The sequence below is a fragment of the Agromyces sp. NPDC057865 genome, from assembly GCF_042796995.1.
In the GTDB taxonomy this organism is placed as follows: domain Bacteria; phylum Actinomycetota; class Actinomycetes; order Actinomycetales; family Microbacteriaceae; genus Agromyces.
In genome coordinates this window covers 674,383-732,053 of the sequence record NZ_JBHVMJ010000002.1, presented here as the reverse complement: position 1 = coordinate 732,053, position 57,671 = coordinate 674,383, and the positions used below count along the sequence as shown (strand labels likewise).

The window sequence follows — 57,671 nt, the reverse complement described above, 5'->3', positions numbered from 1 at the left end:
GCGACGAGCGACGAGAAGTCGCCCTCGATGCAGACGATCTCGGCGCCGGCGGGGGCGGATGCCGCGGCGAGCGCGACGAAGGGGGAGACCTGCGACCCCGTGGCGATCCGGCTCGCGTCGACACCGAGCAGCGTCGCGGCGTGCACGCGCGACCGCTCCACGGCGGACGTGTACTCCATGGAGTCGGCGGTGCCGGCGGCCCAGCGCTCGAAGTCGCGTCGCACCGCCTCGACCGTGACGTCGGCGGGCAGGCCGAGTGTGCACGCGGCGAGATATCCACGTCCGGCGGCGAATCGATCGCGGAGCGCGGCGGGGCGGTTGCGCACGGTGGAGGTCATGCCCCCAGTCTCCGCTCGTGGCATCCATTCGACAACGTCAGGTATGTGATCACACCCATGCCGTCACGTTATGCTTCGAGTCATGTCGGACGCCTCCATCGACGGCCTCGCCGCCGCCCTCGACCTCCAGACCGTGCGCGTCGTGCGCCAGGTCGCCGAGCACGGCTCGCTGACCGCCGCCGCCGAGGCGCTCGGCTACAGCCAGCCCGCGGTGAGCCAGCAGCTGCGCCGGTTCGAGGAGCGCACCGGCATCGCACTCGTCGAGCGGGTCGGCCGCGGCATCCGCCTCACCCAGTCGGGACGCGTGCTCGCGCGCCACGCCAACGCCGTGGCGACCGCGCTCGAGGCCGCGGCCGGCGAGCTCGCCGAGATCCGCGGCCTGCGCGCCGGACGCGTGCGGCTCGTCGCGTTCCCGTCGGCGTCGGCGTCGGTCGTGCCGCGACTCATCGCGGCACTCGGCGCGGCGCATCCGGGCGTCTCCGTGACGTACGTCGAGGCCGAGCCGCCCGAGGCGGTGGCCGCCGTCCGTGCCGACCGCGCCGATCTCGCGATCACGTTCAGCTATCCCGGCGACCGCGACGACCCGCACCGTGCGAGCGCCCGAGGCCTCGACGTGCGCGCGTTCGGCGAGGAGCCGATCCGGCTCGTGCTGCCGTCGGGGCATCCGGCCGCGGCATCCGACGTCGTCGACCTGGCCGCGCTGCGCGACGACCCGTGGATCGCCGGCTGCCCACGTTGCCGTGGGCACCTGCTCGAGCTGGCGGATGCCGCGGGCTTCGCGCCGCGCATCGCGTTCGAGACCGACAACTTCGTCGCCGTCGAGGGGATGGTCGCGCAGGGACTCGGGGTGGCGCTGCTTCCGGCGCTCGCACTCGCGGCCTCGCCGCGGCATCCCGACGTCGTGACCCGGCCGACCGCTCGGGCCGACGTGCGGTCGCTGCATCTCGTCACCGCCCGAGGTGCCGAGCGCGTTCCGGCCGTCGCGGCCGCGATCGCGGCCCTCGAGTCGCTCGCCGCCTGACACGGCGGCTCGACGCGGCGGCCAGCCGGCAAGCCCGAGGAGGACGCGGCGGCGTCGCGCCGATCGCTAGCATGGACGGGTATGTCCGAGACAGCCCACCCCACCACGTCCGCCACAGGTTCCGACATCCGCGTGCGCTTCTGCCCCTCTCCGACGGGCACGCCGCACGTCGGCCTCGTGCGCACCGCGCTCTTCAACTGGGCGTACGCCCGGCACACCGGCGGCACGTTCGTGTTCCGCATCGAGGACACTGATGCCGCGCGCGACAGCGAGGAGAGCTACGAGCAGCTCCTCGACGCGCTCACCTGGCTCGGGCTCGACTGGGACGAGGGCATCGGCATCGGCGGACCCCACGAGCCCTACCGCCAGTCGCAGCGCAGCGGGATCTACGCCGACGTCGTCGAGCGGCTGAAGGCGTCGGGCCACGTCTACGAGAGCTTCTCGAACGCCGACGAGATCGACGCCCGCAACGAGGCGGCCGGTCGGCCCAAGCAGCTCGGCTACGACAACTTCGACCGCGACCTGACCGACGAGCAGCGCGCCGCGTTCCGCGCCGAGGGTCGCGAGCCGGCGCTGCGCCTGCGTGTGCCCGACGTCGACCTCGGCTTCGACGACCTCGTGCGCGGCCGGATCGACTTCGCCGCCGGATCGACGACCGACTTCGTGGTGGTGCGCCCGAACGGAGCGCCGCTCTACACGCTCGTGAACCCGGTCGACGACGCGCTCATGGGCATCACGCACGTGCTTCGGGGTGAAGACCTGCTGAGCTCGACGCCGCGCCAGATCGCGCTGTACCACGCGCTCATCGACATCGGCGTCACGACCTTCGTGCCGCGCTTCGGCCACCTGCCCTACGTGATGGGCGAGGGCAACAGGAAGCTGTCGAAGCGCGACCCCGAGTCGAACCTGTTCCACCACCGCGACCGCGGGTTCATCCCCGAGGGCCTGGTCAACTACCTCGCCCTCCTCGGCTGGGGCTTCTCGGCCGACCGCGATGTGTTCAGCCGCGACGAGCTCGTGGCCGCGTTCGACGTCGTGAACGTCAACCCGAACCCGGCGCGCTTCGACCTGAAGAAGGCCGAGGCCATCAACGGCGACCATATCCGGCTGCTCGAATCGGGGGAGTTCGCCGCCCGCACGGTGCCGTACCTGCAGTCGGCCGGCGTCGTCGAGACGCCGATCTCGGCTGCGCAGGAGGCCGTGCTCGTCGAGGCGGCTCCGCTCGTGCAGGAGCGCATCGGCCTGCTCGGCGAGGCACCGGGCATGCTGGGTTTCCTGTTCACGGATGCTGCGGGCCTCTCGTATGACGACGACGCCCTCGCCGGCCTCCCCGCCGACGCCCCGGCCGTGCTCGCCGCCGCCCGCGACGCCCTCGACCGCCTCCCCGCCGACGCGTGGACGCACGACCAGATCGAGGAGGCGCTCCGCGGCGCTCTCGTCGACGGCCTCGGCCTCAAGCCGCGCGTCGCCTTCGGCCCGGTGCGCACCGCGATCTCGGGCCGGCGGGTGTCGCCGCCGCTGTTCGAGTCGATGCAGATCCTCGGGAAGATCGACTCGATCGACCGGATCGACCGGCTCGCGACGCGGCTCGGTTGACGCGCGACGCGGCCGAAGTCATCCCGGTGGTCGAGTAGGCGCGAAGCGCCGTATCGAGACCCGCGATCGGTCCGCGGGCGGCCTCGGACTCAGGCCGCCTTGCGCCGCTGCTGCACCATGACCCCGCCGTTGGGCGCGGTCTCCACGTCGAAGAGCCCGGTCGCTCGGATGAGGTCGGAGAGCTTGGCGTAGCCCCAGTTGCGGGAGTCGAAGTCGGGCTGCTGCTTGCGCAGGAGGGACCCGACGGCGGCGAGGTTCGCGCGGCCGTCCTCGCCGGCGGCGCTGCCGACGCTCGCACGCAATGCCGAGACCAGTCGACCGTCGGTACGAAGCTTGACAGCCGGTACCTGGGCGCGGACCGGCGTACTCTCGACGGCGTCGTCCGCGACTGGGGTTTCGATCACCTCGAGGTATGTGAAGCGGTCGCAAGCGTTCCGGAACGACTCCGGCGTCTTGCGCTCACCGAAGCCGTAGACGGTGATGCCCTGCTCGCGGATGCGTGAAGCGAGCCGTGTGAAATCGCTGTCGGACGACACGATGCAGAACCCCTGGAACCGTGCGGTGTAGAGCAGGTCCATCGCATCGATGATGAGCGCGCTGTCGGTGGCGTTCTTGCCCGTGGTGTTGTCGAACTGCTGAATGGGCTGGATGACATGCGCGCTCGCGGCATCCTTCCAGCTGCGGAGGTTCGGCTTCGTCCAGTCGCCGTACACGCGCTTCACGGATGCGACGCCGTAGCGGGAGACCTCGGCGAGCACGGAGTCGATTCGGGCGGGGGAGACATTGTCGGCGTCGATGAGGACGGCGAGGAGGTCATTGGCGTCGGGCATGGGCACAGCATGGCAGGTCGTGCATGCGAGCAGGAGTGGCACGCGGGCGAGGCTCGCTCAGTTTGGTCGGTGCCCGGTGCGTAGGCTAGAGTTGCGTGTCGGCCCGAGCTTCGGTTGAGGGCCATTGGGGTATGGTGTAATTGGCAACACGGCTGATTCTGGTTCAGTTGTTCTTGGTTCGAGTCCAGGTACCCCAGCAGTGATGAAGCCCCCGGTCAGCCGGGGGTTTTCGTGTTTCTGCGGTCGAACGAACCGCTTGTCCGATTCCCGCTACAGTCGCAGGTCTCCACGGACCGCCTCCCAGCTTCTGGCCCGGAAGTCCCGGGATCCTGGCGCGCTCGAAGTCGGGACCCCGGGAGGACTTCATTCAGGACGAATTTGTTCTGTGTTCGAGTCCGCCGTAGCGAGCGTTCTGTTCCAGGCTCTGTCAGCCGACGTTCTCCTCGAGGGCGACCGTGCAGCGCCAGTAGAACGGGGCCCCGCCGGCGGCCTGACCCTGTGCGTCCCACGTGAAGACCTCGATTTGAGCGTCACGGTCCGCGTTCACGAGCGACGCGCGAACGGTCGCGTGAATCGCACTTTGGGCGCGGGGCGTCGCAACGACGTTGATCGGTGCACTGGCGACCAAGAAATTCTCGCCAGCCTGCGGAGGAGCAAACAGACAGGTCACATCCTTGAGGCGGAGAGTGGCCTTCCCGTTCGCATCGGTCACACCGCCACCCGAGACGTCCAGCATTCTGCTTCGGACGCATCGCTTGCCAAGAAGCAGGTTCTGGATGGTTGTCGTGCTGTCCGTGATCGAGTACATGGCGATTGGCCATTGGATGAGGATCTCGCCACGATCGACGATCGCCCCTTCTGGGATGGCCCCGAGAGCGGCTTTGAGCTGCTCGCGCGCATCGGCTTCCTTATCTGGCATCGCTCGGCCCTCCTTCTCTTTCCTCGGAGGCGAGCTTCTACCTATGGCCAGCCGCTGGATCGCTTCTGCAGCGATCGCGCGCCTCCGCCTTTCGTTTCGTCTTCCGCTCCTCGATCAAGGGAACGTCAGCGATGAAGTCCCGGTACGTTCCCGGGAGCGCAGATGGCCGTGAGTAAACTCCGGCCGGCATGGCGCCGCAAGTCCCCGTAAATGAGGACCGCTCAGATTCGGGAAAGGCAGGAGGGCACCGACGCCAAGCCCGCCCCGTGTCGGTGCACTCCATCATGCTGAAGGCACGCTGTCCGCCTAGCAGACGCATGGCGGAACGGGAACATCGGCCGTCCGTTCGCGCTGGGCGCCGCCCAGGGACGGTCCCAAATGCTGGCATCATCCTTCCAGTGGCTGCGCGCTCTGTTGGTCCTGCAGGTAGGTCAGCACCGCAGCGACCCGCCGATGGACGTGTGGCTCGTCGGCGAGGCCGAGTTTGGCGAACACCGATGAAACGTACTTCTCGATCGACGATTCGGACAGGTGCAGCTCCTCGCCCACTGCTGCGTTGGTGCGACCCTGGGCCATGAGTGCGAGAACCTCTCGCTCACGTCCAGTGAGATCGGCGAGTCGAGACGAGGACCGACCGGCATGGACGAGGGATGCGACGACGTCTGGATCTATGCGCGATCCACCAGATGCGACTTCCGTCACCGCCTCGAGGAGTGCACGCGGGTTGCCGATGCGCTCCTTCAGGAGGTACGCCATGCCGGCTGTTCCGTTTCGGAGGAGGTCCATCGCGTAGGTGGCGTCGTTGTATTGCGATAGCACGACGATGCCGATGTTGTTGTGTTTCTCGCGGATGCGATGCGCGGCCTCGATGCCCTCCGTGCTGTGACCGGGTGGCATCCGGATGTCGGTCACGACCACATCCGGTCCTTCGCGGTCCACGACGAGTTCGAGTTCAGCGGCATCCCGGACCACTGCGATGACGTCGATCGAACCGTCGCTCAGGAGCGCCCGCCGGACGCCCTCGCGCACCAGGTAGTGATCGTCGGCGACGACCACGCGCAACTGCTCGGTCATCGCGGGACCCTTTCGTCGGGAAGTGGGAACTCAGCGACGATGGTCGTGCCCGCGCCGGGTGCAGTGTCGATCTCGAGCGCACCGCCGACAGCGGCGATCCGGTCGCGGAGGTTCGTCAATCCGGTTCCCCGTGCCGTTGCGGCGTCGAACCCGCTGCCGTTGTCGGTCACTTGCACGATGAGATGGTTGGCGCTTTCGCGGAGTTCGACGTCGAGTCGGTCGGCCCGGCCGTGCTTGAGCGTGTTTGCGAACGCCTCCGCGATCGTGAAGTATGCGGCACCTTCTAGCTCTTCGGGAAGGCGTAGCGTCCGCAGCGAGGTGTCCGCTCGGATGGTCACGGGCACGGGATGCCGTCGGCCCAGTGTCTCGATTGCCGCCAGAAGTCCTCGGTCGCTGAGCACCGAAGGGTGGATGCCCTGCGCGAGGTCGCGGAGGTCGGCGAGTACGCGGCGTAGCCCGTCCTGCATTGTTGCGATGTCCTCGACGGCGGCGGTCGGGTCGTGTTCGAGCTGGTGGCGGGCCTGCCCGGCGAGACCGATGAGGGCCGTGAGGTCCTGTTGCACGCCGTCATGGATGTTCCGTTCGATGCGTCGGCGTTCCTGTTCTTGGGCGTGGACGATTCGCGCGCGTGAGGTTCGCAGGAGGGCGGCTTGATGCTCGAGCTCCTGCTTCAGGCGGACGTTGCGGACGGCCATGCCGGCTTGTCGGGCGAAGGTTTGGAGGATCGCGGTGTCCGCCGAGGTGAGCGAACCCGACAGCTTTGGGCCGCACTCGATCAGTCCAATCTGCTCCCCATCGACCTCGATCGGCACGGCGAACACCGGCTGTTGGCCCGGATTCGGCTGCTCGGCCCCATCTCCGTCGGGCAGGAGCCGGATCCGGGCCCAGCGAAGGCCCATACCGTCTTCCAGCGTCGCGCGCATGCGAGGCAGCAGCGTCTCCAGGTCGTACGTCCCAGCAAGCGATTCACCCAGACCGACGACGAGTTGCGTTGCGTCGGTCTTCGTTCCGAACACCCAGCGGTCGGCGAGGGCTTCGAGCCGGGTGCGTACCGGCTGGAAGACCAGTGCCGCGATGAGCGCGATGGCGACCGCCCATCCCACCGGCAGCAGTGTTCCCGCAGCGGCGCCCGCGGTTGCCGCGATCGTGGCGTAGACAAGGGCAATCGATGTCCATAGCAGGCCGTAGACGATCGAGCGGCGCACGACTCGGTCGACGTTCAAACCCGTCGGCTGCAGGATGCCCACCGCGGGCGCGACCACAAAGCAGGCAATTACCGCCGCCCAGCACCACGAGATGATGACGTCGGCGATACCCGCGAGCAGGAACTGTGCGAGGACCGGAATCGGGAGAAGCGCGACCGGCGCGAGCAGCCACCGCATTGCACGGCGGGTCCGTTCGTCCGCCGTTCGGTATCGGAGCAGGAGCAGCACGGCTCCCACAAGCAGGACCGCAAGCCCCGAGACATCGAGCAATGCTGTCACCCCTTGCGGGTCGAAGTTGACGAAGGACAACTTGAATGGGTTCGCGATCGGCGGATCGCCCTCGGCGTCGAGCGGGGTGACCACCGTGGGGCTGCAGGTCAGCAGCACCACGGGAAGCAGCAAGGTTAGCCAAGTCAGTCGAAGTGCCGCAGCTTCGTAGCGATGATGGGCTTCACCGTCCGGGAAGAGCCCGAGCACGTGGGCGACGCCGATCAAGGGAAGCACGGCGACACATTGCAGCACCAGATTCGACAGCGCGATCGAGGCCGGTGGTGCGTTGGAAGCGAGCTGCAACTCGAGCACGGGGAGCGGTACGTCGCGCGCCGTGATAAGCGAGCCGATGGCCAGCCAGAGCGCGAGCGGATGCCACGGCACCCGGATCAGGATGATCGAGGTCACCGCTACTGAGGCTCCGTACACGAGCATCCACGGCAGTAACTGGAGTGGATACCTCGGAAGGCCCAGCACCATGACGATCACCCAGCAGACCGTGCTCACTCCGAGGATCGCCCACGCAGCGTTGCGCCTTACCACAGCGACAGCGTTCGCGCCCCCTCCTGCCGGGAGACCGGGCGTGGTGCCAGACACCCCACTCATGGCCATAGCACCTCCATGATGGACCCGACCGGGTCAGCCTGTCCGGAGAATCTCTTCCAGATGGATTGCGGTTTTCCCCAAAAATCCCTCCTGCCAGCGCGATGCTGCTGGAACCCCAGACGGCCGTAACGTGCTGGGCGTTGAAAGGAGCCGCCATGCGTAAAGCGACGACCAAACCCCAGGAGCCCACTGCGGCTGCGGATGTCCTGGACGAAGTCGGGGCCGCGAACAGAGTCGCGCGAAGGCCAGAACTGGGTCGGCGATGGATGAACGCCGTGGACAGGATCGGAGCGTTGAGCGGAGTGGCATATGTTCTGCTCGCCAGCCTCGGGAGCGTGTTGATCGGTGAGGGCTCGAACGATGCGGGTTCGACCGGACAGCGAATTCTGGACGAGCAGCAGAGATACGCCGAGAACCCATGGACCAACGTGGCGTTCGCCGTGGTGATCCTTGCGCAGATGGCCCTGATGATCTTCGTCGGCTACCTGTGCTCGCGCATCCGCGACGCCGGGTGGCTCGCGACGACGGCACTCGTCGGCGGAATCGCAGCGCTGATCGCGAACGTGCTCTCCGTATCAGTTGTGATTGCCGTGTTCGTTCTTCGCGACGACATCTCACCGGAACTGGCCCGGGCCCTGCAGGACGTCGATGGAGCTGGACACCTGGTGCAACTACTGCCACTGGGAGTGTTCGCGCTCTTTGCATCTGCCTCCGCACTGGTGACCCGAACGCTCGGACGGACGCTGAGTTGGGCGGGCATCGCGGTCGGCGCCACCAGCATCATCGTGCTTGCCGCATCCGGGCTTCCTGCGAACGACGAGTTCTTCCTCTGGCCGTTCCTCCTGGTCCTGCTGTGGATCGCGGTACTCAGCGTTCGATTCGGATTCGCCAGGAGTCGGACAGCGATGCCAGCCGCCATGGCAGCAACGAGCTGAGGGCGGTTCCGCCCGCAGATGGCCACAAAGGTGATGTGAATCGCGCTGCGGGACCAGGTCCGGCCCGTATCGATCCGTGAGCAACACGTACACCGGACCCCATGAGATCCGCGGAATTCCGCGCCTCGCGGGCTCGGGTCCAACTGACGGGATCCAATTCAGTTGTACTTGGTTCGAGGAAGCCCCCGGTCAGCCGGGGGTTTTCGTGTTCCTGAGGGTGGGTCGCGCGTCCGATTCCGCTCGCCCGCCCCATCCCAATCGAGCCGATGTCGGCACGATATGTCTGGTGCTCTCAGTCCGAGATGACGCCGTCCTCGCATGTCGGCGTAGGCTCCGGTGCATGGCGAGGCAGATCATCGCGACCGGCAACGCGCCGAGCTCTCCACTGTTCAGTCAGGGTGTTCGAATCGGATCGACGATCTTCGTGTCGGGGATGGCGGGAATCGATCCGGCAACCGGCGAGCCGGCGGGGTCATCGATCGGGGAGCAGACTCTGCAGGCCCTGCGCAACTGCGCGTCCGTCCTCGAGGCAGCGGGGTGTTCGCTGGACGACGTGGGGTTCGTCACCGTGCTGCTTGCGCGCCCGGCCGACTTCGCCGGAATGAACGAGGCGTACGGGTCGGTGTTCAGTGACCGCCCTCCCGCCCGCGCCGTGACGAGGCTGGGCCCCGAGCTGGCCGGCATCCTGGTCTCGATCGCCATGACGGCGCACATCGCAGAGTGAGTCGACGCGACAGGGACGACACCTCGCCCAGCACGCTCGCAGCCATCACGACTGACGAGCAACCGGATACGCCGTCGCGCCCTGCATGATCACGTCCAGGCAGTCGCGGAACAGGTCATCGGGCGTGAGGCCATCATGGAAGTACTCGGCGATGCCGGCCACGACCGTGGGGTAGGCGTTCGTGAAGGACTCGAGGTCGAAGTTCTCCGAGGTGTCCGCGGCGGGGCGTCCGGTCTGCTCCTCCAGGACGTGGCCCACCGTGAAGTGCTCCACGGTCAGGACGACCAGACGGGCCTGCCTGAGGGGGACCTCGCGAGCGACCAGCGTGCTGATCGCGAGTTCTGAGATGGCGGCCATCCGCACGGAGAGCTGGGACGTGGAGATGATCCGCGCGCCATCAGGATGCGCGAGCAGCGCGCGCCGCAGACGCTCGGCCAGGCCGACCAGCCAGTCCTGCCAGCGCTCGTCGGGACTCGGCGGCACCAGCTCGGGGAACTGCTGCTCGAGGATCTCGTCGGCGATCGCCGTGATCAGGGCCGCCTTGCTGGGCAGGTACCAGTAGAGCGTGGGCTGCTGCACGCCGAGCCGGGCCGCGAGCTTCCGCAGGGTCACGCCGTCGAGGCCGTCGGTGTCGAGCAGCGCAAGGGCTTCGGTCACGATCTGGTGCTTGTCCAGCGCCATGGCCCCACCTCCGCGGCCAACCTATCAGCGATAGACGTCGCTCTCTATCGGTGATAGATTCCGTCTCGATCACTGAGAGAACACGAAGGGACGGCACCATGACGACGAAGGCTCGCGCACTCGACCGACTCCACGACGCAACTCACTTAGTCCCCGGAGTCCCCGCTCACACGAGTCGGCCGGCCGGACACCAGGGCGCCACGCGTCACGGCCGCACGGCCCACGCATTCGTCGACGGCCAGCGTTCACAGCGCAGCACGAACCACGCCGCGGCACGGCACCCTCGCGTACTGGTCGCGTGGCAGCGGCGGGTCGCCGCGTTCTTCGGCCAGGAGGTCTGACCCGGCTCGTCAGATCGTTCCGCCGGCGTTGGGGCCGTCCATGTCACGGGTGCGGGCCGTCTCCCTGCGAGCGTCGCGCACGCTCTGGTCGACGTCTCCGCCCATCCGCCGATCGAGCGCGCTGCCGCGACCGAACCGCTTCCAGAGCACGACCGCGACGATGGCCAGCACGATCACCCCGCCGACCACGATCCAGCTCACCGGGTCCATGGCGTCCTCCGATCGACGCGCCGCAACGCAGCGGCTCCTGCGCCGGATGCTACGCCCCACCACGCGCGGTCGACACGACCGCACGGACGGGCGGCCCCGCGGCATCCACCCCAAACCGAGGGACGCTGATGCGGCGACACGTGCCGGCCCGCCCGGGGCGCGACGACGCGGCGGGTACCCGGAGGCACCCGCCGCGTCGCGCGAGGGTCAGCTCTCGAACTTGTTCTTGAACGCGTCGGCGCTCTTGCCCGCGCCGTGCGACTTGCCCGGCATGCGCACGCCGTTGACCGTCGACGTGTCGTACGCGAACGTGATCACCGCGGTGGCGAGCGCGTCGGCGTTCACGTCGAGGGCCTCGACGTTGATGTTGCCGACGAGGTCGTAGTCCGCACGCAACGCGTTGTACAGCGCGACATTCTGCCCCGCGCCCGTCAGGTTGTCGCAGAACGAGTGGTAGCACGGGTCGTACGCCGCCCCGGCCACGCCGCCGTACAGCGCCGCCTCGGACGCCGTCTTCACGCCCTCAGCGCCGGTGAACAGGCCGCCGGCCGGGATCCCGACCGCGATGAACGGACCGTAGTCGCTGCGTCCCGAGAACTCGGTGTCCTGGTAGGGCAGTCCGCGGCTCGCGTAGAAGCCCTCGAACACGTCCTCGATCTGCGCGGAGCCCGGCGGGATGAACCCCGGTGCCGCGGTCCCGCTCGAGTTGTCACCGTCGTAGACCCCGAACATGTAGTTCGGCGAGGCGATCATGTCGAAGTTGACGTACAGCGCGATCCGGGCGATCTGCGCGTCGGTGAGCTGGCTGACGTAGTACTCCGACCCCAGCAGGCCCTCCTCCTCGGCGCCCCACCAGGCGAACCGGACGTTGTTGTTCGGCTTGACCTTCTTCATCTGGATCGCCGTCTCGAGCAGCGCGGCGCTGCCGGAGCCGTTGTCGTTGATGCCGGCGCCGTCCTGCACGCTGTCGAGGTGCGCGCCCGCCATGACGGTGTTGGCGCCGTTGCCGGTCTTCGTCTCGGCGATCACGTTGAACGCCGTGCGCGTCTCGGCGGTGAAGTCCACCTTCACCGTGACGGTCGCGTTCGGCGTGGAGGCGAGGTTCTCGCCGGCCGCCGACGTGGCGAACACCGCGGGGATGTGGAGCCCGGTGGCGTCGCCGATCATGTTGAGGAGTCCGGTGCGTCCGGGCTGGCCCTCGTTCATGATGATGACGCCGGCCGCTCCGGCGGCCTGCGCGTTGAGGCTCTTGACGCTGAAGCCGCACGTGCCGCGCTGCATCAGCGCGATGCCGCCGGCCGGGAAGCCCGCGAAGTCGGATGCCTCGCAGCCGCTCGTGTTGCTGTTCGCCGGGAGGCCCGCCGCCGGGATGACGAGTCCGACGGGGACCAGCGGGCCCGTCGCGGTCCCCTCGGGCGTGCCCGAGTCGAACGTGTTCCGCAGGAAGTCGATGCCGTTGACGAACGTCCTCGGCTGGGGGCTCACCCGGATCAGCTCGCTGTTCTCCTCGAAGTAGTCGAACTCGAACTCCTGCACCTCGGGTGCGTACCCGGCGGCCTCGAGTTCTCCGACGACGTAGTCGACGGACGCGGCGTAGCCGTCGCGGCCGGCCGCCCGGTCGCCGCCGTTCGCGTCGGCGATGTCCTGCAGCGCCTCGAGGTGGTCGAGCACCCCCTCGGCGGTCACGGCGTTCGTGAGTTTCTTGACGGAGTTGTTGTTCGGTGCTGCATACGCCGGGGTCGCCGCCACTGCGACCGCCGCGAGTGCGGCGATGGTGGCGACGCTCCAGATGCGTCTGTTCCGGTTCGGCATCTCGCCCTCTCCGCCGGCGCGCCATCGAGCCGGCTGTCCGTGCTTGGCATGCTGGCATAGGAATGGGAACGGGGTCGACCCCCCGTTTCCGACCGGGCGAGATCCGCGCACACGAACCCGCCTGCGAGGACGGCGGCCGACGCCGCGGCATCCGACCAAAGCGAAGGACCCCGACCCGGAGAAATTGATCGGGGCCCCTCGTTCCCTTTGGGTGTCGGGCTCGTGGGCGTACATCGAGATTGAGGATGCCTCGACAAACGCAGTCCTCCAATCGTAGGGGGGCGCCCGTGCGGACTCTGCCCCCAGAACTGGGCGATTCGCGGGGGTCGACGTGCACGACTGCCGCACGATATGGGGGACCGGATCGGCTCGCTCTGGCGGCTCCGGGGCGGCGCGCGTACCCTCCGACACAGGGGGGGGCGTCGGATCCGCGCAGGTCGAGTGCGGAGGGCCCTCGTGCCGCAGGGAGATGTGGACATGTGCCGCTGGCTCGCATACTCGGGTGAACCGCTCCGACCGTCGACGCTGATCCTCGACGCGCAGCATTCGCTCGTGAAGCAATCGCTCAACTCGCCGCTCGGCGCTGAGACGGTGAACGGCGACGGGTTCGGCTTCGGCTGGTATCCGACGGACGGCGGCAAGCCGGCGGTGTTCCACAGCACGGAGCCGGCGTGGAACGACGAGAACCTGCGCGAGCTGACCGAGGCGATCACGACCCCGCTGTTCTTCAGCCATGTGCGCGCCGCGGGCGGTCCGCCCATCCAGCAGACGAACTGCCATCCGTTCCGCTACGAGAACTGGATGTTCATGCACAACGGGTTCCTCGGCGACTTCGCGAAGATGAAACGAGACCTCGCGTTCGCCGTCGACCCGTCGCTCTACACGCACATCAAGGGCACGACGGACTCCGAGATCGTGTTCCACCTCGCACTCACGTACGGGCTCATGGACGACCCCATCGCCGGCATGCGGCAGGCCGTGCGCCAGGTCGAGTCGGTCGGCCACGAGCACGGCGTCCGGTTCCCGATGCAGGGCACGATCGCCGTCTCCGATGGCTCGACGATCTGGGCGTTCCGTTACTCGACCCAGGGGCGCTCACGCACGCTCTTCCACTCGGTCGAGATCGACACGCTTCGCGAGATGTACCCCGACGTCGAGCGTCTCCAGATCTTCGGCAGCCGCGCCCGAGTGGTGGTCTCCGAGCCGCTCAACGACCTCCCCGGCGCATTCGTCGAGGTCCCCGAGTCCACGGTCGCGATCCTCCACGAGAGCGGCTACGTCTACGAGCCCTTCCTCGCCGACGCCGCCTGACGGGCGAGTGAACCGGATGCCTCGACCGGCGGCCTCGCTCAGCGACAGGCCGCAGCGAGTTCGATGAGTGCCGTCGACGGGCGCCCGTAGAGGCTCTCCCCATTGCCCGGTCCGTCGTAGCCCATGGAGATCGCCCACGCGGTCGCCCACGCCTCGCTCTCCTCGCGCGTGCTCGGCACGAACAGCGCCCGGCACTTGCTCGACATGGCGTGGCCGATCTCGTGCACCACGACGGCGCGCGGGATCGCGGACGACGCCCAGTCGCGCGCGATCGAGTCCGAGAGCGAGATCATTGCCTGGGGCGCCGTGTCGCCGGGCACCGTGGCCCACCCGCCGTACGAGTCGCCCCCGCCGTACCCGTTCACGAGGGGCGCCCACTCGAACTCCAGCAGGACCCCGGCGGCGATCGACCGCGCGAAGGCCTCCACGTCCTGACGCTGACCCTCGAGCCCGCCGGTCCGCTGCTGCTGCTCGGCGGCGTTCGACGCGGCGAGCACCGACGCGGCCGCGAGGTACGACTCGACCTCCGTCGCGCTCCGCTCATCCCACCGGCCCACGCGTGACTCCATCGCGTCGGCGGCCGCGCGGAACGCGAGGAGGTCGGCGTTGCGTGCCGAGGGATTCGCGGCCTCGAGCGACGCGCGCGAGCCCGCGATCGCGGCGACGAGCTCGTCGCCGGCGGCCTCGACCCGATCCGTGGCCGCTGCGGCGTCGCCCGTGTAGGCCTCGAGGGCGTCAGTGCGGTCGTCGAGCTCGCGCGCCGCCGTGCCCAGGGCCGCGCCGGCCTCGTCGAGTGCCGGCGGCCATCCCGAGTCGACGGATGCCGCGGGCGCGCCCTGCTCGTCGGGTGCCTCGGGCTCGTCCAGTCCGTCGAGCTCGTCGGCCGCGCGCTCGAGCGGGTCCGCGACGGCGGCATCGACGGCCGGCGCGAGGTCGAGGGCGGTGTACCGCGCGGCGAGCTCGACCGCGTCGTCCGCCTCGCGCCCGGCGGCGGCGACCTGGTCGACGGCGTCCTCGTAGGCCGTACGGGCGTCCTCGTAGTCCGCGGATGCCTCGGCGTACCGCTCCCGCGCGTCCGCCGTCCACCATCCGACGCCGGCCAGCACGCCCGCCCCGGCGACGACGATCGCCGCGCCCGCGGCGACCCGGCGGAGCATCCGGCCCCGACGCACGTGCGGTGCTGTCTCGCCCGCGTCGGCGGAGGATCCGCGGTCGTCCGTGTCCACGGGGCCATTCAACGCGGCGGGCTGCGAAGGCACAATGCCGGCGACACGGGCGCGGACGTCGCATCGGGTGCTGGACAGCGGGCCGATGCTGAGGTTCGATGGTGAGGGAACGCCGCTGTGGACCGCCCGAACCGGTCGACGGGCCGCGTTCCTCGACCCCGGGGGGTGAGTGCATGGTCGTTCGGAACAAGGTCCGGAACAAGCGGGCCCGCGATTTCGCGGAGACGCGAACGCCGGCCGGGGTCCTCGGCGGGTTCCTCGGGCTCATCGCCGCGAGCGCGGCGGCGGCCACGCTCGTCGTCGTCGGGGTGACGCCGGCGATCGCGACCGTGGGCATCGCGGCATCCGGCACCATCGGCATGTTCGAGAACCTCCCGGGCTACCTGCAGATCGGGGAGCTCTCGCAGAAGAGCAACATCTACGCCACGCGCTCGGACGGCTCGACCGTGCTGCTCGCGTCGTTCTACGACCAGAACCGCATCGAGGTCGGCTGGGACCAGATCAGCCAGTACGTGAAGGACGCGGCCATCGCCGGCGAGGACCCGCGGTTCTACGAGCACGGCGGCGTCGACCTGCAGGGCACGATCCGCGCGGCCGTGACGACGGCGACGGGGCGCGAGACGCAAGGCGGCTCGTCGATCGCGCAGCAGTACGTCAAGAACGTGCGCGTGCAGGAGTGCGAGCGCATGGCGGCCGACGAGGAGGAGCGCCTCGGCTGCTACGACAAGGTGACCGAGACCTCGATCGACCGAAAGCTCAAGGAGATGCGCCTCGCAATCGGCGTCGAGAAGCGCTACACGAAGAACGAGATCCTGCTCGGCTACCTCAACATCGCGGGCTTCGGCGGCACCGTCTACGGCATCGAGGCCGCGGCGAACTACTACTTCAGCACCTCGGCCGCCAACCTCACGCTGGCGCAGGCGGCCTCGCTCATGGCGATCGTCAACAACCCGGTGAAGTTCCAGCTCGACAAGCCCGACAGCGAGACGAACGGCGTCGCAAACGGGTACGCCGACAACACCACCCGGCGCAACTACATCCTCACGAGCATGCTCGAGGAGCGGAAGATCACGCAGGCCGAGTTCGACGAGGCCATCGCGACGCCGGTGACCCCGGCGATCACGGAGCCGAGCACCGGCTGCCAGACGGCGGGCGGCAGCGCGTACTTCTGCGACTACGTGAAGAACATCCTGCAGAACGACCCCGTCTTCGGCGAGGACGACGAGGCCCGCATGATGAACTTCCGTCGCGGCGGATACGACGTGTACACGACGCTCGACCTCGACCTGCAGAACGCGGCCGAGACGGCGATCGCGCAGAACGTGCCGCAGACCTACCCCGGATGGGACGTCGGCGCCGTGATCTCGAGCGTCCAGGTCGGCACGGGGCGCGTGCTCGCCATGGCACAGAACCGCACGTACAGCCAGGACCCGGCCGTGCTCGCGTCGGGCCCGCAGTACACGAGCATCAACTACAACACCGACTTCGACTACGGCGGATCGCGCGGCTTCCAGCCCGGATCCTCGTACAAGGTCTTCACGCTGGGCGAGTGGCTGAAGGAGGGCCACGGGCTCTCCGAGCGCGTCGACTCCGCGCCGAAGTCCAACTGGGGCGTCTTCCAGGACAGCTGCGAGGGCCCGCACTACGCCGGCAACTGGAACCCCCGCAACGACGCCGGCGAGTCGGGCGGCAACTACAGCGCCCTGGAGTCGACCATCGGCTCCATCAACACCGGCTTCATCGGCATGGCGAAGCGGCTCGACCTCTGCGGCATCCGCAAGACCGCCGAGGCCTTCGGCGTGCACCGCGCCGACGGCGACCCGCTGGTGCAGGGCCCGTCTTCCGTCATCGGCACGAACGAGGTGGCCCCGCTGAGCATGGCCGTCGCGTTCGCGGGCATCGCCAACAACGGCGTCTCTTGCACCCCGATCGCGATCGACCGGATCACCGACCGCGACGGCAAGGAGGTGCCCGTCCCGCAGTCGACGTGCTCCGCCGCCGTCTCGCCCGAGGTCGCCGCGGCGATGCACACCGCGATGATCGGGGTGATGACGCGAGGCACGGCCGTCGCGTCGAACTCGGCCACGAACCCCCGGGTGCCGCTCATCGGCAAGACCGGAACCACCGACGGCGCGAAGGACACCTGGATGGTCGGGGCGAGCTCGAAGGTCGCCACTGCGGCCGCCGTAGTGAGCGTCAACGGCGAGGCGAACCAGCGCGCGATCTCATTCGCCAGCGGCTCGGCGGCCACCGCACGCCACCGCATGTGGCCGATCGTCATGTCGGTCGCGGACGCGAAGTACGGCGGCGATCCGTTCAGCGAGGGCGGGCTCGGGCCGGTGGCGCCGCCGAGCGGTGCCGGTTCGGCTCCGGCCGCGCCGGCCGACGACAGTGGCGAGTCCGACGGCGGCGGCTCGACCGATGGCGGCGGCCCGACCGACGGCGGCGGCAACGACGGCCCGGGCAACAACGGCAACGGAAACGGCAACGGGAACGGAAACGGCAACGGGAACGGCAACGGCGGCGACTAGCCCGTCGCGGTGAGCCGGCCCGCGGGGCGCTTGTACGCTGGTCGCGGCCTGCCCGCGGGCCGATCAGGAGGATCCATGCCCATCGGCGCCGAGACCGTCCGAGCCGTCGAGGAGCTGTTCGCGCAGCGCGTCCGAGAGGAGCGATCGCCCGGGTCGGCCTGGGCGCTGTTCGATCGCGACGGGGTCGCGGCCGCCGGTGGGCTGGGCGCGGCGCGGCTGGCCGAGGCACGAACGGGCGACGAGTCGCCAGTCGATGGCCAGCGCGCCGACGCGGCATCCGATGCCGGTGCCCTCGCGTCGGACGCCGACGTGCTCTTCCGCGTCGCCTCGTGCACGAAGAGCTTCACCGCCGCCGCGCTGCTCCTGCTCCGCGACCGCGGCGCCGTCGACCTCGATGCGCCCGTGCGGGCGTTCGTGCCCGAGTTCGCGCCCGAGGTGCCGGGCGGGCTCGACGCGCCCGTCAGCGTGCGGATGCTCATGACGATGTCAGGCGGGCTCCCCACCGACGACGCGTGGGCCGACCGCGAGGAGTCGATGACGCGCGATGCTTTCCGTCGGGTGCTCGCCGCCGGCATCCGATGCGTCACCGTGCCCGGAACGGCCTACGAGTACTCCAACGTCGGGTACGCCCTCCTCGGGCAGGTCGTCGAGGCCGTGAGCGGCGACGGCTACGCGGAGTTCGTCGAGCGGGAGCTCATCGCACCGCTGGGCCTCGACGCGCGGTTCGCCGCACCGACGGGCGACTCGCCTGCGGTCGCGATCGGCTACCGGCGCGGACCCGACGGCTGGATCGGGCTGCAGTTCACCGGCCCCGGCGTCTTCTCGGCGATCGGCGGCGTCTTCGCGTCGGCGCGGAGCCTCGCCGCCTGGGCCGGCTGGCTCGCGTCGGGGTGGCGAGGCGACGAGGCGGGGCCGCTGTCGGCGGCGAGCCGTCGCGAGCTGCAGCAGCTGCACCGGGTGGCGCCGCCGCGGTCACCCGCACCCGACGATCCGACGCCGATGCCGGCGCCGCTCGTGCATGGATACGGCTACGGGCTCGTGGTCGAGCACGACGCCCGGTTCGGGCCCGTGCTCTCGCACTCGGGCGGGTACCCGGGATTCAGCGCGCACATGCGGTGGCACGCGGCATCCGGCCTCGGTGTCGTGGCCCTCGAGAACGCGACGTACGCGAAGGTCTCACGGGGCGCCGAAGCGGCGCTCGAGCGCCTGCTGCTCGACGCCGATGCGGTCGAGTCGCTCCGCACGCCGATCGTGCCGTGGCCCGAGACGCTGCGCGTCGCCGAGGGGCTCGGCCGCCTGGCCGTCGAGTGGTCGGATGCCGCGGCCGACGAGCTGCTCGCGACGAATGTCGCGCTCGACCTGCCGTACGCGGAGCGGCGAGCTGCGATCGACTCGGCATGGGACGCGGTCGGCGGACGCGCGGGGGAGCGAGCCACGGCCGAGGACGTCACGTGCGACTCGCCCGACCACCTGGTCTGGTTCCTCCGCGGCGCTGCCGGCCGCCTGCGGCTCGAGACGCGCCTGACGCCGCTGGTCGGCGGGCGCGCGCAGACGTTCATCGTCGCGGTCGAGGGCGCCGACCCGCAGGGGTGAGGCGCGTCAGAGGTCGATCGTGTCGCCCGGCTCGAGCGGCAGGTACTCGCCGCCGCCCTGTTCGGCGGCCCAGCCCAGCCGCGCGTTCGAAATGGCCTTGCCCGCGGTCGAGAGCAGCATCTCGTGCGTCGGGAACGCGCGCTTCGGCGCGAGTTGCACGACGTAGTCCATCGCCTCGCCGATCTTCATCCACGGCGCGCCGGCGGGGGCGGCGAGCACCTGCACGTCGACGCCCTCGGGCACCGCGAAGGAGTCGCCCGGGTAGTAGAGCTCGTCGTTCACGAGCACGCCCAGGTTGTCGATGATCGGGATCGAGCGGTGGATCTCCGCGTGCTTCCCGCCGAAGAAGCGCAGCCGGAACGGGCCGACCTCCCGCTCGTCGCCGGCCTGCACGGTCTCGACGGGGAAGTCGGAAGCCGCGGCGGCAACCCCGGCCGGCCCGAAGATGCGGACGTCGGGATTCGCGTCGCGGATGCGCTTCAGCTGCTCGGGCGTCCAGTGGTCGTCGTGCTGGTGCGTGATCACGATCGCCACGGCGCCGGCCGACTCGGTGATCGGCGTCGTGAACTTGCCGGGGTCGACGTACAGCTTGTCCCCGGAGTCCTCGAGGACCAGCGCGGCGTGCTCGAGCTTGGTGAGTCGCATGCGTCGAGCCAACACCGCACGCCGGTCGGCGCGCAAGCCCGCCGCCTGCCAGAATCGCTCCATGACTGCAGCCCCTCGGCGCCTGCTCGTCGCGGTGAATCCCGCCGCGTCGTTCGGCCGCAACCGCTCGGTCGGCCCGGCCGTCGTCGAGCGGCTGGTGCGCGCCGGCTACGACGTGTCGATGCTGCGCGAGGCGAACTTCGAGCTGCTCCGCCGTGAGACGGAGGCCGCCTTCGCCAAGGGCACCGACGGGCTCGTCGTGGTCGGCGGCGACGGCATGGCGTCGCTCGGCGTCAACCTCGTCGCGCAGACCCGCGTTCCGCTCGGGATCGTCGCGGCCGGCACGGGCAACGACCTCGCACGCGGGCTCGGCCTGCCGTACGACGATCCGGCCGCGGCCACCGACGCGCTCGTCGCCGCGCTCGAGCGGCCGACGCGCGCGATCGACGCCGGCGTGATCCGGCACGGCGAGCTGCGCACCTGGTTCGCCGGCGTCGTCTCGACCGGGTTCGACGCGGTCGTGAACGAGCGGGCCAATCGGATGACCCGGCCGCGCGGGCCGAGCCGGTACACGCTGGCGCTGGTCGGCGAGCTCGCCACGTTCCGCCCCCGCACGTACGCGATCACGATCGACGGCGTGCGCCGCGAGCAGAAGGCGATGCTCGTCTCGGTCGCGAACAACTCCTCGCTCGGCGGCGGCATGCGCATCGTGCCGCACGCCGACCTCGCCGACGGGCTGCTCGACGTGTTCATCGTGCACCCGCTGTCGCGGGCGGGACTCCTGGCGGTGTTCCCGAAGGTGTTCCGCGGGGAGCACGTCGACCATCCGGCGGTCGAGTTCGTGCGGGGGAGCCGCATCACGATCGCGGCCGACGACATCGTCGCGTACGCCGACGGCGAGCGGATCGGGCCCCTCCCGATCGACGTCGAGGTGGTGCCCGGAGCACTGTCCGTCTTCGCCTGAACGAGCGGCGCGGCCCCGATTTGGAGGGAAGCCCGGGCCTGTGTCATACTCTTCAAGTTGTCGATTCGGCCCCATCGTTTAGCGGCCTAGGACGCCGCCCTCTCACGGCGGTAGCGCGGGTTCAAATCCCGCTGGGGTCACAACAGCGAAAACCCCCGGTCATCCGGGGGTTTTCTGCATTTCCGGGGCGGCCAGCACGCGGCATCCGCTGCGCCTGCGCTCGTGCTTCGTGCGCCGGCCCGGACTGTGCACGAGGCAACGGGCGGCTCCGGGCCATCCGCTAGACTCGCCTGAGCGAAGGGGAGTATCCCGCGGGGCCACGGCCCCGGGCCAACGATCGTCAGTACGAGCGCCGAAGACGCCGCTCCGGTCGTGGCGGCGCGCCGATGGCGCAGCCGGGAGAGACTTTCGGGTCCGTCTGTACCCTCCAACCCCCGGAAGGCCTCCTGTGCTCGAACTCCCCGTCTGGTTCGAAGTGGGATCCCTCGTGGTCCTCACGCTGATCCTCATCGCCGACCTGCTGCTCGTGATCAAGCGGCCGCACGTCCCGTCGTTCCGCGAGTCCACGCTGTGGGTCGTGTTCTACGTGGCGCTCGCGCTGATCTTCGCGCTGCTCATGCTGCTGCTCGGCGACGCCGAGCACGCCGGGCAGTTCGTGGCGGGCTGGCTCACCGAGTACAGCCTCTCGATCGACAACCTGTTCGTCTTCGTCGTGATCATGGCCCGCTTCGCGGTGCCGAAGAAGATGCAGCAGGAGGTGCTCATGGTGGGCATCATCCTGGCGCTCATCTTCCGCGGCATCTTCATCCTGCTCGGCGCCCAGCTCATCGAGAACTTCAGCTGGATCTTCTACATCTTCGGCGCGTGGCTCGTGTGGACCGCGATCCAGCAGGCGTTCCTGCACCGCGAGGAGAACGCCGAGCAGAACGAGAGCGGGCTGGTCCGGATGCTGCGCCGCCGCGTGCGCATCTCCGACGACTACGACGGCATCAAGCTCCGCACGACGGTCGACGGCACGCGCATGTTCACGCCGATCCTCATCGTCTTCATCGCGATCGGCACGACCGATTTGCTCTTCGCGCTCGACTCGATCCCGGCGATCTTCGGCATCACGCAGTCGGCGTTCATCGTCTTCACGGCGAACGTGTTCGCGCTGATGGGCCTGCGCCAGCTCTACTTCCTGCTCGGCGGCCTGCTCGAGCGACTCGAGTACCTCAAGTACGGCATCGCGTTCATCCTCGCCTTCATCGGCGTGAAGCTCGTCTTCCACGCCCTGCACGTCAACGAGCTGCCGTTCCTCAACGGCGGCGAGCCGATCGAATGGGCGCCCGAGATCTCGACGTGGACCTCGCTCGGCGTCATCATCGCCTCGATGGCCGTCGCGACCATCGCGAGCCTCGTCAAGGCGCGCCTCGACTCCAAGCGCCGCGGCGCCAAGCTCCTCGACGAGGTCCCCCACTTCACGGAGGACTCGCCCCGGGAGCGCTGATCGTCGGCTCCCGCCGCCGTCGCGCCGTGCACAACGGTCCGCGACGGCGGCCGGGAGTTGCTAGCGTTGGGAGGCGGCGCCTGGGTGGGGCGCCCGGGCCGGGGGTCCGGATCGAGCTGCGACGAGGAGAACCGTGTCCGCTGACGGCGAGGACATCGTCCCGCTCCCACACGGATCCGCCGTGATCGCGCACAGCGCACAGACCGACGTGGGCCGCGTCCGTACCATGAATGAAGATGCGTACCTCGCCGAGGCGCCCCTCTACCTCGTGGCCGACGGCATGGGCGGCCACGCGCGCGGCGACGCGGCGAGCCGCGCCGTCGTCGAGACGTTCCGTCGCCACATCGAGGCCGGCAAGCCGACGTCGCCCGAGCAGGTGCTCGACGCGATCCACACCTCGAACGACGCGGTGCGCGCGCTGAGCGCCGAGGGCGAGGAGGGCACCGCGGTGGCGGGCACCACGCTCACGGGCGTCGCGCTCGTCGACGCGGGCGACGGCAGCGGCTTCCACTGGATGGTCTTCAACATCGGCGACTCGCGGGTCTACTCGTGGGACGGCCGTACGCTCGAGCAGCTCAGCGTCGATCACTCGGCGGTGCAGGAGCTCGTCGATGCCGGCCTCATCAGCGCCGACGAGGCCGAGCGCCACCCCGACCGCAACGTCATCACGCGCGCCATCGGCGCCGACGACGTCGTCGATCCCGACGTCTGGCTCATCCCCGCGACCGGGCGCCAGGTCTTCCTGGTGTGCTCCGACGGCCTCTCGAAGGAGGTCGACGACGAGCGCCTCGCGCACATCCTCGCGGGCGACACCGGCCACGCCGCCGGCCTCGCGGGCGAGCTCGTCGACGCCGCCCTCGAGCACGGCGGCCGCGACAACATCACCGTCATCGTCGTGGAGTCCGAGCTCGGCTCGACCGGCGACGACGACGAGACCACGCGCGACCGTCCCGACGGCCTCCCGCGATCGACCGAGGACACCACGCCGCGCACCGACGGGGGTGACCGTGGCGACGTACCGGCCTGATCCCGCGAACGAGTGGATCGCCGCCGTCCGCGGCGGCGTCGTGCTGTTGGCCCCGTCCGCGGCGGCCACCGAGGTGGCGGCGCTCTGGCCGCGGCTCGCCGACTCCGATCCCATCCCCGCCGTGCTCGACGCGCTCACGTCGCGCGGACTCGCCGCGACGCCCCCATTCGCGCTCGTCGTGCGTGACGCGGCCGCGGGCTCGACACGGGTCGTGGCCCGCGGCCCGGTCGCTGCGCACGTCGGCGCCGAGGTGGTCTCGGGCTCGGGCGTCTCCACGTGGGCCGAACGCGTCGTCGCGGTCGGCGACGCCGAGGTGCGCGTCGAGGCGGTCGGAGCCGGCACGGCAGCGGATGCCGCGACGTCGCTGCCCGTCGTCGAGGCGATCGTGCCCGCGGTGTCGGTGCGCTCGGCGGGCGTCGAGTCGATCGCGCCGGTCGCGTCGGGCGACGAGGTCGACGAGCAGACCCGCGTGGTGGCGCGCGAGGGGGCGGCGCCAGCGGCGTCCACGGCACCGGCGCCTGTCGCGGCGCCCGCCGCGGCGCCCGCGCCGCCAGCACCGTCGGCGCCGACGATCACGATCCCGCCCGCCGTGGCCGCCGCCGTGACCCCGGCGGAGCAGACCATCGTCCCCGCCGAGGACACGATCGCCGCTCCCGTGTCGCCGCCGTCGCCCGACGCGCTGTCCGAGCTCGAGCTCGACGGCGACCACGACGGACTCACCGTCGCGAGTGTCGACCTCCGACGCCTCCGCGCCGAGCGTGCCGCGCGCCAGGGCCCGGCGATGCCCGCCCGCAGCGTCCCGGCGCCCGAGCCCGCACCCTCGTCGAGCCTCCGCATGCCCGACGGCAGCATCGAGGCCATCGGCACCGAGGTCCTGCTCGGCCGGTCGCCGAGCGTCAGCCAGGTGTCGGGCGTGCGGCTTCCCCGGCTCGTCACCATCGGCGCGGGCGATCCCGACATCTCCCGCAACCACCTGCGCGTCGCGGTCGAGGGCGACACGGTCGTGGTCACCGACCTGCACTCGCGCAACGGCACGCACGTCGTCGCCCCCGGCAAGCCGCCCGTGAAGCTGCGCGCGGGCGAGCCGACGCCCGTGCTCACGGGAACGGTCGTCGACCTCGGCGGCGGCTGGACCATCCAGGTCGTCGGAGCCTGATGCGCCGCGCCCCCTCCACGCCGCCCGACCTGCCCGGGTACCGATCGCTCCAGCTGCTCGGCTCCGGCGGGTTCGCCGACGTCTTCCTCTACGAGCAGCGGCTCCCGCGCCGCAAGGTCGCGGTCAAGGTGCTGCTCACCGAGGAGCTCGGCCGGGACACGCGGGCGCAGTTCGTCGCCGAGGCGAACCTCATGGCGCAGCTGTCGGCGCACCCCTTCATCGTCACGATCTTCCACGCCGACGTGTCGGCAGACGGCCGCCCGTACTTCGTCATGGAGTACTGCTCGGGGCCGAGCCTCGCCGAGCGCTACAAGCGCGAGCGGTTCGCGGTCGAGGATGCGCTGCGCACCGGCATCCGCCTGGCCGGCGCCGTCGCGACGGCGCACGCCGCCGGCATCCTGCACCGTGACATCAAGCCCGCGAACGTGCTCACGAACGACTACGGCTGGCCGGCCCTCACCGACTTCGGCATCTCGTCGAACCTCGAGGGCGAGCTGCCGGTGCACACCGTCACGTCGCCCCAGGACGCCTCGGCGACCGGGTCGGGCCAGTCCGCCGTCGGGATGAGCGTGCCCTGGTCGCCGCCCGAGATGTTCGAGGACGAGCCCCGTCCCGACCAGCGCAGCGACGTGTTCTCGCTCGCCGCGACCGTCCACACGCTGCTCGCCGGACGCACGCCCTTCGAGATCCCCGGCCGGCCCAACGGCTCGCTCGACCTCATCGGCCGCATCGAGCGCGGCGCGATCACCCCGATCGACCGGGCGGACGTGCCGCGCAGCCTCACGGCGGTGCTCGCGAAGGGCATGGCGACCCGCCGCGACGACCGCTACCCGAGCGCGATCGAGTTCGCCCGGGCCCTGCAGCGGGTCGAGCTCGAGCTCGGCTACGCCTCGACGGGCATCGAGGTCCCCAACCTCGCGTCCGCCCGCGTCGAGGCGCCCGACGGCCCGGCCGGCGACGACGCGGATGCCACGCGCGCCCGCGCCGTGCGGTCGGTCGACGCGCAGCCGCGCCCCGCGGCATCCGCCGGCGACGACGCGACCCGGGTGCGCACCCCGCGCTCGGTGGAGGCGCAGCCCACGCCCGACGACGGTACCGTGCTGCGCGGCGCGGCCGCGCGCACGTCCGCGCCTGAGCCGGCGCCCGTCGACGCGACCGTGGTCCGCTCGGTGCGGAGCGCGTCGGCGCCGGGGGACGCACCGCAGGTGCGCCCGCGCGGCGGCGGTCCCGCGGCATCCGACGCCGGCACCGGAACGCGCACGGCCGCACCGAAGCGCTCGCGCGCAGGCACGATCGTCGGGGTCGCCGCTGGCGTGGTCGTCGTGGCCGCCATCGGCATCGCCGTGGCCCTGTCGGGCACGCTGCAGCAGGGGCCGGCAGAGCCGACCGCCGCGCCGGGCGACCAGGACGCGATCCTCGCCGCGACCGTGCCCGCGCCCGTCGTGGACGCGGGCGAGCGCTCGGCCGACGGCGTGAGCGTGAGCTTCCCGGTGTCGCATCCGAGCGCCGAGGACGGCGACCGCTACCGCTGGCACCGTGCCGACGGCTCGGGGTCGACCGAGGTGGCCCAGGGGCCGGCGATCGTCGTCGCGGGCGTGAGCTCGGGGGAGCGGGTGTGCATCGAGGTGCAGGTGCAGCGCGGCAGCAAGACGTCGGAGCCGGTGACGGGATGCACGCCGTGAGGCCGCTGAAGGTCGAGTTCTGCGGCGAGTGGTACACCGTCGAGGAGGGCGCGCCGTTCACGATCGGGCGCGAGTCCGACCTCACGATCGACGACAATCCCTACCTGCACCGCACGTTCCTCACGCTGTCGTCGGAGTACGGGCTGTGGTGGCTCTCGAACGTCGGCCAGCTGCTGTCGGCCACGGTGTCGGATGCCACGGGCAGCGTGCAGGCGTGGGTGGCGCCGGGCGCGAAGCTCCCGCTCGTGTTCCAGACCGTGCACGTGATGTTCAGCGCCGGGTCGACGACCTACGACTTCACCGTGCACGCCGAGGAGGACTTCTACAACACGTCCCTCACGGCCGAGCCGGCCGACGGCGGCACGACGATCCTCCCGGTGACGCTCACGACGAGCCAGCGGCAGCTCGTGGTCGCGCTCGCCGAGCACGTGCTCTCGCAGCCCGTGGCCGGCCGGGCGACCGTGCCGACGTCGGCCGAGGCGGCGGCGCGTCTCGGGTGGAGCATGACGACGTTCAACCGCAAGCTCGACAACGTCTGCGAGAAGCTCGACAAGATCGGCGTCGACGGCCTCCGCGGCGGTCGGGGCAGGCTCGCGACGAACCGCAGGGCCCGCCTCGTCGAGTACGCCGTGGCCACCCGGCTGGTCAGTTCCGACGACCTCCCGCTGCTCGATCGCCGGGCGGACGGCGAGGCCGAGCAGGCCCGCGCGTAGGCCATCGGACATGGGGAGGCGTCCCCATTTCAGGGGTGCCCGCGACCGTGTTACGTTGAGGGCCGTTCGCGTCCGCGCGCCCGTCCGTCCGAGGCATCCGACCGAGGCATCCGACCGTCGGGACGACGAAATCCAGGGGAGTTGAGAGTGGGGAGCTTCGCGTCCTGGGTGCGTGCGCGCAAGCCCGTCGCCTCGGTCGTGGCGCTCGCCGTCGCCGTCGGCGTCCCGGTGACGATCGCCGCGTTCCACCAGGGCTTCCCGGTGACCGATCCCGACCTCACCGCACGCGACGTGTGGGTGACGAACGGGCAGGAGCTCCTCGCCGGCCGACTCAACCGCCAGATCGAGGAGCTCGACGCGGCCGTCGCGACGGCGTCCAACGACGTCGACGTCTTCCAGGACGGCGACGACGTCTTCCTCCTCGACCGGAGTGCGGGCTCGCTCGAGCGCATCGACCCCTCGTTCACGACGCTCACACAGCGCATCGACGTGCCGCTCGGGTCGCGCATCGCCTACGGCGGCGACACGCTCGCGATCCTGTCGCCGAAGGGCGAGCTGTGGACCACGCCCGCGGGCGGCGACCTCTCGTTCGACGCGAACGGCACCGACCCGATCGTCGAGCTCGGCGCCGACGCCCGGGTCGCCGTCTCCGACCGCGGGACCGTGTTCGCGACCTCGGCCGACGACGACGAACTGCTCCGCATCGAGGCGGGCGGCGGCGAGCCCGCCGTGTCGTCGCTGCCGAAGCTCGGCGAGCACCAGCTCGCCGCGGTCGGCGAGCGGGCCGTCGTGTTCGACGAGGACCGGAACGTGGTCGTGGTCGACGGGCGCGACGTGCCGCTGCCCGAGCCGGGCCTGCGGCTGCAGCAGAACAGTGCCGAGCACGACGTCGCCTACGTCGCCGGCGCGGCCGAGCTCATCGCGGTCCCGCTCGGGGGCGGCGATGCCAGGGTCATCGAGTCGGATGCCGCGGCGGCGCCGGCCCGCACCGCCGACGAGGTCGCAGCGCCCGTCTGGGTGAACGGCTGCGCGCACGCCGCCTGGGCGGCCTCCTCCACCTACCTCGCCGCGTGCGACGGCCGCGAGCCGGCCTCGCAGTCGATCGAGCAGCCCACCGCGGGCTCCCGGCTCGAGTTCCGCGTGAACCGCGACGTCGTGGTGCTCAACGACCTCACGACCGGCAACGCGTGGCTGGTGGACTCCGACCTCCGCATCGTCGACAACTGGGAGGAGGTCACCCCGCCCGAGGAGACCGACGAGCTCGAGGGCGACGAGAAGAGCGCGCAGCAGACCTTCGAGGACACGCTCGCCGAGCGCACCGACGTCAACCGGCCGCCGGTCGCGCGCGACGACGAAGCCGGCGTGCGACCCGGACGCACGACCGTGCTCGAGGTGCTCGAGAACGACACCGACCCCGACGGCGACGTGCTGACCGTGTCCTCCACGTCGGAGGTCGCCGAGTCGCAGGGTCGCCTCGAGCTCATCGACGGCGGACGCGCGCTGCAGTTCACGCCCGCCGATGGCGCAGCGGGCACGGTGTCGTTCCGCTACTCGGTCGACGACGGCCGACTGGGCGTGTCCGAGGCATCCGTCGACGTGCGCATCGTGCCCCAGCCCGAGAACGCGGCGCCCACCTCGATGCGCTCGGGCGCCGTGAGTGTCGAGCAGGGCCAGCAGATCTCCTACAACGTGCTCGCCGACTGGAACGACCCCGACGGCGACGACGTGTTCCTCGTGAACGCCTCGCCGACGAGCGGCGACTCGGTGCGGTTCAGCCCCGACGGCTTCGTGACCTTCGACCACAAGTCGGGCGAGCTCGGCCTCAAGGACGTCGCGTTCACGGTGTCCGACGGGCAGCTCACCGCGACGGGCACGCTCACCGTCGACGTGAAGCCCGCGGGCGCGCTCAACCCGGTCGGCACGCCCGACTTCGCGCAGGTCTTCGCCGGCGAGACCGCGCTCATCGAGCCGCTCGAGAACGACCTCACGCCGTCGGGCGCGCCGCTCGCGCTGCTCGGCGTCGACCAGGTGCCCACCGGGGCATCCGTCACCCCGAACCCCGAGCGCGGCACCGTCGCGTTCTCGTCGAGCCAGCCGGGCGAGTACATCTTCCTCTACAACGTCGGGGCGGATGCCGCGGTGAGCGTCGGCCTCATCCGCGTGCAGGTCGTCGAGCCGCCGGCCGAGGCGCCGCCGCCCATCGCGGTCAAGGACACCGCGTACCTGCGGCCGGGGGAGCCGACGACCGTCCCGGTGCTCGTGAACGACGTCTCGCCGTCGGGCCGCGTGCTCGCCGTGCAGTCCGCCGACGACTCCGCGACCGACGACCTCGTCTCGGTCGAGATCCTCACGAACACCGTGGCGCGCGTCACGGCGTCGGAGGCGCTCGACCGGCAGCTGCAGTTCAGCTACACCATCTCCGACGGCGTGAACACGGCGACCGCGACCGTGACGGTCGTGCCCGTGCCGCCGCTGGTGAAGCACCAGCCGCCGGTCGCCGTCGACGATGCCGTGAACGTGCGCGCCGGCGACATCGCGACGGTGCCGGTGCTCGCGAACGACTACCACCCCGACTCGACGGCGATCCACGTGCTCCCCGAGCTCGCCGACACGGGCTCGCTGCAGGGGCTCGCGTTCGTCGACGACGACGAGGTGCGGTTCCAGGCGCCCGAGGAGCCGGGCACCTACTCGGCCGTCTACACGATCGGCGACGACTTCGAGCAGACCGCGCGTGCGACCATCGCCTTCACGGTCGTCGCGAAGGACGCCGGCGAGAACCGGCCGCCACTGCCGACGCCACTCACCTCGCGCACGTTCGCGGGCTCGGCCGTCTCGATCGACATCCCGCGCGACGGACTCGACCCCGACGGCGACTCGGTCGTGCTCACGGGCATCTCCTCCGCCCCGAACCTCGGTCGCGTCGCCGAGCGCACGAGCACGTCGATCACCTACGAGGCGTTCGCCGGGTCGACCGGCACCGACACGTTCACCTACGAGCTGCGCGACACGTTCGGGGCCACCGCGAAGGGCACCATCCGCATCGGCGTGATCCCGCGGCCCGCCGTCGCCCTGCCGCCGAAGGCCGTCGACGACGCGATCGAGATGAAGCCCGGCCGCACGGCCTCCGTCGAGGTGCTGCTGAACGACTCGGATCCGAGCGGCTACAGCCTGAAGGCCGTCGACCTGCCCGAGGTCGACGAGGGCATCGAGGCCGAGATCCGCGACAAGCGCCGTGTCGTGGTCACCGCGCCCGACCAGGAGGGCGCGTTCACGATCCGCTACGAGATCTCGAACGGCCACGGCGGCGCCGACACCGCGTTCCTCCAGGTCGCGGTGAAGGACGACGCCGAGATCCTCCCGCCGACCGCCGAGGACCAGGTCATCGAGCCCGAGGACGTCGTCGAGGTCGACTCCGTCACGGTCGAGCCGCTCGACGACGCCACGAACCCGGGCGGCCTCGTGGAGGACCTCGTGGTCACGCTCGAGGGTCCGAACGCGGGTGGCGCGGAGGTGCGGCCCGACGGCGCCATCGTCGTGCAGCCCGGTCGGGAGCGGTACGCGGTCGCGTACCGGCTCACGAACGAGCTCGACGACCTCTCGGCGCTGGCGTTCGTGATCGTGCCGCCCGCGGCATCCGCCGAGGACATCGAGGAGGACGAGCCGACGATCCCGGCGCCGCACCTCGCGAAGCTCGACCCGATCATCGTGCCGATGAACGGCAGCATCACGTGGGACGTCGCCGACCTCGTCGTCGTCCCCTCGGGCAAGCCCGCCCTCGTGCTGTCGGCCTCGGCCGCGAACGCCCGGTCGGAGGCGTACGTCGACGGCACCACGCTGCGCTACGAGCCGGCGCAGGACTACCGCGGCGAGGCATCCGTCACGTTCGAGGTGACCGACGGGCGGGACGCCGACGACCCCGAGGGTCGGAAAGCGCTGCTCACGCTGCCCGTCACGGTCGGCGACCCGAACTTCGAGGACACGCCGCCGGTGTTCACGCCACGGCAGGAGACCATCGAGGCGGGCGAGCAGCCGCTCGACATCGACCTGCGCTCGTCGAGCGACCACCCCAACCCCGACGTGATCGGGCGGCTCGGCTACGGCAACCTGCAGGGCACGACCGCGGACATCCAGGCCTCGATCGACGGCGGCACGCTGCGCGTCTCGTCACCGCTCGGCGTGCAGCCCGGCACGTCGACGCGACTCACCTTCGACGTGACGTTCAAGGAGTTCACGGTGCCCGGGTACGTGGACGTGAAGGTGGTCTCGTCGACCCGGGCGAAGCCGCAGGCCGTCGACGACGGACCCGTGTACCTCACGCGCAGCGACACCCAGACGATCGACGTGCTCGCGAACGACTTCAACCCCTTCCCCGAGTCGCCGCTGCGGATCGTCGACGCGCAGGTCGACCAGCTCGACGTCGGCTCGTCGGCGTCGGCGAGCTTCACCGCGAGCGACGTGACGGTGCGCACCGGCGCCGCGTTCACGGGCACGCTCAGCGTCATCTACCGCATCCAGGACGCGACGAAGGACCCCGCGCGCGAGACGCAGGGGCGCATCACCGTGATCGTGCGCGACCGGCCCGACCAGCCCAACGCACCCACCGTGACGGCGGGCGACGGCTGGGCCGACGTGCGCTGGCAGGCGCCCGCGCCGAACAACTCGCCCATCACCGGCTACGAGGTGGACTACAACGGCCAGAAGGCGACCTACGGGGCAGGCGCCGCGGGAATCACCCAGCGCATCGGCGGTCTGACGAACGGCACGGCCTACACCTTCACCGTTCGCGCGATCAACGACATCGGCGCGTCGAACTGGTCGGCCGGCACGACGGCGACGCCGTACGGCACGCCCACCGCGCCGCGCAACGTGCGGCTCCAGTCGTCGGGCGACGCCCCCGCCGACCTCACGGCGAGCTGGACCGCGCCCTCGTCGACCGGCGGCGGCGCCATCACGTACGAGTGGCGGATCCAGGGTGCCCAGGGCTGGACGCAGACGACGGGCACGTCGGCGCGCGTGAACAACGTCGGCGCCGGCACGTACACGCTCGACGTCCGCGCCACCAACAACGGCAGCCGGCAGACCGGCCCCGCCGCGTCCGATTCGGTCGGCGTGAGCAACCCGCCCCCGCCGCCGCCGCGTGCCTACATCTGCAAGGGGGGCGCCCAGGGCGGCGGCAACGCGGTGCAGGTGCGCTACGAGAACTTCTCGGGCGGCGGCCACCGCATGTACACGTCGATCGATGGCGACTCCAGCGCCTTCTACAAGGAGACGTTCTCCATCGGCGGCGACGGCAAGCAGACCCTCCAGAACTGGCTCGGCGTGCGCTTCGACGGGGGCATCTGGGTCGTCATCGAGGGCCCCACGAGCATCAGCAAGACGAACACGATCTCGGGCGCGCAGTGGAACGCGCTGTCGCCCGGCCAATGCAGCGGTTGACGCGAGGAGCATGACATGGCAGTGACATCCGAACAGGCGCTCTGGTTCCAGGACGCCTTCTCGAAGCTGGTCGACAACGTCGACCAGGCGATCCTCGGCAAGCGCGAGGTGATCGAGCTCGTGCTCATCGCGCTGCTGTCCGACGGGCACGTGCTGCTCGAGGACTTCCCGGGAACCGGCAAGACCGTGCTCGCGAAGTCGCTCGCCAACACGCTCGACGGCTCGAACTCGCGCATCCAGTTCACGCCCGACCTGCTCCCGTCGGATGTCACGGGCGTGACGATCTACGACCAGGGCAAGGGCCGCTTCGAGTTCCACCGCGGCCCGATCTTCGCGTCGATCGTGCTCGCCGACGAGATCAACCGCGCCAGCCCGAAGACGCAGTCGGCGCTGCTCGAGGTGATGGAGGAGGGCCGGGTCACCGTCGACGGCGTGAGCTACGACGTGGGCTCGCCGTTCATGGTCATCGCGACGCAGAACCCCGTCGAGCAGGCCGGCACGTACTCGCTGCCCGAGGCGCAGCTCGACCGCTTTCTGATCAAGACGTCGCTCGGCTACCCCGACCACGACACCGCGGTCACCCTACTGCTCGACTCGGCGAACCGGGCCCGCGCCGCGAAGGTGTCGCCCATCATCGCGGCGAGCTCGGTCACGACGATGGCGCAGCTCGCGTCGGAGGTCTTCGTCGACGCGGCCGTGCTCGGCTACCTCAACCACATCGTGTCGGCGACGCGCGAGCACCAGGATTCGGCGCTCGGCGTCAGCATGCGCGGCGCGCTCGCGCTCGCCCGCACCGCGAAGACCTGGGCGATCGCGCACGGACGCACGTACGTGACGCCCGACGACGTGCGCGAGCTCGCGGTGCCCGTGCTCGCGCACCGCATCATCGTCGACCCCGAGTCGGAGTTCGCCGGCGTGACCGCCGAGGACATCGTGGGACGCGTGCTCGTCGAGGTCGCTCCGCCCGCCTACCGGGCGGCATGACCGGCGCGACCGGAGCCGAGGCGCCCGCCTCGCCGGGGGCGCCCTCGCAGGCGAGGATCGCGGCGCGCGCCGTCGCGCGCTCGGCCGCGGCATCCGCCCGCTCGCTCGCCGCACACGCGGCGACGGCCGGCCGCGCCCTCGCCCGGTTCGCGGCGCCGGTGACCGGTGTCGTGTCGACCACCGGATGGCTCGTGCTCGCCGCCGCGGCGGTGTCGCTCGTCGTCGCCTGGGCGTTCGGCTGGATCGAGTTCGCGTTCCTCGGGTTCACGCTGCTCGCCGCGGTGCTCGTGTCGATCGGGTTCGTGTTCGGACGCATGCACTACCGCGTGGGCATCGAGCTGCAGCCCGCCCGCGTGGTCGCGGGGGAGCGGGCGCTCGGCCGCCTGCTCGTGACGAACGCGGGCATGTCGGCCTCGACCCCGTCGCGGCTCGAGCTGCCCGTCGGCGCCGGACTCGCGGAGTTCGTCGTGCCCTCGCTGCCGCCCGACGGCGAGCACGAGGAGCTCTTCGCCGTGCCGACGCACCGGCGCGCGGTGATCGTCGCCGGACCGGCCGTCTCGGTGCGCGGCGACCAGCTCGGACTGCTCCGCCGCACGGTGCGCTGGACGGATCCCGTCGAGCTCTTCGTGCATCCGGTCACGGCCCGCCTGCGACCGTCGGCGGCGGGCCTCGTGCGCGACCTCGAGGGCGAGGTCACGAAGACGATCACGAACAACGACATCTCGTTCCACGCCCTGCGCGCCTACGAGCCGGGCGACGCGCTGCGCAACGTGCACTGGCGCACGTCGGCGCGCACCGGGCAGCTCATGGTGCGCCAGTACGAGGAGACCCGCCGCTCGCAGCTCATCCTCGTGCAGCCGACCGAGCGCGACCACTACGCGTCCGACGACGAGTTCGAGCTCGCCGTGTCGGTGGTCGCGTCCCTCGGCGTCCAGGTCATCCGCGACGCCACCCGCCTGGCCGTCCTCACCGAGTCGCTCGCCCTCCGCACCGCGACGCCCACGGCGCTGCTCGACGACACGTCGCGCATCGAGCCGTCGCGACGCGCGTTCCCGAGCGTCCGCGACTTCGTGCGTGAGGCGACGAAGCGGCTCCCGCCGCCGAGCGTCGTGATCACGGTCGCCGGCTCCCTCCTCCCGGTCGCCGACCTGCGCACGGTCGAGACGGTGTTCGGCCCCGACACCGAGGTCATCGCATTCCGGTCCGAGCTCGGCGCGGCATCCCGCATCGCGCGCATCGCGGGCACCACCGTCGTCACCGTCGGCGAACTCTCGGAGCTCCCGCGGCTCGTGCGGAGGGTGCGACCGTGACCCGCCTGCCCCGCACCGCCGTGACCGACATCCTGGTGCTCAGCCTGCTCTCGCTGCTCGGGATCGCGGGCTACGAGACCGCGTTCGGCGGCCTGAACTTCCTCGTGGCCGCCGTCGCGGGCCTCGTCGTGGGCACGCTGGCAGCGGTCGCCGGTGCGGTGTGGCGCCTCGGGGTCGTGACGACCGTGCTGCTCGCGATGGCGGGCTACCTGCTCGTCGGCACGGCGGTCACGATGCCGGATGCCGCGCTGTTCGCCGTGCTGCCGTCGCTCGAGGGCCTCACGGGGCTGGTCATCGGCCCGGTCTACGGCTGGGCCGACATCGTCACCATCGGCACGCCTGTGGAGGCGCCGTACTACGTCGCCGTGGTGCCGTACTTCGCCGCGTGGCTCGTCGCCCTCGTCGGCACGCTCCTCGCGACGCGCTGGCTGCCGCGACGCCGCACCGCGCTGCGCGCGAGCGTGCTCCTCATCGGCCCCGTCGTGCTCTACCTGTCGGGGATCCTGCTCGGCACCGACGAGGCGTACCTCGCGGCCGTGCGCGGCGTCGCGTTCGCGGTCGTGGCGCTCGTGTGGCTCGCCTGGCGCCGCGGCGCGACGGTCGAGGCGAGCGGCGACGGCGCCGCGCGGCGGCAGAAGGTCGTCGGCACCTCGGCGGTGGTCGCCGGGGCCATCGCGATCGGCGCCGTCGCGGGCATCGCGCTCGCGCCGGTGTCGCCCGACCGGTTCGTGCTGCGCGAGGAGGTCGTGCCGCCGTTCGACCCGCTCGAGTTCCCGAGCCCCCTCGCAGGGTTCCGCCACTACACGAAGGACCTCGCCGAGGCGCCGCTCTTCGAGGTGACGGGGCTCGAGCCGGGTGACGTGATCCGCCTCGCGACCATGGACGCGTACACCGGCCGCCTCTGGAACGTCGCGGGGCCCGACGACGTGGGACCCGACGGCGGCGGCTACGCGATCGTCGGCGAGACGCTGCCCGAGCCGCTCCTCGCGACCCTCGGCAGCGAGCGTCGCGTACAGGTGCAGGTCGAGGGCTACGACGACGTGTGGCTGCCCACGGTCGGGTACGGCGAGACGCTCGCGCTCCAGGACCGGGGCACGAGCAAGCGCGCCGGCGACCTGCGGTACAACCCCGCCGCCGGCACCGCCGTGCTCACGAGCGGCCTCGCCGAGGGCGCCGCCTACGAGCTCGACGGCCGCGTGCAGGTGGAGCCCGAGACCGACGAGCTCCTCGACGTGCCGGTCGCCGGCCTCGCGATGCCCGCCGTGCAGAACGTGCCCGACGTGGTCGCGGCCAAGGCCGACGAGTACGTGGGCGAGGCGGCCACGCCCATCGAGCAGTTGCGCGCGATCGAGACCGGCCTGAAGACGAACGGGTTCCTCAGCCACGGGCTGGCCTCCGACACCGTGCCCTCCCGGGCCGGCCACGGCGCCGACCGCATCATCGAGCTGTTCACCCGCACGCAGATGGTCGGCGACGAGGAGCAGTACGCATCGGCGATGGCGCTCATGGCGCGCCACCTAGGTTACCCCGCGCGCGTCGTCATGGGCTTCGCGCCCGAGGTGCGCGAGGGCGAGGCGGTCGAGGTGCTCGGCGGCGACGTCACCGCGTGGGTCGAGGTGCCGTTCGAGGGCGTGGGCTGGGTCTCGTTCCGCCCGACGCCCGACCAGGTCGACGTGCCGCAGGAGCAGACGCCGAAGCCGAAGTCCGAGCCCCAGCCGCAGGTGCGCCAGCCGCCGCGCTCCGAGGACGAGGAGGAGCAGCTCCTCACGACGGTCGAGATCGACGACTCCGACGACGACCGCGACCGCCCCTTCGTCCTGCCCGGCTGGGTGTGGGTCACGATCGCGTCCGTCGGCATCCCCGCCGCGGTCGTGCTGCTGCCGCTGCTCGTCGTCGCCCTCGTCAAGCGCGAGCGACGCCGTCGCCGTCGGACCGGCGCCAACGACCGGCGCGCGGCGGGCGCGTGGGAGGAGCTGGTGGACCGGTACGCCGAGCTCGGCTTCGAGCCGCCCGCGCAGGGCACCCGGCTGCAGGCCGCACGCGTCCTCGAGCGGCAGGTCGACGAGCAGGGCCTGACCGCCGCGCTGGCGCAGGCTCCGGCGACTCGACGCGCGGATGCCTCGGCGACCGCGCCCGCGGACGAAACCGTGCGGCTCGCCACCTTCGCGGCCACCATCGACCGCGACGTCTTCGGCGGCGACGACGTGACCGACGCGGTGGTCGACGACCGCTGGACGGCCGCGGACGCCTCGACCGACGCGGTCGCGCGCGCCGCGGGCCGCCTGCGGCGCCTCGTCAGCCGCTACCGGCTGCACCGCCGGCGTTAGAGTGATGCCGTGGATTCGCCGGACTTCATCGTCCCGCCGCCGGGGCTGATCCCGTCGGCGCCGCCGCCGAGCGAGGAGCCCGACCGCACCGTGCGCGACGCACCGCCGCGCTCGTTGCCCGCCTTCCCTCCACCGCCCGGCGTCCGGCCGACGGTGGTGCCCGGGCCCCCGCCCGTGAAGGGCGGCGAGGCGCTCGAGGAGCGCGTCGAGGCGCCGACGCCGACCCCGCAGCCCGGCGCCTGGCGGCTGCGCGCGCCCGGCGGACGCGAGGTGCTGCTGCTGCGCCCGGTCGTGCTGGGGCGCGATCCGTCGGCCGAGGCCACGCGCCCCGATGCGGCGCCGATCCCGCTCGCCGACCCGGCGCGCTCGGTCTCCAAGACGCATGCCCTCGTGGAGGTGGTCGACGGCCGCGTGAGCGTGACCGACCTCCACTCGACCAACGGGACGCGCGTGCTGACGCCCGACGGCGAGGCCCGCGAACTCGATCCCGGCGTGGCATCCGAGGTGGCCGGCGGGTCGACCCTGCTGCTCGGGGAGGTCGCCGTGCGCGTGGATCGGGCCCCGCTCCACACGGTGTAGCCTGTCATGGTGCGTGCTCCGCGACTTCTCCTTCGGTGCCGCGGCGGGGCCTCGTTCTAGGCCGATCCCGTCGCGGAGTTCGTCGTCGGCTGACCGCAGATCCTGAGGAAGCGAACGCATGGAAGCAGCACCCGCGAACGGCGTGACCACGCCGGAAGCACGACCGCGCACCCTGGCCGAGAAGGTCTGGGACGCCCATCTCGTGAAGAAGGGCGAGGACGGCACGCCCGACCTCATCTACATCGACCTCCACCTCGTGCACGAGGTCACGAGCCCGCAGGCCTTCGACGGCCTCCGCGTCGCCGGACGCCCGGTGCGGCGTCCCGACCTGACGATCGCGACGGAGGACCACAACACCCCGACGCTCGACATCGACAAGCCCATCGCCGACCCGACGAGCCGCACGCAGATCGAGACCCTCCGCCGCAACGCCGCGGAGTTCGGCATCCGCCTGCACTCCCTCGGCGACAAGGAGCAGGGCATCGTGCACGTCGTCGGCCCGCAGCTCGGGCTCACGCAGCCGGGCATCACCGTGGTCTGCGGCGACTCGCACACGTCGACCCACGGCGCGTTCGGCGCCATGGCGTTCGGCATCGGCACGAGCGAGGTCGAGCACGTGCTCGCCACCCAGACGCTGCCGCTGAAGCCGTTCAAGACCATGGCGATCAACGTCGAGGGCACGCTGCGGCCCGGCGTCACGGCGAAGGACATCATCCTCGCGGTGATCGCGAAGATCGGCACGGGCGGCGGGCAGGGCTACGTGCTCGAGTACCGCGGCAGCGCCATCCGCGCGCTGTCGATGGACGGCCGCATGACCATCTGCAACATGTCGATCGAGGCCGGCGCCCGCGCCGGCATGGTCGCGCCCGACGAGACGACGTTCGACTACCTCGACGGCCGGGCGCACGCGCCGCAGGGCGCCGAGTGGGACGACGCCGTCGCGTACTGGCGCACGCTCGCCACCGACGAGGGCGCCGAGTTCGACGCCGAGGTCTTCATCGATGCCGACGCGCTCGAGCCGTTCGTGACCTGGGGCACCAACCCGGGCCAGGGCGTCTCGCTGAGCGAGGCCGTCCCCGACCCGGCGACGATCGACGACCAGCACGAGCGAGCGGCCGCCGAGCGGGCGCTCGAGTACATGGACCTCGCGCCCGGCACGCCGCTGAAGGACATCCACGTCGACGCCGTCTTCATGGGCTCGTGCACGAACAGCCGCATCGAGGACCTCCGGGCGTTCGCGTCGATCGTCAAGGGCGAGAAGAAGGCCGACGGCGTGCGCGTCATGGTCGTGCCCGGGTCTGCCCGGGTGCGGCTCGAGGCCGAGGCCGAGGGCCTCGACAAGGTGTTCGAGGAGTTCGGCGCCGAGTGGCGGTTCGCGGGCTGCTCGATGTGCCTCGGCATGAACCCCGACCAGCTCGCGCCGGGGGAGCGCTGCGCCTCCACCTCGAACCGGAACTTCGAAGGCCGGCAGGGCAAGGGCGGCCGCACGCACCTCGTGTCGCCGCTCGTCGCGGCGGCCACGGCCATCCGCGGCACGCTCTCGAGCCCGTGGGACCTGCAGAATGCGGTCCCCGAGCCCGTCGACGGGACGTTCGCTTCGACGAGCTCAGCGAACGAGACGAGCTCGGCGAACGAGGGGAACTGACCGTGGAGAAGCTCAGCACCGTGACCGGCGTGGCGGTCCCGCTCCGCCGCTCGAACGTCGACACCGACCAGATCATCCCGGCCGTGTTCCTCAAGCGCGTGACGAAGACCGGGTTCGACGACGCGCTGTTCTTCGCATGGCGCCAGGACCCCGAGTTCATCCTCAACGACCCGGCCTACACGGGCGCCCGCGTCCTCATCGCCGGCCCCGACTTCGGCACCGGATCCAGCCGCGAGCACGCCGTCTGGGCGCTGCGCGACTACGGCTTCGACGTGGTGATCAGCTCGCGCTTCGGCGACATCTTCCGCGGCAACTCGGGCAAGCAGGGCCTGCTCGCCGCCCAGGTCGCGTACGAGGACGTCGAGCGCCTCTGGGAGGTCGTCGAGGCCGACCCGGGAATACCCGTCACCGTCGATCTGGTTGAGCGTACGGTGAGCGCCGGTGCGCTCACCGTGCCGTTCGACATCGACGACTACACTCGGTGGAGGCTTCTCGAAGGGCTCGACGACATCGGGCTCACCCTGCGGGACGAGGAGTCGATCGCCGAGTTCGAGTCACATCGCGAGGCTTGGCGGCCGAAGACCCTCCCCATCCGGGAGCCGGCAGAATCAGGGAGTCTGTGAACACACTCGGGCAGGACGCCAAGAACCACGCGACGGCAGTCGGATTGAACGTCGACCGCATCACCATCAACGGCGGCAAGCCGCTGCGCGGTCGCATCGAGCTCAAGGGCGCGAAGAACCTCGTCACGAAGGCGATGGTCGCGGCCATCCTCGGCGACACCCCCAGCGTGCTGAAGGACGTGCCGAACATCAGCGACGTCCGCATCGTGCGCGGCCTCCTCGAGGTGCACGGCGTCAGCGTCACGCACGGCGTCGACGAGGGCGAGCTCATCCTCGACCCGTCGGCCGTCGAGTCGGCGCACATGGCCGACATCGACGCGCACGCCGGCTCGAGCCGCATCCCGATCCTGTTCTGCGGGCCGCTCCTGCACCGCCTCGGCGAGGCGTTCATCCCCGACCTCGGCGGCTGCCGCATCGGCGACCGTCCGATCGACTTCCACCTCGAGGTGCTGCGCAACTTCGGCGCCATCGTCGAGAAGCTCCCGAGCGGCATCCGCATGTCGGCCCCCGGCGGCCTGCACGGCGCGAAGGTCTCGCTGCCCTACCCGAGCGTCGGCGCGACCGAGCAGGTGCTGCTCACCGCGGTGCTCGCCGACGGCATCACCGAGCTCTCGGGCGCGGCGATCGAGCCCGAGATCATGGATCTCATCAACATCCTCCAGAAGATGGGCGCCATCATCACGGTCGACACCGACCGCGTGATCCGCATCGAGGGCGTCGAGAAGCTGCAGGGCTACACGCACCGCGCGCTCTTCGACCGCAACGAGGCCGCCAGCTGGGCGGCCGCGGCCCTCGCGACCGACGGCGACATCTTCGTCGGCGGCGCCCGCCAGGCCGAGATGCTCACCTTCCTCAACGTGTACCGCAAGGTCGGCGGCGCGTTCGAGATCCAGGAGGACGGCATCCGCTTCTACCACCCCGGTGGCGAGCTCAAGCCGGTCATCATCGAGACCGACGTGCACCCCGGGTTCATGACCGACTGGCAGCAGCCGCTCGTCGTGGCGCTGTCGAAGGCCAAGGGCGTCTCGATCGTGCACGAGACCGTGTACGAGCAGCGCTTCGGCTTCGTCGACGCGCTCGTCGAGATGGGCGCGTCGATCGACGTGCACAAGGAGTGCCTCGGCGGCCGCCCGTGCCGCTTCGGCCAGCGCAACTTCCAGCACTCCGCGGTCATCTCGGGTCCGGCCAAGCTGCACGGCGCCGACATCGAGGTGCCCGACCTCCGCGGCGGCTTCAGCCACCTCATCGCGGCACTGACCGCCGACGGTCGCTCGACCGTGTCGAACGTCGGGATCATCGCACGCGGCTACGAGAACTTCATCACCAAGCTGGAGCTGCTCGGGGCGGACTTCACGCTCGAAGGATAATGGGTCCGTGCCGAAACAAGACCCGACCGCTGCGCGTGCGGCGAAGCCGGGGGCCGAGAAGCGCCGTCCGTCGTTCTTCTGGGTCCTCGCCGTCCTGATCCTGCCGCTCTGGAACCTGGCGGTGAAGTACCGCTTCCACCACCCCGAGCGGATGCCGCGGACCGGCGCATTCGTGATGTCGCCCAACCACTACAGCGAGGTCGACCCCGTCGTCATGGGCGTCGCCGCGTGGAAGCTCGGCCGTGCGCCGCGGTTCCTCGCCAAGGCGTCGCTCTTCAAGAACCCGGTGCTCGGGTGGTTCCTGCGCAGCTCGGGCCAGATCCCGGTCGAGCGCAGCGGCAGCCAGAGCCACGCGGCCATCCGCGCTGCTGAAGACCTCGTCTCCAAGGGCCGCATGGTCATCGTCTACCCCGAGGGTTCGCTCACGCGCGACCCCGACATGTGGCCGATGCGTGGCAAGACCGGCGCCGTGCGCATCGCGCTCGAACGCGGCATCCCGCTGGTGCCCGCCGCCCACTGGGGCACGCAGCAGATCCTCCCGCGCTACGGCAAGAAGCTGAGCCTCTTCCCGCGCAAGACGGTCGACGTCATCATCGGCGAGCCGATCGACCTCTCGGCGTACGAGGGCAAGCTCGACCAGGCGAGCCTCACGGCGGCGACCGCCGTGCTCATGGACGCGATCGCCGCACTCCTCGCCGAGCTGCGCGGCGAGCCCGCGCCGGCCGAGCGCTGGGATCCGGTCAAGCACGGCCAGAAGGAGACGGGTCGTCTCGACCAGAAGGGGACGCGCGGTGAATCGTAGGACGGGGCGCCGCGCGCCTGGCAAGCGCGTGGCGGTGCTCGGCGCCGGCAGCTGGGGCACCACGTTCGCGAAGATCCTCGCCGACGGCGGCGCCGACGTCATGATCTGGGCGCGCCGGCCCGAACTGGCCCGCGAGATCCAGGAGGCGCGGCGCAACAGCGACTACCTCCCGGGCATCAACCTGCCGATCGGCCTGCGCGCCACCAGCCGCATCGACCTCGCCCTCGCCGGCGCCGAGCAGGTGTACGTGTGCGTGCCGAGCCAGACGCTGCGGCAGAACCTCATCGCGGCCGAGCCGCACCTGCACGCGGAGGCGACCGTGGTGTCGCTCATGAAGGGCGTCGAGAAGTCGACCGGGCACCGCATGAGCGAGGTCATCGCCGAGGTGCTGCCCATCGCCGAGTCGAACATCGCCGTGATCTCGGGCCCGAACCTCGCCCTCGAGATCGCGAGGGAGCAGCCGACGGCGGCCGTCGTGTCGTCGACGAGCCTCGAGACGGCGCAGTCCGTGGCGTCCATCTCGCGCAACAAGTACTTCCACTCGTTCGTGAACACCGACGTCATCGGCACGGAGTTCGGCGGCGTGCTGAAGAACCTCATCGCGGTGGCGATCGGCATCGTCGACGGCGCGGGCTACGGCGAGAACACGAAGGCCTCGATCATCACGCGCGGCCTCGTCGAGATGACCGACTTCGCGGTCGCGTACGGCGCCCACCCCGACACGCTCTCGGGCCTCGCCGGCCTCGGCGACCTCATCGCGACGTGCCAGTCGCCGCTGTCCCGCAACAACACCGCCGGGCGCCTGCTCGGCCAGGGCTACAAGCTGCCCGACGTGGTGAACCGCATGCAGCAGACCACCGAGGGCCTCGCCTCGGTGGGCCCGATCCTCGAGCTCGCGCGGGCGAAGGGCGTGGAGATGCCCATCGTCGAGCAGGTCCGGCAGGTGCTCGCGGGCACCCTCGCCCCGAAGGACATCGCACCGCACCTCACGACCGACGACGAGCCGCAGGGCGAAAGGACATTTGATGGACAAGCTCAGGGTGGTTCTGCTGTTCGGCGGGCGTTCAAGCGAGCATTCGATCAGCTGCGCAACGGCGGGCGGGATCCTGGGGGCGATCGACCGTGACCGCTACGAGGTGATCCCGGTCGGGATCACCCGCGACGGCGCCTTCGTGCTCGAGGCCGACGATCCGGCGCGCTACGCCCTCGACCCGGCGCACCTGCCCGAGGTCGTCGACAACGGCACCCGAGTGCGCTGGCCCGAGAGCTCGGCGTCGCGTGAGGTGCGGGTGGCGGACACTTCGACGGAGCTCAGTGGAACTCCCGCGCCAAGCGAGCGCTCGCTCGGCGACGTCGACGTCGTCCTCCCGATCCTGCACGGCCGCTTCGGCGAGGACGGCACCGTGCAGGGCCTGCTCGAGCTCGTCGGACTGCCGTACGTGGGCAACGGCGTGCTGGCGTCGGCGATCGGCATGGACAAGCACGTCACGAAGACCGTGCTCGAGGGCGCCGGCATCGCCGTGGCTCCATGGGTGACACTCACGCGGGCGGCCCTCGCGGAGGACCCCGAGCTGTGGACGCGCCGGGTGCACGGCCTCGGCCTCCCCGTGTTCGTGAAGCCCGCCCGCGCAGGTTCGTCCGTGGGGGTGAGCAAGGTCTCCGACTGGTCGGAGCTCGACCCGGCGCTCGACGTGGCGTTCGCCGAGGACCGCACGGTGCTCGTCGAATCCGCCGTCGTCGGCCGCGAGATCGAGTGCGGCGTGCTCGAGGGACGCGACGGCCGGGGGCCGCGCGTGAGCGTCGCGGGCGAGGTCGTCGTGACCGGTCGCGACTTCTACGACTTCGAGGCGAAGTACCTCGACGCGCCCGGTGTCGACCTCATCTGCCCGGCCGACCTCGGCGACGGCGAGCTGTTCGAGCTCCGCCGCATCGCCCGGCGGGCGTTCGAGGCGATCGGCGGCGAGGGACTCGCCCGGGTCGACGTGTTCCTCACCGACGAGGGCTTCGTCGTGAACGAGGTCAACACGATGCCGGGGTTCACGCCCATCTCGATGTTCCCGACGTGCTGGCTGAACTCGGGGCTCACCTACCCCGAGCTGATCTCGGAGCTCATCGAGGTCGGGCACGCGCGCGGCAGCCGCTGAGCCCGGCGGGCCGTTGCGGCATCCGTGCCCGCCCGCCCGTGGGCCGTTGGACCCATGACGCCGCGTGATCGGCGTGCCACGATGGTGACATGGCTGATGAACGCGAACCGGTGAAGGTCCTCAGCGACGACGAGTGCTGGGCGCTGCTCGTGGAGAAGGACTTCGGACGACTGGCCGTCTCGATCGGCGACCAGCCCGAGATCTTCCCGATCAACTACACGACCGTCGAGGGCGGGATCCTGCTGCGCACCGCGGAGGGCACCAAGCTGTTCGGGGTGACGGTGAACAACCGGGTCGCCTTCGAGATCGACGACTACGGCGCGACCGACGGCTGGAGCGTCGTCATCAAGGGCCGCGCCAGGGCCCTCGAGAGCGCCGCCGACATCGCCGAGGCCGAGGAGGCGTCGCTCGTGCCGTGGATCCCGACGGTCAAGCGCAACTTCATCCGCATCGACGCCGACCAGATCAGCGGCCGCCGGGTGACGTTCGGGCCCGAGCCCGAGGCGGAGGCCGACGCGAGCTGAGCCCCTGCGTGCCGAGGCGCGTCAGCCGAAGATCGCGTCGTCGACGTTCGTGCAGCCGCCCTCAGCGGGGATCGCCGAGACGGCCGACGACAGGTCGGCGATCGCGGTCGTGCCCGACACCACGTCGTTGTCGATGAGCACCTCGACCGCGGGCGTGCGACCGAAGGTCGTGAACAGGTAGCGCGGGGCATCCGACTCGTCGATGACCCAGTCGACGCCGTCGACGCTCACGCAGCGGTCGGTCGTCGGACCGAGCGGCTCGACGCCGCAGCGCAGCAGCACCGACGCGGGATTGCCCCAGGCACCTGTGCCCTGCGCGTTCGTCTCGCGCTCGGCCTGGCCGGCGACGACGTCGGGCAGGCGCACGATGACGGCGGCGCAGTCGGCGTCGGTCGCCTGCGGCGCGGCGTCGAACACGACGGGCTGGCTGCAGCCGGCGAGCGCGATCGTGCCGGCGACCGCGAGGCCGATGGCGAGCGCGACGCGTCGCAGCCCGCGTCGGGGCAGGGGAGCGGTGGGGTGGGGCATCGCCGTTCAGGCTACCGTGAGTGGCATGGAAGCAGCTGCGCGCCCGGATTCGCCCACGATCGGCGAACTCGGCGAGTCGCACACGCTCGCACGCATCCTGCCGCGGCTCTCGCCCGGCGACGCATCGCTGCTCGGCGCCGGCGATGACGCCGCGGTCGTCGCGGCCGCCGACGGACGCTACGTCGTGACGACCGACCTGCTCGTGCACGGGCCCGACTTCCGCCTCGCGTGGTCGACGCCGTTCGAGCTCGGCTGGAAGGCGGCCGCCACCAACCTCACCGACGTCGCTGCGATGGGCGCCCGGCCCACCGCGCTCGTCGTCGCCATCGCTGCGCCGCCGACGACGCTCGCGGCCGTGCTCGAGGGCATCGCCGACGGCCTCCGCGAGGGTCTCGCGGCGCTCGCACCGGGCGCCGGCGTCGTGGGCGGCGACCTCTCGGCCTCGACCGTCCTCACCATCGCCGTGACGGCGTTCGGCGACCTCGAGGGCCGCGCGCCGGTGCTCCGCTCGGGGGCGCGCGTCGGCGACGTCCTCGCGCACGCGGGCGCCCGGGGCGACGCGGCCCGCGGGCTCGCCCTCCTCTTCGCCGAGGGCACGGATGCCGCGGGCGAGCCCGACCCCGACCGGGCCGCCGACGTGCGCGCGCGGCATCCCGAGCTCGTGGCGGCGCAACTCGCGCCGCATCCGCCCGTGGCCGCCGGCGTGACGGCCGCGCTCGCCGGGGCGACGTCGATGCTCGACGTCTCCGACGGACTCGCCCGTGACGCCCGCCGCATCGCCGAGGCGAGCGGCGTCGGACTCGACTTCGACGGCGAGGCGCTCGGCGCCGACCTGCGCGTCGCGTTCGCCGGCGCCGAGGACCACGGCCTGCTCGCGACCTTTCCGCCCGACGTCGCCGTGCCCGCGCCGTTCGAGGTCGTCGGCCGCGTGGTGCCCGCGCCCGGCGAGGTGCTCATCGACGGGCGCGGGATCGACGCCGAGGGCTGGGACCCCTACTCGGGCTGGGACGGCCGATCGGGCTGAGCCGCCGCCCACCACAGCGTCGTCTCGCCGTAGTCGCGTCGACGCTCGGGTGCGATGCCCTCGGGCCACCTCGGCTCGGGCGAGCGCGAGCTCCGCTCGACGACGACGATGGCGTCGGGCGCGAGCAGGGGCGCGAGCAGCTCGAGGTCGTGCGCGAGCGCGCCCTCGCCGAGGTCGTAGGGCGGGTCGATGAAGACGAGGTCGAACGGGCCCGTCGCCGACTCGAGGTACGACGCGACGCTGCGCATCGCGACCCGGATGCGCGGCCGATGGCCCCGCGCCACGCGGGTCACCGCGTCGGCGTTGCGCCGGCACACGTCGGCGGCGGGCTTCGCCTTCTCGACGAGCACGACCTCGGCCGCGCCCCGAGAGGCCGCCTCCAGCCCGAGCGCGCCCGACCCGGCGTAGAGGTCGAGCACCGCGCCGCCGGCGACGGCGTCGCGAGCCTCGAGCGCGGAGAAGATCGCCTCGCGCACGCGGTCGCTGGTGGGACGCGTGCCCGAGCGCGGCACGGCGAGGGTGAGCGAGCCGGCGAATCCGGCGATGATGCGGGTCATGCTCCCGGCAGCATATCCGCGAGGTTGCATGCTGTCATGCCCGCGCGAGCACGTGCCCGGCGCTGCCATGATGGAGGGGTGGATGACTCGACAGACCAGGCGCCCGCCGAACCGTCCCGCCACCGGGGGGACGAACAGCAGTTGATCGACCGACTCTGGGACTTCGGCGACCCCGCCGCGAGCGAGGAGCGGTTCCGCGAGGCGGCCGACGACGACTCGCATCCGGCGCACGTGCGCGCGGTGATGACGACCCAGCTCGCGCGTGCCGTCGGCATCCAGGGCCGCGCCGACGAGGCGCTCGCGCTGCTCGACGAGGTCGGGTCCCGCGGCATCCCGTCCGACGACCCCGAGCGCGACGCCGCCGAGGTGCGCGCCCGGGTGTCGATCGAGCGCGGGCGCATCCTCGCCGCCTCCGACCGCCGCGCCGAGGCCGTGCCCGAGCTCACGCGCGGCGTTCGCGAGGCCGCGCTCGCCGGATCGAACTTCCTCGTCCTCGACGCGCTGCACATGCTCGCGCTCAACGACGAGGGGCACGAGGAGGAGTGGGCCGCCGAGGGACTCGACGTGCTCGCCGGATCGCGCGACCCGCGCGTGCTGCGCTGGGGTGTCGCCCTGCACAACAACCTCGGCTGGACCATGCACGACTCGGGCCGCGCCGAGGCGGCCCTCGCCGAGTTCCAGCGGGCCGTCGACGCCGCCGACCGGTACGGCACCACCCAGCAGCAGCACGTCGCGCGCTGGTCGGTCGCCCGCTGCCTGCGCACGCTCGGCCGGAACGACGAGGCGCTCGAGCTCCAGCGCGAGCTGGCCCGCGCGCGCCCAGACGATCCCTACGTGCAGTCCGAGCTCGCGGAGCTCACGACGGACGAGTCGGGCGGGGAGCCTACGATCGAGGCATGACGGCCGAAGGAGCGGATGCCGCGGGCGCCGGTCGGTTCACCCTCGACACCCGGCTCTCGGGCGCGCTCGGCGGCCGTACCGCGCAGGCGATCGAGCGCGCGTTCGGCTATCGCACGGTGGGCGACCTGCTCGCGCACTACCCGCGCCGATACGCGCTCCGCGGTGAGTTGACGGCCCTTGCGAGCCTCCCGCTCGACGAGAACGTGACGATCGTCGCCGAGGTGCTCGAGGTGCGCGTACGCGACATGCGCCAGCGGCGGGGGTCGATCGTCGAGGCGAAGATCTCCGACGGCACCGGCATCCTGACGCTCACGTTCTTCAACCAGCGGTGGCGCGAGAACGACCTGCGACCCGGCCGCCGCGGCATCTTCGCGGGCAAGGTCGGCGACTACAAGGGCAACCGGCAGCTCGCGCATCCCGACTACGAGCTCTTCGACGACGCCGAGATCGTCGCCACGGATGCCGCGAAGCGCTGGGTCGAGGCGCCCATCCCGATCTACCCGGCCACCGGCACCCTCGCCAGCTGGCAGCTCGCGAAGTCGATCGCACTGCTGCTCGACGGACTCGGCCCCGTCGACGACCCGCTGCCCGAGCAGGTCCGCGGAGCGCGCTCGCTGCTCGACCACCGGCGGGCGCTCGAGCAGGTCCACCGGCCCGAGACCGAGGCCGACTGGAAGTCGGCACGCCGCACGCTGCGCTTCACCGAGGCGTTCGTGCTGCAGACGGCGCTGCTGCTGCGCCGGGCCGAGCTGCGCGAGCACTCCACGACCGCGCGGCCACCGGCGCCCGAGGGCCTGCTGGCCCGCTTCGACGCGTCGCTCCCGTTCACGCTCACCGACGACCAGCAGGAGGTCGGCGGCGAGATCGCCGACGACCTCGGACAGCCCGTGCCGATGAACCGGCTCGTGCAGGGCGAGGTGGGCTCGGGAAAGACGCTCGTCGCGCTGCGCGCCATGCTCGCGGTCGCCGACTCGGGCGGGCAGTCGGCGCTCCTCGCGCCCACCGAGGTGCTCGCGGCGCAGCACGTGCGGTCGATCGCGCGGATGCTCGGCCCCGACCTGGCTGCGAAGCTCATGCCCACGCTGCTCACGGGCCAACTGCCGACCGCCGAGCGCAAGAAGGCGCTGCTGCGGGCGGCCGCCGGCCAGTCCCGCATCGTCGTCGGCACGCACGCGCTCATCGGCGACACGGTGTCGTTCGCCGACCTCGGGCTCGTGGTCGTCGACGAGCAGCATCGGTTCGGCGTCGACCAGCGCGAGGCGCTGCGACTCAAGGGCCAGCACCCGCCGCATGTGCTCGTGCTCACGGCGACGCCCATCCCGCGCACGGTCGCCATGACCGTGTTCGGCGACCTCGACGTGTCCACGATCCGGGAGCTCCCCGCGGGCCGGGCCGGCATCGAGTCGTTCGTGGTGCCGCTCGCGGACCGTCCGGGCTGGCGGCCGCGCGTCTGGGAGCGGCTCGCCGAGGAGGTCGAGCTCGGCCGCCAGGGCTTCGTGGTGTGCCCGGCGATCGAGGCGAAGGTCGCGGAGGATGACGGCGAGCCGCTCGAGGGAGAGGCCGAGGGCGGGGCGCCCGCGGCATCCGTGACCTCGGTGCTCGCCGAGCTCGCCGCGCACCCGCGCTTCGCCGACAAGCGCGTCGCGCCCCTGCACGGTCGCATGAGCGCCGACGAGAAGGATGCCGCGATGCGCGCGTTCGCGGCGGGCGAGATCGACGTGCTCGTCGCCACGACCGTCATCGAGGTGGGCGTCGACGTGCCGAACGCGAGCGCCATGGTCGTCGTCGACGCCGACCGGTTCGGCGTCTCGCAGCTGCACCAGCTCCGCGGCCGGGTCGGCCGGGGGAGCGTGCCGGGCCTGTGCCTCCTCGTCACGAACGCGGAGGCGGGCTCGCTCGCGCGCCAGCGCGTCGAGGCCGTCGCGGCGACGCTCGACGGGTTCGAGCTGGCCCGCGTCGACCTCGAGCTGCGGCAGGAGGGCGACGTGCTCGGGGCGAGCCAGTCGGGCGGGCGCTCGTCGCTGAAGCTCCTGCGCGTCGTGCGAGACGGCGACGTCATCTCCGACGCCCGCGACCTCGCCGCGGAGGTGCTCGCCGACGACCCGGGGCTCGGCCGACACGCCGCCCTCGCGGCCGAGGTGCGCCGCCGGCTGGACGCCGAGACCAGCGGATTCCTGAGCAAGGGCTGAGACTCTCCGACAGCGCTTCCAGTGCCGCGAGCGGGCACTACGCTGGTGCGTATGCAGCGGATCGCCGTCGTCCCAGGCTCGTTCGACCCCGTCACGCTCGGCCATCTCGACGTCATCGGTCGGGCCGCGGGGCTGTACGACGAGCTGCACGTCGTGGTGGTGCACAACCCCGACAAGACGGCTCTGCTGCCCATCGCGCAGCGCGTGGCGCTCATCGAGAAGTCGATCGTCGACGCCGGCATCGAGGGTCGCATCGTGGTCGCCTCCTGGAGCATGGGGCTCCTCGTCGACTACTGCACCGACGTGGGCGCGACGGTGCTCGTGAAGGGCATCCGCTCGCAGGTCGACGTCGCGTACGAGACACCCATGGCGATCGTGAACCGGCATCTCGCGGGCGTCGAGACCGTCTTCCTCCTGCCCGACCCGGCGAACGCCCACGTCTCGAGCTCGCTCGTGCGTCAGGTGGCCGCGCTCGGCGGCGACGTGTCGCCGTACGTGCCCCTCGTCGTGGCCGACTACCTGCAGGGAGCGGTGACGGCATGAGCGAGGCGGCGGTCACCGTGGGCGGCCAGGCCGACGCCGGCCGCACCGAGCTCGCGCTCGGGATCGACGAGGTCGGCTCGCTCGCGGCGAGCATCGTGCAGAACGTCGAGGCCGTCATCGCCGGCAAGCGCGAGGCCATCACGGCCGCGCTGACCGTGCTGCTCGCCGAGGGCCACCTGCTCATCGAGGACGTGCCCGGCGTCGGCAAGACGATGCTGGCGAAGGCGCTGGCCCGATCGGTCGACGCGAGCGTGAGCCGCATCCAGTTCACCCCCGACCTCCTGCCGAGCGACGTGACGGGCGTGAGCGTCTTCGACCAGTCGACCCGGCAGTTCGAGTTCAAGCGCGGCCCGGTGTTCGCGAACCTCGTCATCGGCGACGAGATCAACCGCGCCAGCCCGAAGACCCAGTCCGCCCTGCTCGAGTGCATGGAGGAGCGCCAGGTCACGGCGGACGGCACGACCTACGTGCTCGATCAGCCGTTCACCGTGGTGGCGACCCAGAACCCGGTCGAGATGGAGGGCACGTACCCACTGCCCGAGGCGCAGCGCGACCGCTTCATGGCCCGGGTCTCGATGGGCTACCCGTCGCCCGCCGACGAGATCGCGATGCTCTCCACCCGCGAGACGTCGAGCCCGCTCGACCGGCTCGAGCCGGTCGTGTCGCTCGCCGAGCTCCGCGACATGATCCAGGGCGTGCAGCACGTGTTCACCTCGCAGCCGGTGAAGGAGTACGCGGTGCAGCTCGCCCGCGCCACCCGTGAAGATCGTCAGCTCCGCCTCGGCGCGAGCCCGCGGGCCACGCTGCAGCTCATCCGCGCGGCGAAGGCGCACGCCGCCATGCACGGCCGCGACTTCGTGCTGCCCGACGACGTCGACGCCCTGGCGGTGCCCGTGCTCGCCCACCGCCTCGTGCCCACGAGCCGTGCCATCGGCGCGCACGACCGCGACAGCGGGCCGCTCATCGACGCCATCGTGCGGCGCATCGTGGGGGAGACGCCGGTTCCGGTCGGCAGCGCACGAAGGAGTTAGCCGTGTCCCGCCCCCGCTCCGTCCGCGTCTCGGCCTGGCCGCGACTCACCAGGCGCGGGGGCGCGCTCGTGGCGGTGGGCGTGCTGCTGCTCGCCGTGTCGCTCTGGTTCGACCTGCGCGACGTCATGCTCCTCGCGTTCGTCGGCATCGCGATGCCCCTCGCGGCGGCCGTCTTCGTGCTCGTCCGCACGCCGCGACTCGCCGTGACGCGCACGTTCGCCCCGCCGGTCGTGCCGGCCGGCGGGTGGACCCGGGTCTCGCTCGTGGTGAAGAACCGCGGCCGGCGCACGTTCGACGGCGCGCACTGGCGCGACACGACGCCCGACGGCATCCAGGCGCCGCCCGAGGCGATCCTGCCGGGCATCGGTCCGTACGAGAGCGTGCTCCCGTCGGGCGACGACACCGTGCGCCTCGAGTACCGGGTGCGGATGCCACGGCGCGGCGTTCCGACGATCGGTCCGCTGCGCGTGGCGGTCTTCGACCCGTTCGGGCTCGCGCGCATCGACCGCGACGTGGGCACCGGGCACGAGCTCGTGGTGACGCCGCGCGTCACGGTGCTCGACGCCGCGCTGGGCAGCGCCGCGTCGATCGACGGCGTGGTGCACGGGCTGCAGCGGCGCACGCACCCGAATTCCGACGAGCTCATCGCCCGCGAGTACCGCTACGGCGACCCGCTCCGCCGCGTGCACTGGGCGGCGACCGCCCGGCGCGGCGAGCTCATGGTGCGCGAGGAGGAGCAGCGCGGCGACCCCGAGGCGCGCCTGCTGCTCGACACCACGCTCTCGGGCCGTCCGCGCGTCGCGTCGCTCCGCCGCGAGCACGACGACACCCCGCACTCCGGGTACGAGCTCGGCATCGAGCTCGCCGCGTCCATCGGGGTGCACCTGCTCGAGCGCGGCTTCCGCGTGCGCTGCACGCAGATCGCCGATCCCGAGCGCGGCGTCACCACCGGGGCCGCCTACGACGGCGGCTATCGCATGCCCGGCGGCGACCGGATGCTGCTCGAGGACCTCGCCCGGCTCGAGGAGCCGAGAATCTCCGCCCACGCCGGCAACGAGCCCGGGGGCTCCGAGGGCCGGCCGCGCGCCCGCGAGGCGCGGGCGCCGGGGTTCGCGGTGCTCATCGACCCCGACGAGCAGGACGCGCGGAACCTCGTCGCCCTGCGCCCGACGCTCGAGCCGGCGATCGCCTTCGCCGTGGAGGGCGTCTCGCGGCGCGTCCTCGACGAGCTCGAGGACGCCGACTGGCGCATCATCCGGCTGCGTCGACCCGCCGACATCGGCGAGGCCTGGGCCGGCATCACGGCGGCCGCGCGCCGCAGCGGCGCGATCGACGCGAGCAGCGACGACGAGCCCGGGGAGGTGGGCGATGGACGCTGACTCCGCGCCGCTCACCCGCGCCCAGCGCCTCGCGCTCACGACCGCGTCGTTCCTGCTGCTCGCGGTGTCGGCGATGGCGCTCGGCCCGCTCCTCTCGGGCAGCGGCTGGTGGTGGCTCTGCGCGTTCATCGCGGCGGGCACGCTGTTCTCGGCCTTCGGGCTCCGCGCCGCTCGCACGCCGCCGTCGCTCGTCCCCGTCCTGGAGCTCGGCGTGCTCCTGCTGCTGCTCACGCTGCTGTTCGGCGGCGGCACGAGCATCGCGCTGATCATCCCGACGCAGGGCACCTTCGAGACGTTCGGCGAGCTCTTCGTGGGCGCGCAGCGCACGATCGAGCAGCAGTCGGTGCCCGCCCTCACCGTGCCGCCGCTGTCGTTCGCACTGGCGCTCGGCATCGGGCTGCTCGCCGTCGTCACCGACATCCTCGTGCAGACGGTGCGCATGCCCGCGCTCGCCGCCGCGCCCGCACTCGTGCCGATCCTCATCCCGGGCTTCATCATCGAGGCGGGCGCCGAGCTGCCGACCCTCGTGCTGACCGCCGCGGCATACCTGCTGCTGCTCCGCGTCGACGTGCGCGTGCGACGCCGCGCGCAGCTCCTCGCCGGTGAGGATCCGGCGGGCCAGAGCACCGGCCAGGCCGCGACGGTCATCGCCCCCAAGCGCGTGCCCATCGTGTCGACGCTCGGCGCGTCGCTCGGGCTCGCGGCCGTCGGCCTGCTCGCGGCATCCGTGCTGGCGGCGTCGACGCCGAGCATCTCGACGAGCCTGCTGCTCGGCTCGCCGTCGCAGGGCACCCTCTTCGCCCGCGGCGTGAGCCCGTTCATCGACCTCGGCCGGGACCTGCGCCGGCCCGACGCCAGGGCCGCGTTCCACTACCTGGCGCGCGACGGCGACCGCCCGTACTTCACCCTCCTGACGCTCGACCGCTTCGAGGGCGAGGTGTGGAGCGCCACCGAACGCGCCGTCGACGGCGACAACACCGTCGACGCCATGCCGCGGCCCGACGGCCTGTCGCGGCGCGTGCAGACGGCGGAGCATCCGATCGACGTCGTGATCGACGACGTGAGCACGACCTGGCTGCCCGTGCCGTACCCGACGGCCGCCATCGAGGGCCTCCGCGGCTCGTGGTTCTGGGACGACGGCTCGCTCACGGTGCGCAGCGTCGACTCGAACACCGACGGGCAGCGCTACCGCGTGACGCGACTCGACGTCGAGCCGACGCCGGCGCAGCTGCGCGCGGCGAGCAACGTGCCCGAGCAGTTCGCCCCGTTCCTCGAGCTGCCCGACGAGATGCCGCAGATCATCACCGACACCGCCGCGGCGGTCACGTCCGGCACCGCCACGAAGTACGACGCCGCGGTCGCCATCCAAGCGTACCTGCGCGGCCCCGACTTCGACTACTCCACCGAGGCGCCCGTCGAGGAGGGGTACGACGGCGGCGGGTTCGACGTCATCGCCCGGTTCCTGGAGACGAAGGCCGGCTACTGCGTGCACTTCGCCTCGACCATGGCCGTGCTCGCCCGCGAGGTCGGCATCCCGGCGCGCATCTCGATCGGCTACACGCAGGGCTCGCCCACCGAGGAGCGCGTCGAGGGCGTGCAGCGCGTCGAGGTCGACTCGCACGACCTGCACGCGTGGCCCGAGCTGTACTTCGAGGGCGTCGGCTGGGTGCCGTTCGAGCCGACGCCGGGCCGCGGCCTCGTGCCCGACTACTCGCGACCCAACGCAGGCGAGGAGCAGGGACCGAACATCCCCAACGCGGCGACGTCGACGCCGGGCGCGAGCGGACGTCCCGAACTCGATCCCGACCGCGGGCTCGCAGGCCCCGACGGCGGCGTGCTCGGCTCGGCGGGCGACCTGTGGCTGCGCGGCGGTGCGCTGCTGCTCGTCGTGCTCGTGCTGCTCGTGACCCCCGCGGCGTTCCGCGGGAGCCAGCGCCTCAGTCGAATGGGCCGCATCCGGCGGGGCGAGCGGCCGGCGGATGCCGCGTGGGACGAGCTCGTCGCCACGGCTCGCGACCTCGGCACCGGGCTCGGCGACGTCGAGACCGCGCGCGCCTTCGCGGCGCGCATGGCCGCACGCCCGGCGTTCGCCGAGGACGTCGTCGCCCGCGGCGCGCTGCTGCGCCTCCGCGACGGCGTGGAGCGCGAACGGTACGGTCCCGTGGGTCGTGCGGCGGGTGGTCCCGGGATCGCCGAGGACCTCGTCACGGCGAGGACGGCGCTGCTCGCCGACGCCACGGCGGGGGAGCGCGCGAGGGCCGTCTTCGTGCCGCGCTCGCTCTTCGAGCGGGCCCGCCGCCTGCTCGGCGATCGGGTTGCTCCCGGGGCGTAGAATCGTCGATCGTGGCCACCCAGCATTCGCCGTTCAGCCTGAACGCGCGCGACCTCGTGAATCGTCCCGGCGAGATGCGCGAGCAGCGCCTCGCGATCCCCGTCGCCCAGCAGATGGGCGAGGGCCTCGTCTCGGTGCGAGAGGGTTCCGAGCTCGATCTCGACGCCCGTCTCGAGTCCGTGCACGAGGGGATCCTCGTCACCGCCGAGGTCGACGCGGTCGCCGAAGGGGAGTGCGGTCGCTGCCTCATCGACATCGCCCTGCCCGTCGAAGTCGAGTTCCAGGAGCTTTTCGCGTATCATTCTGGGGAAGCTTTCGAGTATGAGGTTCAAGACGACCACGTGGATCTTGAATCGCTCATCCGAGATGCGGTGGTGCTGGCACTGCCGTTCCAGCCGGTGTGCCGGCCGGACTGCCCGGGTCTCGACCCAGTGACCGGGCTCCGACTGGCCGATCATCCGGAACTCGTCACCCCTGAGCAGCGCGACCCGAGGTGGGACGCGCTCGCGGGGTTCAAGGCTTCCGAAGACCAAGGCACGGGTGCTGCACCCGAGGCCGACCAGCAGAGAGATTGAGAGAGAGTCATGGCTGTTCCCAAGCGGAAGAAGTCACGAGCCAACACCCACGCGCGCCGTTCGCAGTGGAAGGCCGAGGTCCCCACGCTCGTCAAGACCGTCGAGAACGGCAAGGTCACCTACAGCCTTCCGCACCGCGCGAAGGTCGTCGAGGACTCGGCGGGCACCCCGCTCTTCCTCGAGTACAAGGGCCGCAAGGTCGCCGACGTCTAGTCGGCCGCAGGCACGCCACCGACCGGTCGTGACGCGAACGGAGCAGGCAGGGAATCCAGATCCCACGCTCGACGAGCTGCAGCGCACGCTGCAGGTCGAGGTGGATCCGGCCCTCCTCCAGCTCGCGCTCACGCACCGGTCGTTCGCGTACGAGAACGGCGGCATCCCCACCAACGAGCGCCTCGAGTTCCTCGGCGACTCCATCCTGGGGCAGGCCGTCACGGTCAAGCTGTTCCGCGACCACCCCGAGCTCGACGAGGGCGAGTTGGCCAAGCGTCGCGCGAGCCTCGTCTCGAGCGCCGCGCTCGCCGAGGTCGGCCGGTCCATCGGCGTCGGCTCGTACGTCCGGCTCGGCCGAGGCGAGACCATGACCGGCGGAGCCGACAAGCCGTCGATCCTCGCCGACACCGTCGAGGCGATCATCGGCGCGGTCTACCTCGATGCCGGCGGCGATGCCGCAACGGCGCTGGTGCTGCGCCTCGTCACGCCGCTCCTCGCCGACCCCGACCGGTTCGGTGCGGCCATGGACCCGAAGACGAGCCTGCAGGAGATCGCCGCGCGACGCAGCGCGCCGCCGCCCGTCTACACGGTCGCCGAGTCCGGACCCGACCACAACAAGCACTTCATCGCCACCGTGTCGGTCGGCGAGCTCGTCCAGGCGAGCGGCGAGGGCTCCAGCAAGAAGCAGGCCGAGATGGCCGCCGCGCTCGAGGCCTGGACCGACCTGAACAGCCGTTGACGTGCCCGAGCTTCCCGAGGTCGAGGTCGTCCGCGCCGGACTCGCACCCGCGGTCACCTGCGCGCGCATCGCCGCCGTCGACGTGCTCGACACGCGTTCGCTGACCCGGCACGACGCGGCATCCGGCGACTTCGAGGCGACCCTCACGGGCGCCCGCATCGAGGCCGCCGTGCGACGCGGCAAGTTCCTCTGGCTGCCGATCTCGCCCGACCGTGCCATCGTCGGGCACCTCGGCATGAGCGGCCAGCTGCTGCTGCGGACGCCCGACCACCCGGGCGACGACCGGCATGCCCGCATCCGGCTGCACCTCGAACATCCAGAGCACGGCGAGCTCCGCGTCGACTTCGTCGACCAGCGCACGTTCGGCTCGCTCGCCGTCGACCGCCTCGTGCCCACGGCCGACGGCGAGATCGCCGGGTTCTCGGCGGGCGTGACCGGAGCGTGGGCGCGCAGCATCCCAGCCCAGGTCGCGCACATCGCTCGCGACCCGCTCGACCCCGCCTTCGACGACCGCGCCTTCCTCGACGCGTTCGGGCGCCGTTCGTCGGGCGTGAAGCGCGTGCTGCTCGACCAGAACCTCGTGAGCGGCGTCGGCAACATCTACGCCGACGAGTCGCTGTGGGCGGTGCGGCTGCACGGCGAGCAGCCCGCCTCGTCCATCCCGCGCCGCCGGGCCCGCGAGCTGCTCACGGCGGTCCGCGGGGTGCTGGGCAAGGCGCTCGCCGAGGGCGGCACGAGCTTCGACGAGCAGTACGTCAACGTCAACGGGGCATCCGGCTACTTCGCCCACTCGCTCAACGCCTACGGGCGCGCCGGCCTGCCCTGCCCGCGCTGCGGCACGCCCATGGTGCGTGAGGCCTTCATGAACCGGTCGTCGCACTTCTGCCCGAGGTGCCAGCGGCTCCGGATGCCGCGGCCGGTCGCTGCCACGTCGACTCCAACGCGAACGGACGGAACCCCAGCGCCACGTTGATCGCGAGCATGTGCTCGTTCTCGTCGGCGTTCCACGTGTAGATGCGCT

Annotated in this window: 49 protein-coding genes and 2 tRNA genes (2 of these 51 only partly in view); 38 read left to right on the top strand and 13 right to left on the bottom strand. The window is 71.5% G+C overall.

Annotation, left to right across the window (positions count from 1 at the left end; all coding sequences use genetic code 11):
• On the bottom strand, positions 1–338 hold the beginning of the coding sequence (locus ACFVN5_RS11050) for an aminotransferase class V-fold PLP-dependent enzyme (RefSeq protein WP_376955156.1). Its footprint begins 718 nt before the window's first position; the window shows 338 of its 1,056 coding nt (coding positions 1–338); the start codon lies at positions 336–338; its stop codon lies off the left edge, out of view.
• Positions 339–420: 82 nt separating this feature from the next.
• Here ACFVN5_RS11050 and ACFVN5_RS11045 point away from each other — a divergent pair, with 82 nt between their 5' ends.
• Together ACFVN5_RS11045 and gltX are read left to right on the top strand one after the other, a co-directional pair.
• Positions 421–1,359 (top strand): LysR family transcriptional regulator, encoded by a 939-nt coding sequence (locus ACFVN5_RS11045; protein WP_376955154.1) that lies wholly within the window; start codon positions 421–423, stop codon positions 1,357–1,359.
• An 81-nt stretch (positions 1,360–1,440) separates the two neighbouring features.
• Positions 1,441–2,955: a glutamate--tRNA ligase gene (gene gltX / locus ACFVN5_RS11040; RefSeq protein WP_376955153.1), complete on the top strand. Its 1,515-nt coding sequence runs from the start codon at positions 1,441–1,443 to the stop codon at positions 2,953–2,955.
• An 89-nt stretch (positions 2,956–3,044) separates the two neighbouring features.
• On the opposite strand, the gene ACFVN5_RS11035 is transcribed toward gltX, so the two are convergent.
• Complete coding sequence (locus ACFVN5_RS11035; RefSeq protein ID WP_376955152.1) at positions 3,045–3,785, bottom strand: NYN domain-containing protein; 741 nt, start codon at positions 3,783–3,785, stop codon at positions 3,045–3,047.
• A gap of 125 nt (positions 3,786–3,910) precedes the next feature.
• On the opposite strand from ACFVN5_RS11035, the gene ACFVN5_RS11030 reads away from it, so the two are divergent.
• Positions 3,911–3,982: transfer RNA gene (locus tag ACFVN5_RS11030), tRNA-Gln, on the top strand.
• 230 nt (positions 3,983–4,212) lie between these two features.
• Here the strand turns inward: ACFVN5_RS11030 and ACFVN5_RS11025 are convergent.
• From ACFVN5_RS11025 to ACFVN5_RS11015, 3 genes are all read right to left on the bottom strand, one after another.
• Positions 4,213–4,704: a hypothetical protein gene (locus ACFVN5_RS11025; protein ID WP_376955151.1), complete on the bottom strand. Its 492-nt coding sequence runs from the start codon at positions 4,702–4,704 to the stop codon at positions 4,213–4,215.
• Between the two features lie 387 nt (positions 4,705–5,091).
• A complete protein-coding gene (locus ACFVN5_RS11020; RefSeq protein WP_376955150.1) occupies positions 5,092–5,778 on the bottom strand; it encodes a response regulator in 687 nt (228 codons plus the stop codon).
• Positions 5,775–7,661: a histidine kinase gene (locus tag ACFVN5_RS11015; protein ID WP_376955148.1), complete on the bottom strand. Its 1,887-nt coding sequence runs from the start codon at positions 7,659–7,661 to the stop codon at positions 5,775–5,777. Before ACFVN5_RS11015 ends, ACFVN5_RS11020 begins: the two co-directional genes overlap by 4 nt.
• Before the next feature lie 533 nt (positions 7,662–8,194).
• On the opposite strand from ACFVN5_RS11015, the gene ACFVN5_RS11010 reads away from it, so the two are divergent.
• Complete coding sequence (locus ACFVN5_RS11010; RefSeq protein ID WP_376955147.1) at positions 8,195–8,794, top strand: hypothetical protein; 600 nt, start codon at positions 8,195–8,197, stop codon at positions 8,792–8,794.
• Between the two features lie 340 nt (positions 8,795–9,134).
• Positions 9,135–9,518 (top strand): RidA family protein, encoded by a 384-nt coding sequence (locus tag ACFVN5_RS11005; RefSeq protein ID WP_376955145.1) that lies wholly within the window; start codon positions 9,135–9,137, stop codon positions 9,516–9,518.
• Positions 9,519–9,563: 45 nt separating this feature from the next.
• Here ACFVN5_RS11005 and ACFVN5_RS11000 read toward each other — a convergent pair whose 3' ends face one another.
• The 3 genes from ACFVN5_RS11000 to ACFVN5_RS10990 all read right to left on the bottom strand — a co-directional run bounded on the left by ACFVN5_RS11000 (position 9,564) and on the right by ACFVN5_RS10990 (position 12,562).
• Positions 9,564–10,199 (bottom strand): TetR/AcrR family transcriptional regulator C-terminal domain-containing protein, encoded by a 636-nt coding sequence (locus ACFVN5_RS11000; protein ID WP_376955144.1) that lies wholly within the window; start codon positions 10,197–10,199, stop codon positions 9,564–9,566.
• 350 nt (positions 10,200–10,549) lie between these two features.
• Positions 10,550–10,750, bottom strand: a complete 201-nt coding sequence (locus ACFVN5_RS10995) for a hypothetical protein (protein WP_376955143.1) — start codon at positions 10,748–10,750, stop codon at positions 10,550–10,552.
• A gap of 207 nt (positions 10,751–10,957) precedes the next feature.
• The gene (locus ACFVN5_RS10990; RefSeq protein WP_376955142.1) at positions 10,958–12,562 is read right to left on the bottom strand and encodes a M28 family metallopeptidase; all 1,605 of its coding nucleotides are present in this window, start codon (positions 12,560–12,562) and stop codon (positions 10,958–10,960) included.
• Positions 12,563–13,114: 552 nt separating this feature from the next.
• Between ACFVN5_RS10990 and ACFVN5_RS10985 the strand changes: the two genes are divergently transcribed.
• Positions 13,115–13,873, top strand: a complete 759-nt coding sequence (locus ACFVN5_RS10985; protein WP_376955140.1) for a class II glutamine amidotransferase — start codon at positions 13,115–13,117, stop codon at positions 13,871–13,873.
• 38 nt (positions 13,874–13,911) lie between these two features.
• On the opposite strand, the gene ACFVN5_RS10980 is transcribed toward ACFVN5_RS10985, so the two are convergent.
• On the bottom strand, positions 13,912–15,099 hold the full coding sequence (locus ACFVN5_RS10980) for a hypothetical protein (protein ID WP_376955138.1): 1,188 nt from the start codon (positions 15,097–15,099) through the stop codon (positions 13,912–13,914).
• 173 nt (positions 15,100–15,272) lie between these two features.
• Between ACFVN5_RS10980 and ACFVN5_RS10975 the strand changes: the two genes are divergently transcribed.
• Together ACFVN5_RS10975 and ACFVN5_RS10970 are read left to right on the top strand one after the other, a co-directional pair.
• Positions 15,273–17,630: a transglycosylase domain-containing protein gene (locus ACFVN5_RS10975; protein WP_376955137.1), complete on the top strand. Its 2,358-nt coding sequence runs from the start codon at positions 15,273–15,275 to the stop codon at positions 17,628–17,630.
• Between the two features lie 75 nt (positions 17,631–17,705).
• On the top strand, positions 17,706–19,223 hold the full coding sequence (locus ACFVN5_RS10970; protein ID WP_376955135.1) for a serine hydrolase domain-containing protein: 1,518 nt from the start codon (positions 17,706–17,708) through the stop codon (positions 19,221–19,223).
• A gap of 6 nt (positions 19,224–19,229) precedes the next feature.
• Here the strand turns inward: ACFVN5_RS10970 and ACFVN5_RS10965 are convergent, their stop codons facing one another.
• Positions 19,230–19,868 (bottom strand): MBL fold metallo-hydrolase, encoded by a 639-nt coding sequence (locus ACFVN5_RS10965; RefSeq protein WP_376955133.1) that lies wholly within the window; start codon positions 19,866–19,868, stop codon positions 19,230–19,232.
• Between the two features lie 61 nt (positions 19,869–19,929).
• Here ACFVN5_RS10965 and ACFVN5_RS10960 point away from each other — a divergent pair, with 61 nt between their 5' ends.
• From ACFVN5_RS10960 to ACFVN5_RS10870, 19 genes are all read left to right on the top strand, one after another.
• Positions 19,930–20,832, top strand: coding sequence for a diacylglycerol/lipid kinase family protein (locus tag ACFVN5_RS10960; protein ID WP_376955131.1), 903 nt, complete (start codon positions 19,930–19,932; stop codon positions 20,830–20,832).
• A 67-nt stretch (positions 20,833–20,899) separates the two neighbouring features.
• Positions 20,900–20,972 (top strand) — tRNA-Glu (locus tag ACFVN5_RS10955).
• A 308-nt stretch (positions 20,973–21,280) separates the two neighbouring features.
• Entirely contained in the window at positions 21,281–22,321 is a 1,041-nt protein-coding gene (locus ACFVN5_RS10950; RefSeq protein ID WP_376955129.1) for a TerC/Alx family metal homeostasis membrane protein, read from the top strand.
• A 226-nt stretch (positions 22,322–22,547) separates the two neighbouring features.
• Complete coding sequence (locus ACFVN5_RS10945) at positions 22,548–23,348, top strand: PP2C family protein-serine/threonine phosphatase (RefSeq protein ID WP_376955127.1); 801 nt, start codon at positions 22,548–22,550, stop codon at positions 23,346–23,348.
• Positions 23,329–24,504, top strand: coding sequence for an FHA domain-containing protein (locus tag ACFVN5_RS10940; protein ID WP_376955126.1), 1,176 nt, complete (start codon positions 23,329–23,331; stop codon positions 24,502–24,504). The genes ACFVN5_RS10945 and ACFVN5_RS10940 overlap by 20 nt, the downstream gene beginning before the upstream one ends.
• Positions 24,504–26,186, top strand: a complete 1,683-nt coding sequence (locus tag ACFVN5_RS10935) for a protein kinase (protein WP_376955125.1) — start codon at positions 24,504–24,506, stop codon at positions 26,184–26,186. Before ACFVN5_RS10940 ends, ACFVN5_RS10935 begins: the two co-directional genes overlap by 1 nt.
• The gene (locus ACFVN5_RS10930) at positions 26,174–26,899 is read left to right on the top strand and encodes a hypothetical protein (protein WP_376955123.1); all 726 of its coding nucleotides are present in this window, start codon (positions 26,174–26,176) and stop codon (positions 26,897–26,899) included. Before ACFVN5_RS10935 ends, ACFVN5_RS10930 begins: the two co-directional genes overlap by 13 nt.
• Positions 26,900–27,046: 147 nt before the next feature.
• The gene (locus tag ACFVN5_RS10925; RefSeq protein ID WP_376955122.1) at positions 27,047–32,335 is read left to right on the top strand and encodes an Ig-like domain-containing protein; all 5,289 of its coding nucleotides are present in this window, start codon (positions 27,047–27,049) and stop codon (positions 32,333–32,335) included.
• 15 nt (positions 32,336–32,350) lie between these two features.
• Entirely contained in the window at positions 32,351–33,319 is a 969-nt protein-coding gene (locus ACFVN5_RS10920) for an AAA family ATPase (protein WP_376955121.1), read from the top strand.
• Positions 33,316–34,629, top strand: a complete 1,314-nt coding sequence (locus ACFVN5_RS10915; RefSeq protein ID WP_376955119.1) for a DUF58 domain-containing protein — start codon at positions 33,316–33,318, stop codon at positions 34,627–34,629. Before ACFVN5_RS10920 ends, ACFVN5_RS10915 begins: the two co-directional genes overlap by 4 nt.
• On the top strand, positions 34,626–36,956 hold the full coding sequence (locus ACFVN5_RS10910; RefSeq protein ID WP_376955117.1) for a transglutaminase family protein: 2,331 nt from the start codon (positions 34,626–34,628) through the stop codon (positions 36,954–36,956). The genes ACFVN5_RS10915 and ACFVN5_RS10910 overlap by 4 nt, the downstream gene beginning before the upstream one ends.
• 9 nt (positions 36,957–36,965) lie before the next feature.
• Positions 36,966–37,535: an FHA domain-containing protein gene (locus tag ACFVN5_RS10905; protein ID WP_376955116.1), complete on the top strand. Its 570-nt coding sequence runs from the start codon at positions 36,966–36,968 to the stop codon at positions 37,533–37,535.
• Between the two features lie 118 nt (positions 37,536–37,653).
• The gene (gene leuC / locus ACFVN5_RS10900) at positions 37,654–39,180 is read left to right on the top strand and encodes a 3-isopropylmalate dehydratase large subunit (RefSeq protein WP_376955115.1); all 1,527 of its coding nucleotides are present in this window, start codon (positions 37,654–37,656) and stop codon (positions 39,178–39,180) included.
• Positions 39,181–39,182: 2 nt separating this feature from the next.
• Positions 39,183–39,803, top strand: coding sequence for a 3-isopropylmalate dehydratase small subunit (gene leuD, locus ACFVN5_RS10895; RefSeq protein WP_376955114.1), 621 nt, complete (start codon positions 39,183–39,185; stop codon positions 39,801–39,803).
• Complete coding sequence (gene murA, locus ACFVN5_RS10890) at positions 39,800–41,170, top strand: UDP-N-acetylglucosamine 1-carboxyvinyltransferase (protein WP_376955112.1); 1,371 nt, start codon at positions 39,800–39,802, stop codon at positions 41,168–41,170. Before leuD ends, murA begins: the two co-directional genes overlap by 4 nt.
• Positions 41,171–41,177: 7 nt before the next feature.
• On the top strand, positions 41,178–41,972 hold the full coding sequence (locus ACFVN5_RS10885) for a lysophospholipid acyltransferase family protein (RefSeq protein ID WP_376955111.1): 795 nt from the start codon (positions 41,178–41,180) through the stop codon (positions 41,970–41,972).
• A gap of 34 nt (positions 41,973–42,006) precedes the next feature.
• Entirely contained in the window at positions 42,007–43,098 is a 1,092-nt protein-coding gene (locus ACFVN5_RS10880) for an NAD(P)H-dependent glycerol-3-phosphate dehydrogenase (protein ID WP_376955639.1), read from the top strand.
• Positions 42,998–44,116 carry a D-alanine--D-alanine ligase family protein gene (locus tag ACFVN5_RS10875; RefSeq protein ID WP_376955110.1) on the top strand — a complete coding sequence of 373 codons (1,119 nt, stop codon included), beginning with the start codon at positions 42,998–43,000 and terminating at the stop codon, positions 44,114–44,116. The genes ACFVN5_RS10880 and ACFVN5_RS10875 overlap by 101 nt, the downstream gene beginning before the upstream one ends.
• Positions 44,117–44,205: 89 nt before the next feature.
• Entirely contained in the window at positions 44,206–44,640 is a 435-nt protein-coding gene (locus tag ACFVN5_RS10870) for a pyridoxamine 5'-phosphate oxidase family protein (RefSeq protein ID WP_376955109.1), read from the top strand.
• A 21-nt stretch (positions 44,641–44,661) separates the two neighbouring features.
• Here the strand turns inward: ACFVN5_RS10870 and ACFVN5_RS10865 are convergent, their stop codons facing one another.
• Positions 44,662–45,168 carry a DUF3515 domain-containing protein gene (locus tag ACFVN5_RS10865; protein WP_376955108.1) on the bottom strand — a complete coding sequence of 169 codons (507 nt, stop codon included), beginning with the start codon at positions 45,166–45,168 and terminating at the stop codon, positions 44,662–44,664.
• A 25-nt stretch (positions 45,169–45,193) separates the two neighbouring features.
• On the opposite strand from ACFVN5_RS10865, the gene thiL reads away from it, so the two are divergent.
• Positions 45,194–46,192, top strand: coding sequence for a thiamine-phosphate kinase (thiL, locus tag ACFVN5_RS10860; RefSeq protein ID WP_376955107.1), 999 nt, complete (start codon positions 45,194–45,196; stop codon positions 46,190–46,192).
• On the opposite strand, the gene rsmD is transcribed toward thiL, so the two are convergent.
• Complete coding sequence (gene rsmD, locus ACFVN5_RS10855) at positions 46,162–46,749, bottom strand: 16S rRNA (guanine(966)-N(2))-methyltransferase RsmD (protein ID WP_376955106.1); 588 nt, start codon at positions 46,747–46,749, stop codon at positions 46,162–46,164. The genes thiL and rsmD overlap by 31 nt on opposite strands.
• A 141-nt stretch (positions 46,750–46,890) precedes the next feature.
• Here rsmD and ACFVN5_RS10850 point away from each other — a divergent pair, with 141 nt between their 5' ends.
• The 10 genes from ACFVN5_RS10850 to mutM all read left to right on the top strand — a co-directional run bounded on the left by ACFVN5_RS10850 (position 46,891) and on the right by mutM (position 57,623).
• Positions 46,891–47,649 (top strand): tetratricopeptide repeat protein, encoded by a 759-nt coding sequence (locus tag ACFVN5_RS10850; RefSeq protein ID WP_376955104.1) that lies wholly within the window; start codon positions 46,891–46,893, stop codon positions 47,647–47,649.
• On the top strand, positions 47,646–49,838 hold the full coding sequence (locus ACFVN5_RS10845; protein WP_376955102.1) for an ATP-dependent DNA helicase RecG: 2,193 nt from the start codon (positions 47,646–47,648) through the stop codon (positions 49,836–49,838). The genes ACFVN5_RS10850 and ACFVN5_RS10845 overlap by 4 nt, the downstream gene beginning before the upstream one ends.
• 51 nt (positions 49,839–49,889) lie before the next feature.
• A complete protein-coding gene (gene coaD, locus ACFVN5_RS10840; protein WP_376955100.1) occupies positions 49,890–50,381 on the top strand; it encodes a pantetheine-phosphate adenylyltransferase in 492 nt (163 codons plus the stop codon).
• Positions 50,378–51,412 (top strand): AAA family ATPase, encoded by a 1,035-nt coding sequence (locus ACFVN5_RS10835; protein ID WP_376955099.1) that lies wholly within the window; start codon positions 50,378–50,380, stop codon positions 51,410–51,412. Before coaD ends, ACFVN5_RS10835 begins: the two co-directional genes overlap by 4 nt.
• 2 nt (positions 51,413–51,414) lie before the next feature.
• A complete protein-coding gene (locus tag ACFVN5_RS10830) occupies positions 51,415–52,791 on the top strand; it encodes a DUF58 domain-containing protein (RefSeq protein WP_376955098.1) in 1,377 nt (458 codons plus the stop codon).
• A complete protein-coding gene (locus ACFVN5_RS10825) occupies positions 52,781–55,123 on the top strand; it encodes a transglutaminaseTgpA domain-containing protein (protein ID WP_376955096.1) in 2,343 nt (780 codons plus the stop codon). Before ACFVN5_RS10830 ends, ACFVN5_RS10825 begins: the two co-directional genes overlap by 11 nt.
• 8 nt (positions 55,124–55,131) lie before the next feature.
• Positions 55,132–55,698 carry a YceD family protein gene (locus tag ACFVN5_RS10820; protein ID WP_376955638.1) on the top strand — a complete coding sequence of 189 codons (567 nt, stop codon included), beginning with the start codon at positions 55,132–55,134 and terminating at the stop codon, positions 55,696–55,698.
• Positions 55,699–55,707: 9 nt separating this feature from the next.
• On the top strand, positions 55,708–55,911 hold the full coding sequence (gene rpmF / locus ACFVN5_RS10815) for a 50S ribosomal protein L32 (RefSeq protein ID WP_022887809.1): 204 nt from the start codon (positions 55,708–55,710) through the stop codon (positions 55,909–55,911).
• Between the two features lie 76 nt (positions 55,912–55,987).
• Complete coding sequence (gene rnc / locus ACFVN5_RS10810) at positions 55,988–56,650, top strand: ribonuclease III (protein ID WP_376955637.1); 663 nt, start codon at positions 55,988–55,990, stop codon at positions 56,648–56,650.
• A 1-nt stretch (position 56,651) separates the two neighbouring features.
• The gene (gene mutM / locus ACFVN5_RS10805) at positions 56,652–57,623 is read left to right on the top strand and encodes a bifunctional DNA-formamidopyrimidine glycosylase/DNA-(apurinic or apyrimidinic site) lyase (protein ID WP_376955094.1); all 972 of its coding nucleotides are present in this window, start codon (positions 56,652–56,654) and stop codon (positions 57,621–57,623) included.
• Here mutM and ACFVN5_RS10800 read toward each other — a convergent pair.
• Positions 57,511–57,671, bottom strand: partial view of a GNAT family N-acetyltransferase gene (locus tag ACFVN5_RS10800; RefSeq protein WP_376955092.1) — the end only. Its footprint extends 970 nt past the window's final position; the window shows 161 of its 1,131 coding nt (coding positions 971–1,131); its start codon lies beyond the right edge, outside the window; the stop codon is at positions 57,511–57,513. The two genes, mutM and ACFVN5_RS10800, sit on opposite strands and share 113 nt — an antisense overlap.

Coding starts and splice junctions, on each gene's coding strand:
- ACFVN5_RS10875 (WP_376955110.1), top strand. CDS start 42,998: ATGGACAAGCTCAGGGTGGTTCTGCTGTTCGGCGGGCGTTCAAGCGAG.
- ACFVN5_RS10960 (WP_376955131.1), top strand. CDS start 19,930: ATGACTGCAGCCCCTCGGCGCCTGCTCGTCGCGGTGAATCCCGCCGCG.
- ACFVN5_RS10970 (WP_376955135.1), top strand. CDS start 17,706: ATGCCCATCGGCGCCGAGACCGTCCGAGCCGTCGAGGAGCTGTTCGCG.
- rpmF (WP_022887809.1), top strand. CDS start 55,708: ATGGCTGTTCCCAAGCGGAAGAAGTCACGAGCCAACACCCACGCGCGC.
- ACFVN5_RS11035 (WP_376955152.1), bottom strand. CDS start 3,785: ATGCCCGACGCCAATGACCTCCTCGCCGTCCTCATCGACGCCGACAAT.
- ACFVN5_RS10825 (WP_376955096.1), top strand. CDS start 52,781: ATGGACGCTGACTCCGCGCCGCTCACCCGCGCCCAGCGCCTCGCGCTC.
- rsmD (WP_376955106.1), bottom strand. CDS start 46,749: ATGACCCGCATCATCGCCGGATTCGCCGGCTCGCTCACCCTCGCCGTG.
- ACFVN5_RS11020 (WP_376955150.1), bottom strand. CDS start 5,778: ATGACCGAGCAGTTGCGCGTGGTCGTCGCCGACGATCACTACCTGGTG.
- coaD (WP_376955100.1), top strand. CDS start 49,890: ATGCAGCGGATCGCCGTCGTCCCAGGCTCGTTCGACCCCGTCACGCTC.
- ACFVN5_RS10990 (WP_376955142.1), bottom strand. CDS start 12,562: ATGCCGAACCGGAACAGACGCATCTGGAGCGTCGCCACCATCGCCGCA.
- ACFVN5_RS11025 (WP_376955151.1), bottom strand. CDS start 4,704: ATGCCAGATAAGGAAGCCGATGCGCGCGAGCAGCTCAAAGCCGCTCTC.
- ACFVN5_RS10965 (WP_376955133.1), bottom strand. CDS start 19,868: ATGCGACTCACCAAGCTCGAGCACGCCGCGCTGGTCCTCGAGGACTCC.
- ACFVN5_RS10935 (WP_376955125.1), top strand. CDS start 24,504: ATGCGCCGCGCCCCCTCCACGCCGCCCGACCTGCCCGGGTACCGATCG.
- ACFVN5_RS10995 (WP_376955143.1), bottom strand. CDS start 10,750: ATGGACCCGGTGAGCTGGATCGTGGTCGGCGGGGTGATCGTGCTGGCC.
- ACFVN5_RS11005 (WP_376955145.1), top strand. CDS start 9,135: ATGGCGAGGCAGATCATCGCGACCGGCAACGCGCCGAGCTCTCCACTG.
- ACFVN5_RS10920 (WP_376955121.1), top strand. CDS start 32,351: ATGGCAGTGACATCCGAACAGGCGCTCTGGTTCCAGGACGCCTTCTCG.
- leuC (WP_376955115.1), top strand. CDS start 37,654: ATGGAAGCAGCACCCGCGAACGGCGTGACCACGCCGGAAGCACGACCG.
- ACFVN5_RS10945 (WP_376955127.1), top strand. CDS start 22,548: ATGAATGAAGATGCGTACCTCGCCGAGGCGCCCCTCTACCTCGTGGCC.
- ACFVN5_RS10915 (WP_376955119.1), top strand. CDS start 33,316: ATGACCGGCGCGACCGGAGCCGAGGCGCCCGCCTCGCCGGGGGCGCCC.
- ACFVN5_RS10870 (WP_376955109.1), top strand. CDS start 44,206: ATGGCTGATGAACGCGAACCGGTGAAGGTCCTCAGCGACGACGAGTGC.
- gltX (WP_376955153.1), top strand. CDS start 1,441: ATGTCCGAGACAGCCCACCCCACCACGTCCGCCACAGGTTCCGACATC.
- ACFVN5_RS11000 (WP_376955144.1), bottom strand. CDS start 10,199: ATGGCGCTGGACAAGCACCAGATCGTGACCGAAGCCCTTGCGCTGCTC.
- ACFVN5_RS10975 (WP_376955137.1), top strand. CDS start 15,273: ATGGTCGTTCGGAACAAGGTCCGGAACAAGCGGGCCCGCGATTTCGCG.
- thiL (WP_376955107.1), top strand. CDS start 45,194: ATGGAAGCAGCTGCGCGCCCGGATTCGCCCACGATCGGCGAACTCGGC.
- ACFVN5_RS11045 (WP_376955154.1), top strand. CDS start 421: ATGTCGGACGCCTCCATCGACGGCCTCGCCGCCGCCCTCGACCTCCAG.
- ACFVN5_RS10865 (WP_376955108.1), bottom strand. CDS start 45,168: ATGCCCCACCCCACCGCTCCCCTGCCCCGACGCGGGCTGCGACGCGTC.
- ACFVN5_RS10835 (WP_376955099.1), top strand. CDS start 50,378: ATGAGCGAGGCGGCGGTCACCGTGGGCGGCCAGGCCGACGCCGGCCGC.
- ACFVN5_RS10845 (WP_376955102.1), top strand. CDS start 47,646: ATGACGGCCGAAGGAGCGGATGCCGCGGGCGCCGGTCGGTTCACCCTC.
- ACFVN5_RS10930 (WP_376955123.1), top strand. CDS start 26,174: ATGCACGCCGTGAGGCCGCTGAAGGTCGAGTTCTGCGGCGAGTGGTAC.